This is a genomic window from Mesorhizobium kamtschaticum, from assembly GCF_056174585.1.
The window spans coordinates 5,029,219-5,084,730 of record NZ_CM149691.1 but is presented as its reverse complement, the minus strand read 5'-3'; the positions used below and the strand labels follow the sequence as shown (position 1 = coordinate 5,084,730).

The 55,512-nt window shown below is 61.9% G+C and carries 48 protein-coding genes, 3 tRNA genes and 10 pseudogenes (2 of these 61 cut by a window edge); 36 read left to right on the top strand and 25 right to left on the bottom strand.

Going from position 1 to position 55,512, the window contains the following annotated elements; genetic code table 11:
* Positions 1–713, bottom strand: a pseudogene (gene panC, locus AC0V7N_RS25230) (pantoate--beta-alanine ligase); it reaches 138 nt to the left of the window's first position.
* A complete protein-coding gene (gene panB, locus AC0V7N_RS25225; RefSeq protein ID WP_496627339.1) occupies positions 710–1,570 on the bottom strand; it encodes a 3-methyl-2-oxobutanoate hydroxymethyltransferase in 861 nt (286 codons plus the stop codon). The pseudogene panC and the gene panB overlap by 4 nt, the downstream one beginning before the upstream one ends.
* Positions 1,571–1,798: 228 nt before the next feature.
* On the opposite strand from panB, the pseudogene AC0V7N_RS25220 reads away from it, so the two are divergent.
* From AC0V7N_RS25220 to AC0V7N_RS25210, 3 genes and pseudogenes are all read left to right on the top strand, one after another.
* A pseudogene (locus AC0V7N_RS25220) lies at positions 1,799–2,198 on the top strand (NADH:ubiquinone oxidoreductase subunit NDUFA12).
* 143 nt (positions 2,199–2,341) lie between these two features.
* A complete protein-coding gene (locus AC0V7N_RS25215) occupies positions 2,342–2,944 on the top strand; it encodes a DUF2155 domain-containing protein (protein ID WP_475450995.1) in 603 nt (200 codons plus the stop codon).
* Positions 2,945–3,019: 75 nt separating this feature from the next.
* The gene (locus AC0V7N_RS25210) at positions 3,020–3,406 is read left to right on the top strand and encodes a hypothetical protein (protein WP_475450994.1); all 387 of its coding nucleotides are present in this window, start codon (positions 3,020–3,022) and stop codon (positions 3,404–3,406) included.
* Between the two features lie 11 nt (positions 3,407–3,417).
* Here the strand turns inward: AC0V7N_RS25210 and aat are convergent, their stop codons facing one another.
* The 6 genes and pseudogenes from aat to AC0V7N_RS25180 all read right to left on the bottom strand — a co-directional run bounded on the left by aat (position 3,418) and on the right by AC0V7N_RS25180 (position 8,776).
* Entirely contained in the window at positions 3,418–4,035 is a 618-nt protein-coding gene (gene aat / locus AC0V7N_RS25205; RefSeq protein WP_475450993.1) for a leucyl/phenylalanyl-tRNA--protein transferase, read from the bottom strand.
* 12 nt (positions 4,036–4,047) lie between these two features.
* Positions 4,048–5,391, bottom strand: a complete 1,344-nt coding sequence (gene accC / locus AC0V7N_RS25200; protein WP_475450992.1) for an acetyl-CoA carboxylase biotin carboxylase subunit — start codon at positions 5,389–5,391, stop codon at positions 4,048–4,050.
* A gap of 10 nt (positions 5,392–5,401) precedes the next feature.
* Positions 5,402–5,859: pseudogene (gene accB, locus AC0V7N_RS25195) on the bottom strand (acetyl-CoA carboxylase biotin carboxyl carrier protein).
* A 26-nt stretch (positions 5,860–5,885) separates the two neighbouring features.
* The gene (gene aroQ, locus AC0V7N_RS25190) at positions 5,886–6,320 is read right to left on the bottom strand and encodes a type II 3-dehydroquinate dehydratase (protein WP_019857903.1); all 435 of its coding nucleotides are present in this window, start codon (positions 6,318–6,320) and stop codon (positions 5,886–5,888) included.
* A 145-nt stretch (positions 6,321–6,465) separates the two neighbouring features.
* Complete coding sequence (locus AC0V7N_RS25185) at positions 6,466–7,320, bottom strand: DsbA family protein (protein ID WP_475450990.1); 855 nt, start codon at positions 7,318–7,320, stop codon at positions 6,466–6,468.
* A gap of 64 nt (positions 7,321–7,384) precedes the next feature.
* The gene (locus tag AC0V7N_RS25180) at positions 7,385–8,776 is read right to left on the bottom strand and encodes a M48 family metalloprotease (RefSeq protein WP_475450989.1); all 1,392 of its coding nucleotides are present in this window, start codon (positions 8,774–8,776) and stop codon (positions 7,385–7,387) included.
* A gap of 147 nt (positions 8,777–8,923) precedes the next feature.
* Here AC0V7N_RS25180 and AC0V7N_RS25175 point away from each other — a divergent pair.
* Together AC0V7N_RS25175 and AC0V7N_RS25170 are read left to right on the top strand one after the other, a co-directional pair.
* Positions 8,924–10,071, top strand: a pseudogene (locus AC0V7N_RS25175) (pyridoxal phosphate-dependent aminotransferase).
* Positions 10,072–10,075: 4 nt separating this feature from the next.
* Positions 10,076–11,004 (top strand): annotated as a pseudogene (locus tag AC0V7N_RS25170) (glutaminase).
* 102 nt (positions 11,005–11,106) lie between these two features.
* Here AC0V7N_RS25170 and AC0V7N_RS25165 read toward each other — a convergent pair.
* A complete protein-coding gene (locus AC0V7N_RS25165; RefSeq protein ID WP_475450987.1) occupies positions 11,107–14,058 on the bottom strand; it encodes an Rne/Rng family ribonuclease in 2,952 nt (983 codons plus the stop codon).
* A 655-nt stretch (positions 14,059–14,713) separates the two neighbouring features.
* Between AC0V7N_RS25165 and AC0V7N_RS25160 the strand changes: the two are divergent.
* The 7 genes and pseudogenes from AC0V7N_RS25160 to AC0V7N_RS25130 all read left to right on the top strand — a co-directional run bounded on the left by AC0V7N_RS25160 (position 14,714) and on the right by AC0V7N_RS25130 (position 22,702).
* Positions 14,714–15,975 (top strand): annotated as a pseudogene (locus AC0V7N_RS25160) (N-acetylmuramoyl-L-alanine amidase).
* Between the two features lie 213 nt (positions 15,976–16,188).
* Positions 16,189–18,633 carry a PBP1A family penicillin-binding protein gene (locus AC0V7N_RS25155; protein WP_496627338.1) on the top strand — a complete coding sequence of 815 codons (2,445 nt, stop codon included), beginning with the start codon at positions 16,189–16,191 and terminating at the stop codon, positions 18,631–18,633.
* 126 nt (positions 18,634–18,759) lie between these two features.
* Positions 18,760–19,891, top strand: a protein-coding gene (gene prfB, locus AC0V7N_RS25150; protein ID WP_475450985.1) for a peptide chain release factor 2 whose coding sequence is annotated in 2 segments (ribosomal slippage) — positions 18,760–18,825 and positions 18,827–19,891 — 1,131 coding nt in all. Because the reading frame shifts where the segments join, the coding sequence is not laid out codon by codon here.
* Between the two features lie 305 nt (positions 19,892–20,196).
* Positions 20,197–20,574 carry a hypothetical protein gene (locus AC0V7N_RS25145; RefSeq protein WP_475450984.1) on the top strand — a complete coding sequence of 126 codons (378 nt, stop codon included), beginning with the start codon at positions 20,197–20,199 and terminating at the stop codon, positions 20,572–20,574.
* Positions 20,575–20,681: 107 nt separating this feature from the next.
* Positions 20,682–21,050 (top strand): GFA family protein, encoded by a 369-nt coding sequence (locus tag AC0V7N_RS25140; RefSeq protein ID WP_475460479.1) that lies wholly within the window; start codon positions 20,682–20,684, stop codon positions 21,048–21,050.
* 154 nt (positions 21,051–21,204) lie between these two features.
* Positions 21,205–21,855, top strand: a complete 651-nt coding sequence (locus tag AC0V7N_RS25135; protein ID WP_172229213.1) for a YiaD family glycine zipper/OmpA-like lipoprotein — start codon at positions 21,205–21,207, stop codon at positions 21,853–21,855.
* 241 nt (positions 21,856–22,096) lie between these two features.
* A complete protein-coding gene (locus tag AC0V7N_RS25130; RefSeq protein WP_475450983.1) occupies positions 22,097–22,702 on the top strand; it encodes a hypothetical protein in 606 nt (201 codons plus the stop codon).
* 73 nt (positions 22,703–22,775) lie between these two features.
* On the opposite strand, the gene AC0V7N_RS25125 is transcribed toward AC0V7N_RS25130, so the two are convergent.
* Both AC0V7N_RS25125 and AC0V7N_RS25120 read right to left on the bottom strand, forming a co-directional pair.
* Positions 22,776–24,368, bottom strand: coding sequence for a DEAD/DEAH box helicase (locus AC0V7N_RS25125; RefSeq protein WP_475450982.1), 1,593 nt, complete (start codon positions 24,366–24,368; stop codon positions 22,776–22,778).
* A gap of 192 nt (positions 24,369–24,560) precedes the next feature.
* A pseudogene (locus AC0V7N_RS25120) lies at positions 24,561–25,333 on the bottom strand (NAD kinase).
* A 323-nt stretch (positions 25,334–25,656) separates the two neighbouring features.
* On the opposite strand from AC0V7N_RS25120, the gene AC0V7N_RS25115 reads away from it, so the two are divergent.
* Together AC0V7N_RS25115 and AC0V7N_RS25110 are read left to right on the top strand one after the other, a co-directional pair.
* Positions 25,657–25,860: a hypothetical protein gene (locus tag AC0V7N_RS25115; protein WP_475450980.1), complete on the top strand. Its 204-nt coding sequence runs from the start codon at positions 25,657–25,659 to the stop codon at positions 25,858–25,860.
* Between the two features lie 236 nt (positions 25,861–26,096).
* Entirely contained in the window at positions 26,097–27,068 is a 972-nt protein-coding gene (locus AC0V7N_RS25110) for an NAD-dependent epimerase/dehydratase family protein (protein ID WP_475450979.1), read from the top strand.
* 17 nt (positions 27,069–27,085) lie between these two features.
* On the opposite strand, the gene AC0V7N_RS25105 is transcribed toward AC0V7N_RS25110, so the two are convergent.
* A complete protein-coding gene (locus tag AC0V7N_RS25105) occupies positions 27,086–27,499 on the bottom strand; it encodes a UDP-galactopyranose mutase (RefSeq protein ID WP_496628025.1) in 414 nt (137 codons plus the stop codon).
* Positions 27,421–28,269, bottom strand: a pseudogene (locus AC0V7N_RS25100) (UDP-galactopyranose/dTDP-fucopyranose mutase family protein); the annotation flags it as partial. The gene AC0V7N_RS25105 and the pseudogene AC0V7N_RS25100, both read right to left, overlap by 79 nt.
* Before the next feature lie 250 nt (positions 28,270–28,519).
* On the opposite strand from AC0V7N_RS25100, the gene AC0V7N_RS25095 reads away from it, so the two are divergent.
* The 5 genes and pseudogenes from AC0V7N_RS25095 (at position 28,520) to AC0V7N_RS25075 (ending at position 33,316) form a co-directional block, all read left to right on the top strand.
* Positions 28,520–29,446: a hypothetical protein gene (locus AC0V7N_RS25095; RefSeq protein WP_475450977.1), complete on the top strand. Its 927-nt coding sequence runs from the start codon at positions 28,520–28,522 to the stop codon at positions 29,444–29,446.
* 525 nt (positions 29,447–29,971) lie between these two features.
* Positions 29,972–31,005, top strand: a pseudogene (locus AC0V7N_RS25090) (extracellular solute-binding protein).
* Positions 31,006–31,099: 94 nt separating this feature from the next.
* Positions 31,100–32,527, top strand: a complete 1,428-nt coding sequence (locus AC0V7N_RS25085; protein ID WP_475450975.1) for an amidase — start codon at positions 31,100–31,102, stop codon at positions 32,525–32,527.
* 43 nt (positions 32,528–32,570) lie between these two features.
* Positions 32,571–32,822: pseudogene (locus AC0V7N_RS25080) on the top strand (TetR family transcriptional regulator); the annotation flags it as partial.
* Between the two features lie 104 nt (positions 32,823–32,926).
* A complete protein-coding gene (locus AC0V7N_RS25075; protein WP_496628049.1) occupies positions 32,927–33,316 on the top strand; it encodes a hypothetical protein in 390 nt (129 codons plus the stop codon).
* A gap of 7 nt (positions 33,317–33,323) precedes the next feature.
* Here the strand turns inward: AC0V7N_RS25075 and AC0V7N_RS25070 are convergent, their stop codons facing one another.
* The 5 genes from AC0V7N_RS25070 to AC0V7N_RS25050 are packed head-to-tail and all read right to left on the bottom strand — an operon-like array spanning position 33,324 to position 37,903.
* Complete coding sequence (locus AC0V7N_RS25070) at positions 33,324–34,085, bottom strand: MBL fold metallo-hydrolase (protein WP_496627337.1); 762 nt, start codon at positions 34,083–34,085, stop codon at positions 33,324–33,326.
* Position 34,086: 1 nt separating this feature from the next.
* Complete coding sequence (locus tag AC0V7N_RS25065; RefSeq protein ID WP_475450973.1) at positions 34,087–35,151, bottom strand: ABC transporter ATP-binding protein; 1,065 nt, start codon at positions 35,149–35,151, stop codon at positions 34,087–34,089.
* On the bottom strand, positions 35,148–35,930 hold the full coding sequence (locus tag AC0V7N_RS25060) for an ABC transporter permease (protein WP_475450972.1): 783 nt from the start codon (positions 35,928–35,930) through the stop codon (positions 35,148–35,150). Before AC0V7N_RS25060 ends, AC0V7N_RS25065 begins: the two co-directional genes overlap by 4 nt.
* Before the next feature lies 1 nt (position 35,931).
* Positions 35,932–36,798: an ABC transporter permease gene (locus tag AC0V7N_RS25055; RefSeq protein ID WP_475450971.1), complete on the bottom strand. Its 867-nt coding sequence runs from the start codon at positions 36,796–36,798 to the stop codon at positions 35,932–35,934.
* Positions 36,799–36,811: 13 nt separating this feature from the next.
* On the bottom strand, positions 36,812–37,903 hold the full coding sequence (locus AC0V7N_RS25050; RefSeq protein WP_496627336.1) for an extracellular solute-binding protein: 1,092 nt from the start codon (positions 37,901–37,903) through the stop codon (positions 36,812–36,814).
* A 91-nt stretch (positions 37,904–37,994) separates the two neighbouring features.
* Between AC0V7N_RS25050 and AC0V7N_RS25045 the strand changes: the two genes are divergently transcribed.
* Together AC0V7N_RS25045 and AC0V7N_RS25040 are read left to right on the top strand one after the other, a co-directional pair.
* On the top strand, positions 37,995–38,609 hold the full coding sequence (locus AC0V7N_RS25045; RefSeq protein ID WP_475450970.1) for a TetR/AcrR family transcriptional regulator: 615 nt from the start codon (positions 37,995–37,997) through the stop codon (positions 38,607–38,609).
* A gap of 125 nt (positions 38,610–38,734) precedes the next feature.
* Positions 38,735–39,346, top strand: a complete 612-nt coding sequence (locus AC0V7N_RS25040; protein ID WP_475450969.1) for a DUF2569 domain-containing protein — start codon at positions 38,735–38,737, stop codon at positions 39,344–39,346.
* Positions 39,347–39,461: 115 nt separating this feature from the next.
* Here AC0V7N_RS25040 and AC0V7N_RS25035 read toward each other — a convergent pair whose 3' ends face one another.
* A complete protein-coding gene (locus AC0V7N_RS25035) occupies positions 39,462–39,602 on the bottom strand; it encodes a hypothetical protein (RefSeq protein ID WP_475450968.1) in 141 nt (46 codons plus the stop codon).
* A gap of 242 nt (positions 39,603–39,844) precedes the next feature.
* Between AC0V7N_RS25035 and AC0V7N_RS25030 the strand changes: the two genes are divergently transcribed.
* The 3 genes from AC0V7N_RS25030 (at position 39,845) to AC0V7N_RS25020 (ending at position 43,079) form a co-directional block, all read left to right on the top strand.
* The gene (locus tag AC0V7N_RS25030) at positions 39,845–40,303 is read left to right on the top strand and encodes a hypothetical protein (RefSeq protein WP_475450967.1); all 459 of its coding nucleotides are present in this window, start codon (positions 39,845–39,847) and stop codon (positions 40,301–40,303) included.
* A gap of 164 nt (positions 40,304–40,467) precedes the next feature.
* The gene (locus AC0V7N_RS25025) at positions 40,468–41,823 is read left to right on the top strand and encodes a sensor histidine kinase (protein WP_475450966.1); all 1,356 of its coding nucleotides are present in this window, start codon (positions 40,468–40,470) and stop codon (positions 41,821–41,823) included.
* A gap of 98 nt (positions 41,824–41,921) precedes the next feature.
* Positions 41,922–43,079: a sugar ABC transporter substrate-binding protein gene (locus AC0V7N_RS25020; RefSeq protein WP_475450965.1), complete on the top strand. Its 1,158-nt coding sequence runs from the start codon at positions 41,922–41,924 to the stop codon at positions 43,077–43,079.
* 75 nt (positions 43,080–43,154) lie between these two features.
* Here the strand turns inward: AC0V7N_RS25020 and AC0V7N_RS25015 are convergent.
* Positions 43,155–43,230: transfer RNA gene (locus AC0V7N_RS25015), tRNA-Thr, on the bottom strand.
* A gap of 157 nt (positions 43,231–43,387) precedes the next feature.
* Here AC0V7N_RS25015 and AC0V7N_RS25010 point away from each other — a divergent pair.
* The 3 genes from AC0V7N_RS25010 (at position 43,388) to AC0V7N_RS25000 (ending at position 44,454) form a co-directional block, all read left to right on the top strand.
* Positions 43,388–43,555, top strand: coding sequence for a hypothetical protein (locus tag AC0V7N_RS25010; RefSeq protein ID WP_475450932.1), 168 nt, complete (start codon positions 43,388–43,390; stop codon positions 43,553–43,555).
* A gap of 202 nt (positions 43,556–43,757) precedes the next feature.
* Positions 43,758–43,958 (top strand): hypothetical protein, encoded by a 201-nt coding sequence (locus AC0V7N_RS25005; RefSeq protein WP_475450931.1) that lies wholly within the window; start codon positions 43,758–43,760, stop codon positions 43,956–43,958.
* 190 nt (positions 43,959–44,148) lie between these two features.
* On the top strand, positions 44,149–44,454 hold the full coding sequence (locus AC0V7N_RS25000) for a BA14K family protein (RefSeq protein ID WP_475450930.1): 306 nt from the start codon (positions 44,149–44,151) through the stop codon (positions 44,452–44,454).
* Between the two features lie 73 nt (positions 44,455–44,527).
* Here the strand turns inward: AC0V7N_RS25000 and AC0V7N_RS24995 are convergent, their stop codons facing one another.
* Positions 44,528–44,953 carry a hypothetical protein gene (locus AC0V7N_RS24995; RefSeq protein ID WP_475450929.1) on the bottom strand — a complete coding sequence of 142 codons (426 nt, stop codon included), beginning with the start codon at positions 44,951–44,953 and terminating at the stop codon, positions 44,528–44,530.
* Positions 44,954–45,075: 122 nt separating this feature from the next.
* On the opposite strand from AC0V7N_RS24995, the gene AC0V7N_RS24990 reads away from it, so the two are divergent.
* On the top strand, positions 45,076–45,435 hold the full coding sequence (locus AC0V7N_RS24990) for a hypothetical protein (protein ID WP_475450928.1): 360 nt from the start codon (positions 45,076–45,078) through the stop codon (positions 45,433–45,435).
* On the opposite strand, the gene bhcR is transcribed toward AC0V7N_RS24990, so the two are convergent.
* Entirely contained in the window at positions 45,436–46,257 is an 822-nt protein-coding gene (gene bhcR, locus AC0V7N_RS24985; protein ID WP_475450927.1) for an HTH-type transcriptional regulator BhcR, read from the bottom strand.
* 212 nt (positions 46,258–46,469) lie between these two features.
* Between bhcR and gcl the strand changes: the two genes are divergently transcribed.
* From gcl to AC0V7N_RS24970, 3 genes are all read left to right on the top strand, one after another.
* Complete coding sequence (gene gcl / locus AC0V7N_RS24980; protein ID WP_475450926.1) at positions 46,470–48,251, top strand: glyoxylate carboligase; 1,782 nt, start codon at positions 46,470–46,472, stop codon at positions 48,249–48,251.
* Positions 48,252–48,267: 16 nt separating this feature from the next.
* Positions 48,268–49,065, top strand: coding sequence for a 2-oxo-tetronate isomerase (gene otnI / locus AC0V7N_RS24975; RefSeq protein WP_496627335.1), 798 nt, complete (start codon positions 48,268–48,270; stop codon positions 49,063–49,065).
* 115 nt (positions 49,066–49,180) lie between these two features.
* A complete protein-coding gene (locus tag AC0V7N_RS24970; RefSeq protein WP_475450925.1) occupies positions 49,181–50,098 on the top strand; it encodes a 2-hydroxy-3-oxopropionate reductase in 918 nt (305 codons plus the stop codon).
* A 120-nt stretch (positions 50,099–50,218) separates the two neighbouring features.
* Here AC0V7N_RS24970 and AC0V7N_RS24965 read toward each other — a convergent pair whose 3' ends face one another.
* Positions 50,219–51,067 carry a TrmH family RNA methyltransferase gene (locus AC0V7N_RS24965; protein WP_475450924.1) on the bottom strand — a complete coding sequence of 283 codons (849 nt, stop codon included), beginning with the start codon at positions 51,065–51,067 and terminating at the stop codon, positions 50,219–50,221.
* A gap of 198 nt (positions 51,068–51,265) precedes the next feature.
* Here AC0V7N_RS24965 and AC0V7N_RS24960 point away from each other — a divergent pair.
* A tRNA-Tyr gene (locus AC0V7N_RS24960) sits at positions 51,266–51,350 on the top strand.
* Between the two features lie 88 nt (positions 51,351–51,438).
* Positions 51,439–51,512, top strand: a tRNA-Gly gene (locus AC0V7N_RS24955).
* A 95-nt stretch (positions 51,513–51,607) separates the two neighbouring features.
* On the opposite strand, the gene AC0V7N_RS24950 is transcribed toward AC0V7N_RS24955, so the two are convergent.
* Positions 51,608–52,066 carry a YidB family protein gene (locus AC0V7N_RS24950; RefSeq protein ID WP_475450923.1) on the bottom strand — a complete coding sequence of 153 codons (459 nt, stop codon included), beginning with the start codon at positions 52,064–52,066 and terminating at the stop codon, positions 51,608–51,610.
* 130 nt (positions 52,067–52,196) lie between these two features.
* Between AC0V7N_RS24950 and AC0V7N_RS24945 the strand changes: the two genes are divergently transcribed.
* On the top strand, positions 52,197–52,454 hold the full coding sequence (locus AC0V7N_RS24945; RefSeq protein WP_027028819.1) for a GlsB/YeaQ/YmgE family stress response membrane protein: 258 nt from the start codon (positions 52,197–52,199) through the stop codon (positions 52,452–52,454).
* Between the two features lie 362 nt (positions 52,455–52,816).
* Here AC0V7N_RS24945 and AC0V7N_RS24940 read toward each other — a convergent pair whose 3' ends face one another.
* Positions 52,817–53,653, bottom strand: coding sequence for an EamA family transporter (locus tag AC0V7N_RS24940; protein ID WP_496627334.1), 837 nt, complete (start codon positions 53,651–53,653; stop codon positions 52,817–52,819).
* 293 nt (positions 53,654–53,946) lie between these two features.
* On the opposite strand from AC0V7N_RS24940, the gene tuf reads away from it, so the two are divergent.
* Both tuf and AC0V7N_RS24930 read left to right on the top strand, forming a co-directional pair.
* Positions 53,947–55,122 (top strand): elongation factor Tu, encoded by a 1,176-nt coding sequence (gene tuf, locus AC0V7N_RS24935; protein ID WP_023723394.1) that lies wholly within the window; start codon positions 53,947–53,949, stop codon positions 55,120–55,122.
* 346 nt (positions 55,123–55,468) lie between these two features.
* Positions 55,469–55,512, top strand: partial view of a COG3904 family protein gene (locus AC0V7N_RS24930; protein WP_496628024.1) — the 5' portion only. Its footprint extends 1,630 nt past the window's final position; the window shows 44 of its 1,674 coding nt (coding positions 1–44); it begins with the start codon at positions 55,469–55,471; its stop codon lies beyond the right edge, outside the window.

Genomic DNA, 55,512 nt, shown 5'->3' with positions numbered 1-55,512 from the left:
AAGCCGGCGGCGATGAGGGCGCGGCCGGCCTCACCGGTCGCGTCATCCTGGTGTGCGCCGGCCGCCAGTGCGGCAGCCGCGTTGTGCAGGATCACGTTGAGCTGGCGGGCGACCGCGAGTTCGGCTTCGCCGAGATAGGCATTGCGAGACGACATGGCGAGGCCGCTCGCGTCGCGTATGGTCGGGGCGCCGATGATCTCGACAGGCAGGTCAAGGTCGCGGCAGAGCTGCCTGACGACGCAAAGTTGCTGATAGTCCTTCTCGCCAAAGACCGCATAGTCGGGCGTTGCCTGCAGAAAAAGCTTGGCCACCACGGTGGCGACGCCTTCGAAAAAGGTTGGGCGAAAGGCCGATTCGAGGCCGGCGGACGGGCCGCCGACCGAAATCCCCGTGGCAAAGCCGGCGGGGTACATCGCGCCAACCGTCGGCGTGAAGGCAAGATCGGCCTTGACCGCCGCCAGCATATCCAGGTCGCGGGCGAGCTGGCGTGGGTACTTGTCGAGATCCTCGCTCGGCGCGAACTGCGTCGGGTTGACGAAGATCGACACCACACAGCGCTCGGCTTTTTGCCTCGCAATCCTGATCAGGGAGAGATGTCCCTCATGCAGCGCCCCCATGGTTGGCACCATGGCGACGCGCAGGCCATCGCGCCGCCAGTCCCGGATCTCAGCGCGAAGTGCGGCGACGCTGTCGACAACCTCGGGCTGGCTCATGCTTCATCCCCGCCATTTGGGCCCGAAGTGACATTTTTGCGGGAAAAGACATGGGCAGGGCCGGGGAAAGTCCGGCTTCGCACCTCCGATGCGTAGCGCTCGGCTGCGTGCGCAATCACGCTGCGCAGATCGGCGTATTCTTTGACGAATTTCGGCACGCGGTCCACAGTCAGTCCAACCATGTCGTCGATGACCAGGATCTGGCCATCGCAGTCGCCGCTGGCGCCGATGCCGATGGTCGGAATGGCGATGCGGCGCGTGATGTCGGCGGCGACCGCCTCGATGGTGCCTTCGATGACCACGGAGAATGCGCCGGCTTTTTCGACGGCGAACGCGTCGGCCATCAGCGCCGCGACAGTCTCGTCCGTGCGGCCCTTGATCTTGTAGCCGCCATCCTTCTCCACCGATTGCGGCAGCAGGCCGATATGGCCCATGACCGGAATGCCGGCGGCCACGATCGCCGCGATCTGAGCGGCCATGTCGACGCCGCCTTCGAGCTTCACCGCCTGGCAGCCTGTCTCGCCAATGATGCGCTGCGCCGAGGCCACGGCCTGATCAGCCGAATCCTCATAGCTGCCGGCCGGCATGTCGACGACCACACAGGCCCTGGCCGAGCCGCGCATAACGGCTTGCCCATGCGCGATCATCATCTCGAGCGAGGCGCCCAGTGTCGTCTGATGGCCATGCAGCACCATGGCGACGCTGTCGCCGACCAGAAGCAGGTCGACATGGGGATCGAGCAGGCGGGCGACGGGATAGGTGTAGGCCGTCAGGCAAACCAGCGGGATGCCGCCCTTGCGGCGGCGAATCAGCTCGGTGCCGGTGCGAATGTCGGTGGTCGGCAATTTTGTGGCCAATCGTCACCTCCTTCGGCCCATGGCCGGATTGGATATCCGCATGGGCACGCTGAGCTTTAGAAAGAGCGGAAAGGCTTGGCAAGCGTGCATCCTCCCGCCTCTCGGGATCACAGGTTTGTGTCGGGTGCCTGGCGCGCCATTTGCGCGCTCTCCGCGGCAAAACCCTTGCCTTCCCGAAGGCCTGACGCCATAAGCAGGAAACAGCGCCGCCAGCGCGAGGGTTCCGAGATGAAGACTTTCCTGACGCAGTTTTTCACCTGGTGGAACAGCCAGACGCTGGGAACACGCCTGCACACCTGGCGGTACGGCAAGAGGGTCGGCCAGGACGAGGTCGGCAATGTCTATTACGAAGGCGGTATCGATTTCGGAAGGCCGCACGCGGCGCTGGGTCATCTACCGCAACTATTCCGAAGCTTCGGCCATTCCGCCTGGCTGGCACGGCTGGATGCATCACCGTGTTGATGTCGCGCCGCCGAGCGAAGACTACAAGCCGCGCGAATGGCAGAAGTCGCATCAGCCCAATCTGACCGGCACGCCGGCAGCCTATCGCCCGAAGGGCTCGGTGCTGACCAATCAGCATCGGCCGCAGGTCACGGGTGACTATGACGCCTGGACGCCCGGGTCGTAACGGCGCCCCGACTTGTCACAGCACGAAGTGCAGGCCGGTCCTTTATCGCCACAATTGGTGTTTAGCTGCTTGCTGATCAGAAAACGGCGACTAGCCTTGGCGATCGACGGAATCACCCGGGCGCGAACCACCGGTACCCCTATATGAGCTTTTTCAACCTGATATCGACGGGCGGTCTGACGCTAACCGCCAGCCTCGCCATCAGCACCGCCGCCTTTGCCGCTTCGCCCGCACCGGCTGCGCCCGCCGCACCCGCGCCGGCGGCGTCAGCGGGATCGGATCGCATCACCAACCCGGTTGCCGAGTTCGCCGGCATCGACAAGATCACCGGTCGCATCATCACCTTCGACGTCTATATCGACGAGACGGTGCAGTTCGGTGCTTTGCAGGTGACGCCGCGCGTCTGCTATTCCCGGCCGCAGACCGAGGAGCCGAAGACCGATTCCTTCGTCGAGGTCGACGAGATCACGCTCGACCGCAAGATCCGCCGCATCTTCACCGGCTGGATGTTCGCCGAAAGCCCGGGGCTCAACGCCGTCGAACATGCCGTCTATGACGTCTGGCTGAAGGAATGCAAGCAGAAGTCAGATGTGCCGGCGCCCGATGCCACCAAGGCTGATGCAACCAAGGCCGATGCCTCGAAGCCGGCCGCGACCAAACCAGCCGCCGCCAAGCCGAAGCCTGCAGCCAGTCCGGATGTGGAACAGTCCGATCCCGCGGAACCGGATACGTCAGGCAACAACTGATCCCTCGGAACCGTCGTGGCCACCATGCGTTGGATCACAGACGATTGCGCATCGATGCGCCCGGAGGATATTTCGATGTCAGACAGCAAGCGGATCACGGCCAGCAAGAAAGAACTTCTGGAGCTCGAAAAGGGGTTCTGGACCGGTGATGCGGCCTACTACGCGGCCAATGCGGATACCGAATGCCTGGTAGCCTTTCCGAAGATGGCACAGGCAATGGACAATGCGGATTTGGCCAAGACCGCAACCAACCCCAACCGCTGGCGTGATCTCGATATCGAGCTCAAGGGAATTATCGAACCTGGCAGCGACATTGTCATGCTGACCTACGAGGCGCATGCGACGCGGGAGAATGGCGAACCCTACGCGGCGCTGGTCAGCACCGGCTATGTCCACCGCGTCAACGGCTGGAAGATGATGTTCCACTCGCAGACGCCGATCGAAGTTGCGGCCGGGAAATAGGGGCTCGATCCCTACGGAAAAAAGACGGCTTCGCCCTTCAGCGCTTCCGCCAGCATCTTCTCATACTTGCCGCGTGGCACGTCGACAGCGCCGAAGCGCTTGAGATGCTCGGTGGTGAATTGCGTATCAAGCAGCGCGAAGCCGCGTACCTTCAAGCGCTCGACGAGATGCACGAGGCAGATCTTCGACGCATCCGTCGCCTTGGAAAACATGCTTTCGCCGAAGAACACCCGTCCGAGCGACACGCCATAGAGGCCGCCGACCAATTGGTCCTCATGCCAGGCCTCGACCGAATGGCAATGGCCCATGCGGTGTAGTTGCACGTAGGCCTCGCGGATCGGCGCGTTGATCCAGGTCGAGCGCCGCTCCTCGCGCTTTTCGGCGCAGCCGTCGATCGTCGCCTCGAAATCGAAGTCGAAGCGGATGTCGAACGGGTTCTTGCGGATCGCTTTCTTCAGGCTTTTGGGCGTGTGGAACCCGTCGAGCGGGATGATGCCGCGCGTCTCCGGCCGCACCCAGAACACCTCCGGATCGCTGGCGCTTTCGGCCATCGGGAAGACGCCCGAGGCATAGGCCTTGAGCAGGAGGTCGGTGGGGATGCGATAGCCGGGCGCGTAGGGGCGGGTCATCGCGTCCCCGGACTACTCTTCCTTGGCCAGGTATTTTTCCAGCCAATGGATGTCATAGTCGCCATTGGCGATGTCGGCATTGCCGACCAGATCGCGAAACAGCGGCAAGGTCGTCTTGATGCCGTCAACGACGAATTCATCCAGCGCCCGGCGCAGCCGCATCATGCATTCGACGCGATTGCGCCCATGCACGATCAGCTTGCCGATCAGGCTGTCGTAATAGGGCGGGATCTTGTAGCCGGAATAGACGCCGGAATCGACGCGGATGCCGAGGCCGCCTGGCGTGTGGAAATGCGTGATCGTGCCGGGCGAGGGGGTGAAGGTGCGCGGATCCTCGGCATTGATGCGGCATTCGATGGCGTGGCCATTGAACTTGATGTCTTCCTGTCTGACCGAAAGACCGCCACCGGAAGCGACGCGGATCTGCTCGTGGACGAGATCGATGCCGGTGATCGCTTCCGTCACCGGATGCTCGACCTGCAGGCGCGTGTTCATCTCGATGAAATAGAACTCGCCATTCTCATACAGGAACTCGATCGTGCCGGCGCCGGAATAGCCGAGATCGGCAATGGCCTTGGCGCAGATGCTGCCGATGCGGGCGCGCTCCTCGGCGTTGAGCGCCGGCGAGGGCGCCTCTTCCCAGACCTTTTGATGGCGGCGTTGCAGCGAACAGTCGCGCTCGCCGAAATGCACACCGCGGCCGAAGCCGTCGCCGAACACCTGCACCTCGATGTGGCGCGGCTTTTCCAGGTATTTCTCGATGTAGACGGCATCGTCGCCGAAGGCCGCACCGGCTTCCGTGCTCGCTGTCTGCAAGGCAATCTCAAGGTCGGCCTCGGTAAGGGCAACCTTCATACCGCGCCCGCCGCCGCCGGCCGATGCCTTGATGATTACGGGATAGCCGATCTCGGCGGCAATGCGCCTGGCTTCCTTTTGATCGGTGACGGCGCCGTCCGAACCGGGCACCACCGGGATGCCCAGGCGCTTGGCGGTGCGCTTGGCCTCGATCTTGTCGCCCATGATGCGGATATGGTCGCCGGACGGGCCGATGAAGGTGATGTTGTGCGCGGCCAATATGTCGGCGAACTTGGCGTTCTCCGACAGGAAGCCGTAGCCCGGATGCACCGCGTCGGCGCCGGTGATCTCGCAGGCCGCGACGATCTGATGGATGTTGAGATAGCTGTCGCGCGATGGCGGCGGGCCGATGCAGACGCTTTCGTCGGCGAGCCGCACATGCATGGCGTCAGCGTCGGCGGTCGAATGCACCACCACCGTCTGGATGCCGAGTTCCTTGCAGGCGCGCAGCACCCGAAGCGCGATTTCGCCGCGATTGGCGATGAGGATCTTCTGAAACATCCGGCCCGCTCTATTCGATCACGACGAGCGGCATGCCGTACTCGACCGGCGTCGCATCCTCGAACAGGATCGCCGTCACCGTGCCGGCGCGCGGCGAGGGGATCTGGTTCATCGTCTTCATCGCCTCGATGATCAGCAGCGTCTGGCCTTCCTTGACCTTCTGGCCGACCTCGATGAACGCCTTGGCGTCGGGCGACGGCGCCAGATAGGCAGTGCCGACCATCGGCGAGGTGACCGCGTTCTTGGACACATCGACCACCGCCGGCGCTGCTGCTGCAGCGGTTTGGGCTGCAGCTGGCGCATAGGTGGGCTGGGTGCCGCAATCGCGTGGACGGCAGGCGTCTGCCGCGACACGCGCACCTTCAGGTCACCCAGTTCAACCTCGATCTCGGTCAGGTTGGTGTCGTTCAGTATGCCCGCCAGATCGCGGATCAGTTGCTGGTCAACACCGGTCTTCTTTATCGACATTTTCGAGCCTTCTGTTTGTTGGCCGGTCATAGGCGTGCGGCCAGCGCCTGTAGCGCCAGCGTGTAGCCGAGCGGCCCAAAGCCACAGATCATGCCGACGGCGACCGGCGCGACCATGGAGACGTGGCGGAATGATTCCCGCGCATGGATGTTGGAAAGGTGAACTTCTGCGACCGGCAGCGGCGCGACCGAACGGATGGCGTCGTGGATCGCGATCGAGGTGTGGCTATAGGCGCCTGGATTGATAACGATGCCGGCAGCCTTGTCGCCGGCTTCCTGGATCCAGTCGACAAGATCGCCCTCATGGTTCGACTGGCGGAAATCGATCTCGAGTCCAAGCGACGCGCCGGCCTGCTTGCAGTCGTCGGCGATCGCGGCAAGCGTCTTGCCGCCATAGATGCCCGGCTCGCGCTTGCCGAGCGCGTTGAGATTGGGACCGTTCAGGACGAAAACCGTTTTCAAAAAAGCCGACCTTTTCCGGCGCCGGTATCAAACCGGCGCGCTGGGCCTCTATACCGGGCATAGCCGTCCGCGAAAAGAGCGCAAGTGCGTTCTTTCACTGTCCACAACAGGCCGAAATGCGCCCGTGAAGAAAAACCTCGGCTGGTCAAAGCGCGGCTTTCGCCGCCTCGATCTTTTCCGCCAGCACGTCCTGCCCGAGAGCCCCGAACACGACCTCGTTGCCGACGACATAGGACGGGGTTCCGGTGATCGACAGCTTGTTGGCAAGATCGTAGGTCTTGGCGAACGCCTCGGTGATCGACGGATCCTTCATTTTTTCGCGCAGCGTCGCCTCGTCGGCGCCGAGCGACAGCGCGATCTTGATCGCCGCCGCTTCGGTGGCGCGTCCCTGGCCACCGAGCAGGGCATTGTGGAACTCGCCGTACTTTTCCGGCTTCATCAGATGGAACGCCATCGAGACGACGCTGGCTTTTTGCGAATCCGGGCCGAGGATCGGGAATTCCTTGAGCACGAAGCGCAGATCCGGATCGGACTTGGTCAACGCCCGCATGTCTTCGATGGCACGTTTGCAGAAGCCGCAATTGTAGTCGTAGAACTCGACGATCGTCACCTTGCCGTTCGGGTTGCCGACGATGCCGTCGAAGCTGGAGTTGAAGATCTGCTCCTTGGCGTTCTTGATGACGCCGAGCGCGGCGAGGCGCTGTTCTTCCTTCTGCTTGGCCTCGAGCGCGTCCTGCACTTCGAGCAACACTTCCGGGTTCTTCAAGAGATAGTCGCGGATGATCCCTTCGACCTCAGTGCGATCGATCTTGGTATCGGCCGCCTTGGTGTCGGCCCCTGCCGTCTGGACAAGCTGAGCCGTCTGGACAGGCTGAGTCGTCTCGACAGGCTGCGCCGCACCGGCCTTGGCAATCTGTGGGCTGCCGGCGACGAAACCGAAAGCCAGCATGGCAAGGGCCACAGCGATCCCCGTGGTGCCCAGCAGCAGTGCCTTTTTCATCGTTCTCGTTCCTTTTGCCTGTTTCCCGGTGCGGCTGTGTCGCAGCGCGTCGCCGGAAGGTTCACTAGATCTTGCTAGACGATTTGTAGTTTATGATGTCCTGGGCGCGTATCCAACGCGGTTCGCCGCGCTTCATCTGCTGCTGCGCCCGCATGGCGAAGATCTTCGCATCCTTGTAATCGCCGGAATAGAAGTGACCTTCGGCGGTGGCAAGCTCGGCGCCTGGTATGTCACCCAACTCGCCATAAGCCTGCGCCAGATACCGGTACCCAGCGGAATTCTCCTTGTCGCGCCCCAGACCATTGTTGATCTGCACGACGGCCTTCTTCAGCGAGTCGGGCGTGCCGACCGCCATCAGCGCCTGGCCAAGCGAGACAGGCAGCAAGCCGGACCGCACCGGATCGAGGCTGACCGCCTTGGCATAGGCTTCCGCCGCGTCCTTGGGCTTGTTCGCCTTCATCAGGATGTCGCCGCGCAACTCCTGGAAATAGGGGTTCTTGGGCTGCGCCTTGATCAGGGCGTTGGTCTTGGCGAGTGCACCGGCGATGTCGCCGTAAAGGTAGGTCGATTGGGCGTCGCCATACTGCCCGGCGAGGCTGCCTCTCATCTTTTGCATCAGCCGCGACGCTGTGGCCTGGCCCTCCATGTAGACGGCGATCTTCACCCGCATCATGTCATGGCGCTGCTGCAGCGCCGGCGGGTCAGGCTTGTCGACATTGGGGCTCTGCTGCACCAGCACTTCGAGATTGGCGATGCGCTCCTGCGGCATGGGGTGGCTGATCCGATACGGATCGATCTGCGCACCCGACAGCGACAGCGCGGTCTGGAAGCGCCGGAACGTCTTCAGCATGCCCATGCCGGACTGGCCGGTGGCGTTGAGATAGGTGATGGCGGAGCGGTCGGCCGTGATCTCTTCGGTGCGCTGGTAGGCGAGGATGCTGCGCTGCGCCATCTCGCCGCCGCCGGCGGCCACGCCCATGCCGGCGCCGGCAAGGCCGCGGCTGTTGGTGGTCGCACCGGCAACGATCGCGCCGGCGCCGAGCAATGTCGCGATGATGGCCATTGTCTTGGCGCGCTCGAGCTGGTCACGCAGTTTCTGCTGGTGGCCGCCGGCGATATGGCCGGCCTCGTGCGCGATGACGCCGATGATCTCGTTGGGCGTTTCAGCCGTCATCAGCGCGCCGGTGTTGATGAACAGCCGCCGCCCGGTGACGAAAGCATTGAAGCTGGAATCGTTGACCAGCACGATGTCTATGCCGTCATTCGCGAGCCCTGCCGCCCTGAAGATCGGTCGGGCGTAGTCACGCACCAGAGCCTCGATCTCGGCATCGCGTACCACCGGCACGTTCTGGGCGAAGGCGGTGGCCGAACTCGCCACCGCAACGGTGACGCCAAGCGAAAGCGTCGTGAAAACACGCGCAATCCGGGCAATCGTCGATCTGGGTCGGCTCAACATAACGTGTCCACTGGTAGACGAGCGGGCGAAAGATGAAAAGTCGGCACCGGAAAACTTCCTCAACTTGTGATCCTCACATCAATCGGGCATTTGTGCGGCGCATGGTTTCGAGGGCATGGCGTGCCCAACCGTCGGGATAGGGATAAAATGGTCGTTTCGCTCTCACGTCGCGGCAATGTCGAGCCGTTCCACGCCATGGATGTGCTGGCCGAGGCGAACCGGCTGAGGGCTCAAGGCGTCTCTGTGATCTCCATGGCGGTCGGCCAGCCCTCCGATCCGGCGCCCGCACGGGTTCGCGCTGCGGCGGCCGAGGCCCTGGAGCACGGCCGCATAGGCTACACCGACACGCTGGGTCTGGCCGGTCTGCGCAAGGCGATCGCGGAGCACTACGCGGATCACTATCGGCTCGAAATCGAACCCGGCCGGATCGCGGTGACCACGGGATCGTCGGCGGCCTTCAATCTCGCCTTCCTGGCGATGTTGATCCGGGTGACCGCGTCGCCATCGCGGCACCCGGCTACCCTGCCTATCGCAACATCATGGCGGCGCTCGGCATCGATGTGGTCGAGATCGAGCTCGGTGACGCAGCCTATCTGCATGCCGGTCATCTGGAGGCCGCGCACCGCCAGAAGCCGCTGAAGGGTGTCCTGTTTGCGAGCCCGGCCAACCCGACCGGCGCGGTCATACCGGCCGACGAACTTTCGGCGCTGGTCAATACAGCGGAGACGCTGGGCATCGCCGTCATCTCCGACGAGATCTACCACCGGTTGGCCTATGGCGCCCCGGACACCACGGCACTCGCCTTCGGCAACAGCGTGACGGTGATCAATTCATTCTCGAAATACTATTGCATGACCGGCTGGCGCATCGGCTGGATGGTGTTGCCGGAAGAACTGGTGCGGCCCGTCGAACGCATCGCCCAGAGCCTCTACATCTCGCCGCCGGAACTGTCGCAGATTGCCGCGATCGAAGCCTTTGCCGCGACCGAAGAGCTGGAAGCGGTCAAGGGGCGCTACGCCTGGAATCGCGAACTTCTGATGAAGCGTCTGCCGGAACTCGGCTTTCCGCTGGCCGCCCCCATGGACGGCGCCTTCTATGCCTTTTGCGATGTCACCCGGCACACCAATGACAGCATGGCCTTTGCGCGCAAGATGCTGGCCGAGGCGCATGTGGCGGCGACGCCCGGCCGCGACTTCGACACCCAGGCGGGGCATCGCACGATGCGGTTTTCCTATGCCGGCAGCCATGACGACATGGTCGAGGCGATGGCGCGTATCGAACGCTGGTTGAGGTAGCACTATGCCGGAACTCGAACTCGCGCTGGCCGAAGTCGCCGCGGAAATGACCGAGCGCAGCGATCGCGGCGATGTTGCGACCTACATTCCCCAATTGGGCAAGGTCGATCCAAGGAAATTCGGCATAGCCGCCGTCACCAATGACGGTCGCATGCTGATGGCGGGCGATGCCGACCAGCCCTTCTCCATCCAGAGCATCTCCAAGGTTTTCACCTTGACGCTGGCGCTCGGCAGTGTCGGCGACGCGCTGTGGAAACGGGTCGGGCGCGAGCCGTCAGGCAATCCGTTCAATTCGATCGTTCAGCTCGAGCACGAGAACGGCATTCCGCGCAATCCGTTCATCAATGCCGGCGCCATTGTCATTTCCGACATTCTGCTTGCCGGCCACCAGCCGCGCGAGGCGATCGGCGAGATCCTGCGCTTCATCCAGTTTCTCGCTGACGACGAGACCATCATCATCGACCGCGAGGTCGCCGCGTCCGAGCGCGCCACCGGCTATCGCAACTTCGCGCTCGCCAACTACATGAAATCCTTCGGCAATCTTCATCATGCGCCGGAACTGGCGCTTGGCGTCTATTTCCACCATTGCGCCATCGCCATGAGTTGCCGGCAACTGGCGATGGCGGGCCGCTTCCTCGCCAATGGCGGCAGAATCCAGCGACCGGGCATACTGTGGTGTCGGCCGAGCGGGCGCGGCGCATCGGCGCCATGATGCTGACCTGCGGCCACTATGACGGCTCCGGAGATTTCGCCTTCCGTGTCGGCATCCCGGGCAAGAGCGGCGTCGGTGGCGGCATATTGGGCATCGTGCCGGGCGTCGCGTCACTTGCCGTCTGGTCGCCGGGTCTCAACGCCAACGGCAATTCCAAGCTGGGTTCGATCGCGCTGGAAAAGCTGGCCAGGATGATGAACTGGTCGATCTTCGCGCCATAATTTCGCGACCTGTTGCAACGCCGGATGTGAAAAATCCCGCGCCGTCTTTCGATCGGCGCGGGATTCTTTTGTCAGAAAATCAGTTCAAGTAGCCAAAAAGGCTTAGAAAAAGCCTTTCCGCTGCCACCAGCCGGCGCGCTTCGGCTTTTCTTCGGCCTTGGCTTCCGGCTCGGCGGCGACGGTCGAGGAAACCACCGGCACGACGGGCGCATCGATGGCCGCCGGCTTGCGTCGTGACGGTCGGGCCTTTGCAGGCTCTTCGGCGACGGCCGCGACCACTGTTTCCTCGGCAACAGCCACCGGAGCCTCGACCGGCGTTTCCGCGGCCGCTTCGACGACAGTCGTTTCGGCGACGGCCTCGGCAGCTGCCTTCTTCGGCTTGGCTGCGCGACGCGGCTTCTTGGGCTTTTCGGTGTTCGGCACCTCTTCGCTCACAGCAGCCACAGGCTCTTCGGCCACAGCAACAGCCACCGGCTCCATCGACGCAGGCTCGCTTTCGGAAGCATCGGCCTCGGAAGCCTCGGTCGTTTCGCCGGCACTTGCCTCGGTTTCGCCTTCGCCGTCTTCACGGCGGTTGCGCTTGCCGCCGCGTTTGCCGCGCCGGCGCTTCTTGCCCTGGCTGTCATCCGAAGCCTGCGCCGCCTCGTCAGAGGCGCTGGCAGCGATCGGAGCGGCGTCGTCGGCTTCGCCGTCGTCATCGTCCGCCGCGTTTGCCGATTCGGCGAAATCGCCGGCCGGAGCGGAGATGGATGAGCCGTCCGCCGGGGCGCCATGCTCGCGATCGCGGTCTCTGCCGCCGCGACGTCTGCGACGCTTGCGGCGCTTGCGGTCGCGGCCTTCGCCGTCCTCGGCGGCGGCAGGCCGCGGCTGCTGGTTTTGCTGCGGCTGCTGGCGCGGCTGTTCGGCCTGGACCGATACCTCTTCGTCTTCCTCGACGACGACAATCTCGTCCTCGGGCTCTTCCGGCTCGACATAGGCCGGGAAACTGCGCGCCTCGACAAAGCCCTCCGGCTTTTCGGCCAGAGCGCCGCGGAAGATCGCATAGTGCTGCGCGCCAACCGTATCGTCGGCCTCGATGGTGATGGTCAGGCCGAAGCGGCTTTCGAGTTCCACCAGCGTGCCGCGCTTGTGGTTGAGCACGTAGAGCGCGGTCGCCGCCGGCGTCCGCACCGTGATGTGGCTGCGCGAATCCTCGAGCAGGAATTCCTCGATCGCCCGCACCACCATTAGCGCTACCGACGAATCGGAGCGCACATGGCCGGTGCCGCCGCAATGCGGGCAGGGCTTCATGGTCGATTCCAGCACGCTGGCGCGGATGCGCTGGCGTGACATCTCCATCAGGCCGAAATGCGAGATGCGGCCGACCTGGATACGGGCACGATCGTTCTTGAGGTGATCCTTCAGCCGCTTCTCGACGGAGCGGTTGTTGCGGTTCTCCTCCATGTCGATGAAGTCGATGACGATCAGGCCGGCCAGATCGCGCAGCCTGAGCTGACGCGCGACTTCCTCGGCCGCTTCCAGGTTGGTGTGGAGTGCCGTGTCCTCGATCGAGTGCTCCTTGGTGGAGCGACCCGAATTGACGTCGATGGCGACCAGTGCCTCGGTCTGGTTGATGATGATGTAGCCGCCGCTCTTCAGCGTCACTTGCGGCTGCAGCATGCGGTCGAGCTGCGCCTCGATGCCGTTGCGCACGAAGATCGGCGTCGTGTCGCGGAACGGCTGAACCACCTTTGCGTGGCTCGGCATCAGCATGCGCATGAAGTCCTTGGCCTCGCGGTAGCCCTCTTCGCCGGAGACGAGAATCTCGTCGATATCCTTGTTGTAGAGGTCGCGCACCGAACGCTTGATCAGGCTGCCTTCCTCGTAGACGAGGGCAGGGGCGGTGGACTGGAGCGTGAGATTGCGCACGTTCTCCCACAGCCGCATCAGATATTCGTAGTCGCGCTTGATCTCGGCCTTGGTGCGGCTCTCGCCGGCGGTGCGCAGGATGACGCCCATGCCCTGCGGCACTTCGAGATCGGCGACGACCTCCTTGAGGCGCTTGCGGTCGACCGCGCTGGTGATCTTGCGCGAAATGCCGCCGCCGCGCGCCGTGTTCGGCATCAGCACCGAATAGCGGCCGGCAAGCGACAGATAGGTGGTGAGTGCGGCGCCCTTGTTGCCGCGCTCTTCCTTGACGACCTGCACCAGCAGGATCTGCCGACGCTTAATCACTTCCTGGATCTTGTACTGGCGGCGCACCGGCTTGCGGCGGTTGCGCACTTCCTCCAGCGCATCCTCGGCACCGACCGATTCGACCTCGTGATCATCGGGATGCGAGGACTGTACTTCCTCCAGCATGCCGCGATCATTGTCGCCGGACGTTGCTTCGCTACCCTGTTCCGTCTGCGAGACGGGTTCGGAAATCACATCGCCTTCGACCGCGGCGGCGATCGATGTCGGGCCACCCTCGCGGGTTTCGGTTTCGTCCTGCTCGGCGGAACCTTCATCATGGCCGGACGCATCAGCATGCTCCGAGCTATCTGAATGTTCTGATGTATCGGCCGCGTGTTCGATGATCTCGGAGGTGTGGGAGGTCTCCTCGACAACGATGTCGCCATTGTCGCTGCCTTCGCCTGCCTCGCCGGAGCCTTCGCCTGCCTCGCCCGCATCGCGCTTGTGCTCACCGCGGTCGCGGCTCTTGCCGCCGCGCCGGCGTCCGCGCCGGCCGCGATCGCGGCTCTGGCGATCATCGCCGTCGCCATCCTCGTCCTCCTCGTCTTCGGCCTCCTGCGCTTCGGCGCGCAGCAGGGCCTGACGATCGGCGACCGGGATCTGGTAGTAGTCGGGGTGTATTTCACTGAAGGCGAGAAAACCGTGACGGTTGCCGCCATATTCGACAAAGGCTGCCTGAAGGGAGGGTTCGACGCGCGTTACGCGGGCGAGGTAGATATTTCCTTTGAGCTGCTTCTTGTCTTGGGATTCAAAGTCGAATTCTTCGATACGGTTACCGCGTACGACGACAACGCGTGTTTCCTCCGGGTGGGAGGCGTCTATCAGCATTTTGTTGGGCATTATTTCGTTTCCTCCCGGCAGCCGTCAGCCGCAGCTTGCAAGGCAACAAAGCCCGCTGCTGCGTGTCTGGAGTGTGGGTGCCGGATGTCTGAATGTCCGCCGGACGGTGCCTGCGCGTCATGGCGGTGCCGCCCGCAGCCATACTGGCGCGGTTTGATGCGGACCTTTCCATGATTGCGCTTGAAGCCATCGTCACCAGCAGAACCTTTTGAACCAAAGCCCGGAAACCGGACCAGCTTGTTTGCTCATACAGAGCCGGCACGGGAACAAACCCGACCGTTTTCCTCACGCAGGTGATTCCCCCGCCACGGGAGCACACCTGCGAAATTCGTCGCAATCACCTGAACCCTTTTCGCGTGAAGCGAAAGGAGCCGCCTTTTCATCTGACCCTGTAGCAGGAAGCTGCGGAGGAGGGCGGTTCCAGGATTGCAGTGATCCACTATCGCTTTTATGATTTGACGGGTTGGAAGGCAACCCCGATTTCCGATGCCGGCAAAAAGCAGTTCCGTAACGTAAGACTGGGTTACGAACCTTGCATGAAAAGGCTTGGTTAACCTTCTCTGGATACCAATCGTTAATCGAGTTCGCGGCCTAACCGGCACTTCGACGAAACGACCGGGCGCCTGGCGCCAAACCGGGAGCGACTGGAAGAGAGATGGGACTGGCAGACTTCACAGACAAGGGATGTCGTGTTGGCAGCCGGATTCTGCACGCCTTCTGTCTTTTGGTGCTCTTGGCGATTTCCCAGGCCTTTTCCCCTGTTGCCAATGCCGCCGACGCGCCGCTCGTGGCAAAAGGCTACAAGATGGCGGGCGATGCCACCAAGATGCGGATCGTCATGGATTTCGACCGCGAACCGGACATCAAATGGTTCCTGCTGCGCGGACCCAATCGCTTGGTCATCGACCTGGCGAATACCAGGCTGGCCATCGACGCCAAGGATTTGAGGCCGCGCGGCCTGGTCAAGGGCGTGCGCCTGGGTGCGCTCGGCGAGGGTGCTTCGCGGTTGATCCTCACCGGCAAGGGACCGTTCGCCGTCGACAAGCTGGATGTGCTCAAGAATGAGGACGGAACCGGCTACCGCATTGCCATCGACATGTCGGCCGCCTCCGAACGGGAATTCGACGCCGCCCTTGCCAACCAGGCGCTGACCACCGGTTCGACGGTTTCGACCGACAAGGGCGGGCGGGTTGGTACCGGGCCGGTCTCGAATCCCGGCCACCGCTTCACCGTCGTCATCGATCCCGGCCATGGCGGCGTCGACGGCGGCGCCGAGGGGCTGAACGGCACCATCGAGAAGAACGTCACGCTGGCCTTCGCCACGGAGCTGCGCGACAAGCTCGCCGCCATCGGCAAATACGATGTCTTCATGACCCGCAACACCGATGAATATCTGCGTCTGGACGACCGCGTGCGCATTGCCCGCCAGCACGAGGCCGACCTGCTGATTTCGATCCATGCCGACACAATCAGCGTCAAGGGCATCCGCGGCGCCACCGTCTACACCGTCTCCGACAAGGCGTCTGACCCGCAAGCGCAGGCGCTTGCCGACCGCGAGAATCTCCCGACCAGTTCGCCGGCATGGTCATCAAGGACGATAACAAGGAAGTGACCGACATCCTGATCGACCTGATCCGCCGCGAGACGCACACATTTTCGATGAGTTTCGCCCACACCTTGGTCGGCCAGCTGTCGACCAGCGTCGGCCTCATCAACAATCCGCAGCGTTCCGCGGGGTTCAAGGTGCTGAAGGCACCAGACGTGCCATCCGTGCTGGTCGAACTCGGTTATCTCTCGAATGCCAAGGACGAGGCGCAACTGCTCGACGCCGAATGGCGCGGCAAGGCTGCCCAAAGCATCACCAACGCCGTCGCGCTGTTCGCTTCCGCCCGGGTCGGACCAGGAACCGGAGGCTAACATGCCTGGCGGCGCCTGCAACCAGGGGCAGCGTTGCGCGATGACAACACCCTGTGCCTTTATTCCAGGCAGCCGGTCACGAAATCGGGCCTTGCCGTATTTTGTCCACATGGTGGCGACATGAGTTTTCGATTACGGATTGGGACCGGCTCGAAAGCTTGCGTGGAAGGCGGCTTCGTTTAGGAAATTCCCGAACCAAGGACTGGAGCGGGTATGATTCGTCTCATTGGCTATTTCTTCGGCATCGGCACGACGCTGGCTCTTCTGGCCGCGGCGGGCGTTGCGCTTTACATCGGCCATGTAGCAAAGGATCTGCCTGACTACGAAGTACTGGCCAAGTACGAGCCGCCGGTGACCACCCGCATCCATGCCTCGGATGGCTCTCTGATGGCGGAGTATGCGCGCGAACGGCGCCTGTATTTGCCGATCCAGGCCATTCCGGACCGCGTCAAGGCGGCCTTTCTGTCCGCCGAGGACAAGAATTTCTACAGCCATCCCGGTGTTGACATAACGGGGCTGGGCCGCGCGATGCTCACTTACGTTTCGGGTGGACCGATGCAGGGTGGTTCGACGATCACCCAGCAGGTTGCCAAGAACTTCCTTCTCACCAACGAGCGCTCCCTGGAACGCAAGGTCAAGGAGGCCATCCTTTCGTTCCGCATCGAGCAGGCCTATTCCAAGGATCGCATCCTTGAACTCTATCTCAATGAGATTTTCTTTGGCTTCAACGCCTATGGCGTCGCCGGCGCGGCACTGACCTATTTCGACAAATCGGTGAACGAACTGACCGTGGCCGAGGCCGCGTATCTGGCATCGCTGCCGAAAGGTCCGGCCAACTACAATCCCTTCAAGCATGCCGATCGCGCGATCGAGAGGCGAAACTGGGTCATCGGCCAGATGGTCGAGAACGGTTACGTGACCCCAGAAGAGGGTGCGAAGGCGAAGGCCGAGCCGCTTGGTGTCGCTCCACGCCGCACTGGCTCCTATCTATTCGCGGGCGAGTATTTCACCGAGGAGGTTCGTCGCCAGATCATCGCCCGCTATGGCGAGAATGCGCTCTATGAAGGCGGCCTTTCCATTCGCACCACCCTTGACCCGAAAGTTCAGCTCATTGCCCGCAAGGCGATGCAGAACGGCCTGATGAAATACGACACGCTGCGTGGCTATCGCGGGCCAGTAACGTCGATTGATGTGTCGAGCGACTGGGGCGTTCCGCTGGGCGCCGTCAAGGGACTGGAAGACGTTCCCGAATGGTCGCTCGCCGTCGTGCTCGACTCCTCGGCGACCGGCCTCTCGATCGGCCTGCAACCCGCGCGTCAGGCATCGGGCGAGATCGTCAAGGAGCGCGTCGAAGGCACCGTCAGCAAGGACGACATGGGTTTCGCCATGCGCCATCTGGTCGACGGCAAGACGGTCAAGGCCAAGTCGCCGGCCGACGTGCTGAAGCCGGGCGACGTCATCTTCGTGCAGAAGAACGAAGGTTCCGACAATACCTACAGCCTGCGTCAGGTTCCCGAGGTGGAAGGTGGCCTGATCGCGATGGATCCGCACACCGGCCGCGTGCTGGCCATGGTCGGCGGCTTCTCCTATTCGCAGTCGGAATTCAACCGCGCCACCCAGGCCATGCGCCAGCCGGGCTCCTCGTTCAAGCCGATCGTCTATTCGGCCGCGCTCGACAATGGCTATACGCCGGCCTCGGTGATCATGGACGGACCGATCACCATCCAGAGCGGCAACACGACCTGGACGCCGAAGAACTATGACGGCACCGTCGCCGGGCCGGCAACGCTGCGCTCCGGCATCGAGAAGTCGCGCAACCTGATGACGGTGCGGCTTGCCAACGACATGGGCATGAAGCTGGTCGTCGAATATGCCGAGCGCTTCGGCGTCTATGACCACCTGGCGCCGTATCTGCCGATGGCGCTGGGCTCCGGCGAGACGACCGTCATGCGCATGGTTTCGGCCTATTCGATCATGGCCAATGGCGGCAAATCGATCAAACCATCGCTGATCGACCGCATCCAGGATCGCTACGGCAAGACCGTGTTCAAGCAGGATGAGCGTGGCTGCGAAGGCTGCAACGCGCCTGAATGGAAGAACCAGCCGGAGCCGGAACTGGTCGACACTTCCGAGCAGGTGCTCGATCCGATGACCGCCTACCAGATCACCTCGATGATGGAAGGCGTCGTCCAACGCGGCACCGGCGCCACCATCGGTGAACTCGGCCGTCACATCGCCGGCAAGACCGGCACCACCAACGACGAGAAGGACGCCTGGTTCATCGGCTACACGCCGAATCTCGTGGTCGGTCTCTACATGGGCTACGACACGCCGCGCGGCCTTGGCCATGGCGCCACCGGCGGCGGTCTCGCCGCCCCGATCTTCAAGGATTTCATGCGTGTGGCGCTGGACGGCACGCCCAATGTCGACTTCAAGGTTCCCGACGGCATGAACCTGGTCGCCATCAATCGCAAGACCGGCATGCGTGCCGCGTCGGGCGATCCGGGCACCATCATCGAGGCCTTCAAGCCGGGCACTGGTCCCGCCGACAGCTACTGGGTGATCGGCATGGGCGCCGACGGCTCCAACGCGTCGGGCGGCCCGCTGTCGCCGCAGGCCAACCAGGCTATCCAGGACGGCGGCGGCGGCCTCTACTGACGGGTCCAATGCCGACTGCTGGGCTGGCCTGGGAGCCGGCCCATTTCGCTTTACACATGGCGGCGCCGTCCCTATGTATCGCGCCGACCGAAGTGTCACTTCAGCAACAGGACAAAATATCAGGCCATGCGCGCGGAAACGCAGAATATTGTCGACGAGATCAGGCAGGCGATAACCCTGCTGAGGAGGCATCTTTGACTGGGATCAGGCCATAAAGCGGCTTGAATACCTGAATGTCCGTGCCGAGGACGCCAGCCTCTGGAACGAACCGCTGGAAGCGCAGAAGCTGATGCGCGAACGCCAGGGTCTCGAAGATGGCATCACAGCGGTCAAGGGTTTCACTCAGGCGCTCGAAGACAATATCGGCCTGATCGAGCTTGGCGAGGAAGAAGGCGACGAAGGTATCGTGGCGGAAGCTGAAGCCGCCATCCGCTCGATGCAGGGCGAGGCCAAGGCCCGCCAGGTCGAGACGCTGCTGTCGGGTGAAGCCGACGCCAACGACACCTATCTCGAAGTTCATGCCGGCGCCGGCGGCACCGAAAGCCAGGACTGGGCCTCGATGCTGTTGCGCATGTATACGCGCTGGGCCGAACGCCGCCGCTTCAAGGTCGAGGTGCTGGAAGTACACGACGGCGAAGAGGCCGGCATCAAATCCGCCACGCTGCTCATCAAGGGCCACAATGCCTATGGCTGGCTGAAGACGGAATCGGGCGTCCACCGCTTGGTGCGCATTTCTCCCTATGACAGCAATGCGCGTCGCCATACGTCTTTCTCCAGCATCTGGGTCTATCCAGTCGTCGATGACAGGATCGAGATCGATGTTTCGGAATCGGATGTGCGCATCGACACCTATCGCTCGTCCGGTTCGGGTGGCCAGCACGTCAACACCACCGATTCGGCTGTACGCATCACCCATATCGCGACCGGCATTGCGGTCGCCTGCCAGGCTGAACGCTCGCAGCACAAGAACAAGGCGAAGGCCTGGGAGATGCTGCGCTCGCGCCTCTACGAGGAAGAGCTGAAGAAACGTGAGGCGGTTGCAAACGCCACCGAAGCCTCGAAGAGCGATATCGGCTGGGGCCACCAGATTCGTTCCTACGTGCTGCAGCCCTACCAGCTGGTGAAGGACCTTCGCACCGGTGTCGAAAGCACCAGCCCGTCGAGCGTGCTCGATGGCGACCTCGACGATTTCATGGAGGCCTCGCTGTCGCAACGCATCGAGGGTGGCGCGGGTGAGGCTGTGGCCGATCTGGACTGACGGCGTTCGCCGCAGACCTGGATTGTGACCGCTCGCACAGGACGAAGCGGGCCACCGCCGACGACCACTGCCGTATAGTTGTGAGATCACCTGGTTGCTGCCTTGGGCGGCCCAGCAACAGGTGCGGGCCGGCCACGCAGCAATTTCTTGCGCCGACTCACATTTCGGCTCACCATTTGAGGCAGGAGGAGACAAAAGCATTTATGGCCGGTCGCGGCATATCTGCTGACGATTGGCCGCTGGGAAGACACGTTCCAGGAACGGGCAAGCGAAACGCTTGAACCTCGTTTGAAAGGAACGTTCCCATGTTTGCCGCCAATTCCAGATCGGCCATCGCCGCTCCATCGGTTGGCCAGCTGCTCCTTCCTCTGTTCGCGGCCTCTGCGATCGCCGTCCTGATGTCGCCGGCCCTGGCGCATGACGCCAAGCCGACCGCGGCCAGGCCGCAAGGCTGGAGTTATCCGTTTGCCTGCTGTGCGAACTACGACTGCCACGAGGTGTCGCAAACCTCGATCAGCGAGCGCCCGGAAGGCTATGTCATCAAGGACACCGGGGAGGTGCTGGCCTACAGCGACAGACGGATCAAGGATTCGCCCGACGGCGAATTCCATTGGTGCGCCCATGAGGCGGGGCTCGATGCCGGCAAGACCATCTGCCTCTTCGTGCCGCCATCGTCCTACTGAATTTGCTGTCGGCTGTTCAGCGTAGAGCCTGCTGACGGATAGTTGTCAGGATCGCTTCTTTATGGTGCCCTGCCGCATGGGCGGCGGACAATGGAGAGGTGATGTTGATGACCATCAAGGGAAGCTGCCACTGCAAGGCGACGACATTCGAGGTTTCCGAGGCACCGCAGACGGTGACGCAATGCACCTGTTCGTTCTGCTCGAAACGCGGCTCGCTCTGGGCCTATTACGTCCCGTCACAATTCAAGCTCACCAGCCCGCTGGAAAACGTTTCTGTCTATGAGTGGGGCTCGAAAACCGTAAAGCACGGTTTTTGCGCCACTTGCGGCTGCGGCACCTTCACGCAAACGCCGGATTGGTCGACCGGCAAGCCGGATTTCGACAATCCCAAGATCAGCGTCAATTCGCGGCTGTTCGATGATTTGGACCTCGACAAGATCGAAGTGGTGGTCATCGACGGCAAGAATCTCTGGTAGCTCTCCCGGCCGGTCAGCCGGCAATCGGCGTTGGGTGGAAAAGCTGCGGTCGGTGCTTTTGCCGTTCCGTTTTTCGCCGCATTTCATGTTAGAAGTCGCGGGAAGGGCTGATTTGGCGCCATCGCAAAGGCGTGACTTGGAGAGGGACCATCCTATGAAGAAGACCGTTCTCGTCGTCGTGGCGACGGCTTTGCTCGTGAGCGCCTGCACCACCACTGACCCGTATACGGGCGACCAGAAGATTTCCAACACCGCCGCGGGTGCCGGTCTCGGTGCCTTGGCGGGCGCCAGCCTTGGTCTGCTTGCCGGCGGCAATGACCGCCGCAACGCGCTGATCGGCGCCGGCATCGGTGCGCTGGCCGGCGGCGCCATCGGTGCCACCATGGACCAGAACGAAGCCGAATTGCGCCGGCAGCTCGAGGGCACTGGCGTCAGCGTCACCCGCAGTGGCGACCAGATCATCCTCAACATGCCGTCTGACATCACCTTCAATGTCGATCAGGATGCGGTGAAGCCCGGCTTCTATCCGGTGCTGAACTCGGTTGCGCTGGTGCTGAAGAAATTCAAGCAGACCACGGTCGACGTGTTCGGTCATACCGATTCGACCGGCGGCGAGCAGCACAATTTCGATCTGTCGCAGCGCCGTGCACTGGCGGTCGCCAATTATCTGTCCGGTCAGGGCGTCGATCAGCGCCGCTTCGCCGTCACCGGCTTCGGCAAGACGCGGCCGATCGCATCCAATGCGACGGCCGCCGGCCGCGAGCAGAACCGCCGCGTCGAAATCCAGCTGTCGCCGCTCACCTGAGCGGTATCGATCTGAAACGAAAAACGGCCCCGCAAGGGGCCTTTTTTGTTTGAGGGACGTCGACGCTCTTCAGATACGGCGCCGGAGAATTAGTTAGTTCTAATTAACGACTTTGCCGCAGTCATGGAAAGGAATAGCATCGTCCCGTTCCAGAGGGGATGAGGCGGTACAACTGGCCGCGCGATAAGCATTTTTCCGCCTCGGTCTTGCACGGCCAGATCAGAAAGTCTGGGAGGAATGCATGACAAGAACAGGCCTTGGGCGCTGCGGCGTCCTCGTTTTGACCGGTGTTGCAGGCGCATGGTTGGGGGTCGCTACGGCTTGGGCCGAGGACGCCAACAAGGCCGACATCGATGCCTTGAAAAAGTCGCTCGCCAAATATGAGGACTACACTGCCGCCGTTCGCGACCTCTATCTGTCGACCGTCGGCTGCGTCTACTACAGCGGAGAAAAGATAGCGGGCGCGATGGAATACCCGAAAGGCGCCATGGGCATCCATTTCGTCAACGTTCCAAGTGTCGGCCAGAAACTCGACCCGATGAAGCCCAACGTGCTGATCTACGAGCCGACCAAGAAAGGCCTGAAGTTGGTCGGCGTGGAATGGCTGGTGCCGCTGACCCCGGACGTCAAAGCGCCGCCGAAGCTGTTTGGCCAAACCTTCATGGGTCCGATGGAGGGACACTATCCGCTCATTCCGAGGGAGTTCGTCCACTACGATCTTCACGCCTGGCTGTTCAGGAACAATCCGAACGGCATGTTCAGCCCGACGAACCCGAACGTGAAATGCACCAAGGCCGACTTTCCGATGCTGGAGAAGCCGACCAAGATGATGCCTGGGCCGATGTAACGGTCGAGGCGGGCCAGAAGCTTACCGCGAAGGCAAGCCGGATCGCCGGCTTGCCTTCCAAAGCGGACGGAGATCAGACCTTGGCGACGATGCGCATGAAGGCCGGCATGTCATCGCCAAAGCCAACGGTGGTGTCGTTGTCTTCCTGGTGGCGGTGACGGGCAGGGCGGTTGCTGTCGCGCTGCGGCCTGGTATCGCCCCGTTCCGGTGCACGCTGTTCGTTGCGATCGGAGGACTTGCGTTCGGTGTTTTCCGAACGGATCGCCTCCTTGCGCGCACGCCGTTCGCCAATGTCGGCGACGGGCGTCTCAGCCACATCGGGCTGTTCCTGCTGTGCGACTACCGGCGAGGCATCTTCCTCGCTGTGTTTGGCGCGACGTTCGCCGCCCTTCTTGCGCTCACCCCTGTCCTTGCGATCGTCGTCCTTGCGGCCGGCACGGCGCGGCGCGCCCTTGCCGCGGCGCGGAGCATCGTCCTCGCCGCCTTCGCTGGCCACGACCGTCGACAGGTCGCCGTCATGCCATTCGATCTTGTTGCCGATCAGCCGTTCGATGGCGTCGATGTATTTGGTGTCCGACTTGGTCGCGATGGTGAAGGATTTGCCGGAGCGCCCGGCGCGGCCGGTGCGGCCGATGCGGTGGACATAGTCCTCGGCATGGATCGGCACGTCATAGTTGAAGACGTGGCTGACATCGGGGATGTCGAGGCCGCGCGCGGCGACGTCCGAAGCCACGAGATAACGAAGCTTGCCGTCACGGAAATTGGCCAGCATCTGCATGCGGGCGCGCTGGTCCATGTCGCCGTGCAGGGCGCCGGCATCGAAATCATACTTCAGCAGCGAGCGGAACAGTTCCGACACCTCGACCTTGCGGTTGCAGAAGATGATGGCGTTCTTCAGCTCCGCGTCTTCGGCCTTGATGAGGTTGCGCAACGTTTCGCGCTTGTCCCAAGGCTTCGATCCGGACTTCACCAGCCGCTGGATAATGTTGGTTGCGGCGGACGCAGCCTTCGAAACCTCGACGCGCACGGGCGCGTGCAGGAATTTTTCCGTCAGCTTGGTGATTTCCGGCGGCATGGTCGCCGAGAAGAACAGCGTCTGCCGGGTGAACGGGATCATTTCGCAGATACGCTCGATATCGGGAATGAAGCCCATGTCGAGCATCCGGTCGGCCTCGTCGATGACGAGGATCTCGACGCCGTTGAGCAGCAGCTTGCCGCGTTCGCGGTGGTCGAGCAGACGACCGGGCGTCGCGATCAGCACATCGGCGCCACGCTCCAGCTTCTTGTCCTGCTCGTCGAACGACACGCCGCCGATCAAAAGCGCGATGTTGAGCTTGTGGTTCTTGCCGTATCTGATGAAATTCTCTTCGACCTGGGCGGCGAGTTCGCGCGTCGGCTCCAGGATCAGCGTGCGCGGCATGCGGGCGCGTGCCCGGCCCTTTTCGAGGCGGGTCAGCATCGGCAGCACAAAGGAAGCCGTCTTGCCGGTGCCGGTCTGGGCGATGCCCAGAATATCCTTGCCGAGCAAGGCGTGCGGGATGGCACCAGCCTGGATCGGCGTCGGCTGGGTGTAGCCGGCATCGGTGACTGCGGAAAGAACCTTCGGCGACAGGCCGAGGTCTGCGAAGGTCAACGCTTCTTGAGCGGTCGTGGTGTCTGAGGACAAGTGTTGTTGTCTTTGGCTGGTTCGGGGAAGCGCAACGGCGTCTGTCGCGGCAAGCGCCACGCGCCTGCAAGATTGGTATTGCGATTAGGCGCAAGTCCGCGATTTGTCAACAGAAACGGGCGGGATTGGCACGATTGTGAAGTTGTAACCTTAATCGCGATGCTTAATCCGGCCGCTTGTCTGTGTGCCGGCTCAGTACCGGAACTGTTCGGCCAGGATGCGCTCGTTCCAGGAATGATTGGGATCGAACAGCAGGGTTGCCGTCGCAGTCGGCGATTCCCGCACCGTCACCGACGTCACCGCTTTGACCTCGGTGTGATCGGCGGCGGCGTTCACCGGCCGCTTTTCCGGCTCGAGAATGTCGAAGCGCACCGTCGCCTTGTTGGAGAGCAAAGCGCCACGCCAGCGGCGCGGGCGAAACGGGCTGACTGGGGTCAGCGCCAGCAGTGGTGCGTCGAGCGGCAAGATCGGGCCGTGCGCGGAGAGATTGTAGGCGGTGGATCCGGCTGGCGTGGCGATCATCACGCCGTCGCAGCTGAGTTCCTCGAGCCGGATCTGTTCATCGATGCTGATGCGGATCTTGGCTGTCTGATAGGATTGGCGCCACAGCGCAACTTCGTTGATCGCCAGCGCCGAAACGGTTTCGCCTTCCGAGGTGACGGCCAGCATTTCCAGCGGGCGGATGGTTTCGGCGACCGCGGCCGCGATTCGCTCGGTGAGTCCCCCGGAACGGTACTCATTCATCAGGAACCCGATGGTTCCACGGTTCATGCCGTAGACCTTCTTCCCGTTCCCATCGTGTCGCGCAAGGTCTGCAGCAGGAAGCCGTCGCCGCCCAGGGCCACCACGACCGCGGCCTCCGCGATCGAACATTGGCCATAACGCGCCGACAGACTTTCCAGCGCCGCCTTGGCATCTGCTGTGTCCGACGAGACGAAGGCGATGCTGTTGGCGGCTGTGCTCATGGCTCCCCGATCGCGACCGATTGGCGGCGGGTCTGGTCGCGCCAGCGCCGGGGTAGCATGGTGCGGGCGGGTCTGCAAAGAGCCGTTGCGCCGGTGGGCAAAGCCATGCCGCGACGGCATCATAGGACCGGCAGGTCGCGCTTCATGACAGGGCGCGGGTGAATGTGATGGTTAAGGCGGGGCTTAAACTCTCGTAAAGGCGGATCGATCATGTTAGCCGGCATGGATGGCGTGGGGGCGCCCGCAGCACCGCAGTATCCTTCGGGATGCCAAAGGACGCTGTGGCACATTTGATTTGTGCGTATCATCCCGGGACTATCCTGATGTTCGGGGGTACGCACCAGCCAGACGAGGCCGACATATTGCCGGTAGCACGCCTGATCATCGTCTTTCTCATGCTGGGTAGCTTCGCGCTGGTCTTCGCCGAGCTTGTGCGCCAGTCGGAAGCAATGAGTAACAGACCGCTGCCCACGGCGTCACGCTGTGGCGATGCCGCCGGGATGCCTTGCCCGCAACGGGCGTTGTAGCCCGCCAAAATATGCTCGCCCATCCGCGCCAAGTACTGGCAACGCTCGGTCTATCCCGGCAACAGTTCATCGGGCGAGCGGCCACCGGCTGACGCAGGACAAGTTTGGTCGTTGCAATTGCGGTGTCGATAAAAGCACTGATAGAAGACTTATCTGGATAGAATCCAGTTTCCATCATACTGGGAAAACAGGCGCTGCGGCGCGTTGACCGGCCGGGTTTCTGGAAGGGAGTGCGCATGCCGCGCAGTGTGTTGGTTTCCGGGGGCTGTGGCTTCATTGGCTCCCATCTTGTCGATCGCCTGCTGCGGCGCGATGATCTGGAAAGGCTTGTCGTCGTCGACAATCTGTGGACCGGTTTGCGCGACAACATTGCCCATGTCGCGGACCCGCGATTCAGCCTGCAGATTGCCGATGCCGAAAGCTTCACGGCCAGCCGGCATTTCGATGAGATCATCCATCTGGCGTCACCGGCTTCGCCCGTATGGTACATGCGCGAGCCGGCGCGCACGATCAGGGCCAACATAGGCGGCGCGCTCAATCTTCTATCGCTGCTCAGGCCCGGCGGTCGCTTCTGCTTCGCCTCGACCTCGGAAGTCTATGGCGATCCCATGGTGTCGCCGCAACCGGAGAGCTACCGGGGATCCGTGGACTGCACCGGGCCAAGGGCTTCCTATGATGAAAGCAAGCGCTGTACCGAGGCGCTGCTGTTTGAAGAGCAACGCGTCAGCGGGCTCGATGTCCGCGTCGTCAGGTTGTTCAACACCTATGGGCCGCGAACGCGCATTGATGATGGCCGCGCCGTTTCGAATTTTGTCAGCCAGGCCCTGACCGCGGGAATCCTGACCGTCTATGGCGACGGTTCGCAATCGCGCAGCTGGGGTTACGTCGACGATATCGTCGATGGGTTGGAGCGTTTCTTCTGGCGTGACAGCATCTCGCACCGCGGCCCCTTGAACATCGGCAACGGCCGCGAGGTCTCGGTTCTCGAGACCGCGAAATTCGTCAGTTCGCTTGTGCCGGGCAGCCGCATCGAACACCATGCGCCTGCCCCGCAAGATCCGACGAACCGGTGCCCGGACTTGACCCTGGTAAGACAGGTTCTTCCCGGATGGGAGGCAAAGACCAGTTACCAGGAAGGGATACGGCGCACCTTGGAATGGTTTCGCCGACAGATTGCGACTGACGGCAGATCGGCGGCATCAGCCTGAGCCTGGGCCCCGATCCGTCATAGCGACCGTGAAACTGAATCGAGCTCGCCGGTGAAATAGGGGCCAAGCACGGTTTCGAAGGCCTTCAAGGCCGCGCCGATCGCCTGATGCATGTCGAGATACCGGTAGGTGCCCAGCCGTCCGCCCAGATGCAGGGTTTTCTCGGCCGCCGCCCGTTCGAGATAACGACGGTACACCGCCTGATCCCGGCGTGTGTCGATGGATAGTAGGGCTCGTCGCTGCGGCCGGCAAAACGGGAATACTCGCGGCCGATGAGTGTCTTGTCGCTCTTGTGCTCGCGTTCGGGATTGAAATGCCGGAACTCGACGACGCGGGTGTAGGGCACGGCCTCGTCGGCATAGTTCATGATCGCCGTGCCCTGATGATCCGGCGTGTCCATGACCTCGAGATCGATATCGATGGTCCGCCAGCCGAGCTCGCCCTCTGAGTAGTCGAAATAGCGGTCGATCGGACCGGTGTAGACGACCGGCAGGTCTTTTGGCAGCAAGGGTTTGATATCGAAGAAGTCGACGCCAAGCCGTGTTTCGATAAGCTCATGCGCGAGCATCTTTTCGAAGATCGCCGTATAGCCATCCACGGGTTGGCCCTGGAAGCGGTCGTTGAAATAGCCGTCCTCGAATGTGTAGCGGACCGGCAGGCGCGCGATGATCTGTGCCGGCAGTTCGCGCGGGTCCGTCTGCCATTGCTTGGCGGTATAGCCCTTGATGAAAGCCTCGTAGAGCGGACGGCCGACGAGGGAAATCGCCTTCTCCTCAAGATTGGCCGGAGGGCGATCGCCAAGCTCCGCCGCCTGCTCGGCAATCATGCCGCGCGCCTCATTGGGGCTCAACCGCTTGCCGAAGAACTGGCAGATCGTGGCGAGGTTGATCGGCAGCGGATAGACCTTGTCGCGATAGGTCGAAAACGCACGATGGCGATAGGCCGTGAAACCGGTGAAGGTGCGCAGATAGTTCCAGACCTCCTCGTTGGATGTATGAAACAGATGCGGCCCGTAGCGATGGATCTCGACGCCGGTGGCGGGATCTTGTTCGGTATAGGCATTGCCGCCAATGTGTTGGCGCCGGTCGATCACCAGCACGCGCCGGCCGAGTTGCGTGGCGATGCGCTCGGCGAGCGTCGCGCCATAAAAGCCTGCGCCGACAATCAGGATGTCAGCCTTTCCAAGCAGGTTCTTGTCCATCCGGCCGTATCCATTCAGTGTTCAGCGTTAGCGCCTTATTCGCTGCTGTTGGTGATGATTCAAGCGAAAAACGACGTCCGACTGAAGTGTTTGGAAACGAGGTATTCCGGCTGGATGGATCAAAATATTTTGGTGGCTTTGATGGTCTTTGTATAGGTTAGAAGAAATCTTCTGAATCCGAACATTTATTTTATCGATATCGTTGATCGATCGGTCGAGTAAATAGCGGCCACCGTAGGGTCTGACATCCATGAAACTTATCGTCGTGACGCCGGCCGGGCGCGAGAAATATCTTCGCTTGCTCAGCCATTATGTTCTGAAAAGCTCCGATGTGCACGAATGGCACCTGTGGGACAACTGCCGCAACAAAGCCGATCGAGCCTACCTGCAGCGACTGGCCGCTTCCGATCCACGTTGCAGGATCAAAAAACTTCCACACGCCAATGGCGGGTTCAAGGTCATTGGTGACTTCTATCGTTTTTGCGATGATGTCGACGCTTTCTATTTGCGCCTCGACGACGATGTGGTTTTTGTTGAGGACGGTTTCTTTCAAAAATTCATGGCCAGGGTCATGGCCGAACGAGGATCAGCCATCTGGTACGCGCCGCTGATCATCAACAACGCCATCTGCAATTCACTGATCAAACAGCTTTCCAGGGTTGTGGTGGACGGCCCGCTTACGTGCCAGGCGTCATGCGAATTCTCCTGGGCCCATGCCAGCTTTCCGCAGGCGCTTCATCCGGTCTTCATCGAAGCTGTCCGCTCCAACCGGCTCGATGACTTCCGCGTCTCGGACCGGGAGATCAGGCTGTCGCGCTTCTCTATCAATGCGATCGGTTTCTTCGGGTCGGATATTGTCGGTCTGGGGGAGGATTTCCATCCGCCGTCAGGCGATGAGGAAGAGTGGCTTTCCGCGACGCTACCGACCAAACAGGATCGGCCGGGCAAGATTCTTGGTGACCTGATCGTCGCGCATTTCAGTTTCTATGCACAGGAACGCCAATTGCTGCGCACCAACATTCTCGACGGCTACTACGAGGTCGCCGGCCTGGCTGCTCCAATCTACGAGAAACCTCCGATCCGCTTGAGAGACCGGCTGAAGCAATGGAGGAGGGGCCGGACGGCGTCGACGCCGCCGCGCTATACGATCTCGCTTCCGGCAGCCAATTCCAGCTGATGTCCGGCTTTGGCCGCTCTTTGTCGCGAACCTACCGTTCACCGCGCCATCACGTGCAAATCGACGTTGCCGTAGAAGGCGGTCCGGTCGCCTGTCTCATAGTATGGCAGCCCACATTCCGGCCAGACAGCTAGGGCCCGTCCTTCAGCCGGCTGTTGATGCCGCCCCTGGAAATCGATCGGGAACGCTGCTGCCTCGGGGCCGGTCCACGGCCACATGCCGATGAAACCGGCGCGCCGCCCACACCGGATACCGAAGCCGACGACAAGAGTCCTGGCGACGCGGTCTTGCAGCCTGCCAGGTGTCCACCGTAGTTCGCGAAAAGATATTGACTATATAGTTAGTTATAATTTAGCTTCTGTCATAACCGAGTTGGCCAGCCGGCATGTGCCGGTGAATGGCCGCGAGTGGGGAATGCCTTGACAGCCGTCCAGCCCGTCATCGGGGAAGGGCGTCACCGGGCTCTATCAGCAGGAAATGGACCGCGGCGGTAGCGCAGCCGGTCCCAACAATGGGAGCACTAGCATGAACTGGAAACTGACCGCGGCGGCCGTCGGGCTGTCGCTGCTCGCCGCAACAGGGGTTGCCCGCGCCGATGGCGAGCTCCAAATCTACAACTGGGGCAACTACACCAACCCGGACCTCATCAAGAAGTTCGAAGAGACCTACAAGATCAAGGTCACCGTCACCGACTACGACTCCAACGACACCGCTTTGGCCAAGGTCCGCCAGGGCGCATCCGGCTATGACATCGTCGTGCCCTCGGCCAGCGTCGTGCCGATCTGGATCAGTGAAGGTCTGCTCCTGGAGACCGATCCCAACAAGATGGAGAATTTCAAGAATGTCGATCCGCGATGGGTCGACGTTCCCTTCGATCCGGGCCGCAAATACACTGTTCCGTGGCAGTGGGGAACGACCGGCATTTCGGTGAACAAGTCGGTCTATGCCGGCGACCCGAACACCTCGGCGCTTTTCCTCGATCCGCCGCCGGAGCTCGTCGGCAAGATCAATGTCGTGCCCGAAATGGGGGACATCATGTTCCTCGCCATCGCCTATGAGGGCGGCCAGTACTGCACCAACGACATGCAGGTGCTGAAGAAGGTGCATGACAAGCTGGTCGAGGCGAAGGCGAAATGGCTCTCGCTCGACTACGCGGCCGTCGACGGGCTGGGCAGGGGTGACATCGCCGCCGGCGTCAACTGGAACGGCATATCGCTGCGCGAGCGGCTGCAGAACGACAAGATCGTCTACGGCTATCCCAAGGAGGGTTTTCCGATCTGGATGGACAATGTCGCCGTCCTCAAGGACGCCAGAATGTCGAGAACGCCAAGCTGTTCCAGAACTTCATCATGGACCCTCAAAACGCCGCCCTGATCTCGGCCTTCGCCCGCTATTCGAACGGGATCAAGGGCTCGGAAGCCTTCATGCCGCAGGATATGAAGAACGCACCGGAGGTGAATATCCCGGCTGAATTTGCCGCCAAGGGCCAGTTCATGCCGGCCTGCCCACCGGATGTGCAGGCGCTCTACACGAAAATCTGGACCGACCTTCAGAAATAGCGCCACCGCTCCCAACGAACAGCCGCCGGGCCGCGACGTGCGGTCCGGCAACCTTTCATGCCAAATGCGATCTCGTGATCGCAGGAGATTTATGATGTCCGATCTCGACCTTTGCTACATGCCGGCCCATGAGGCGCTGCGGCTGTTCAAGGCGAAGAAACTCTCACCCGTCGAATTGATGCGAGCCACAATTCGCCGCGCCGAAGCCACCAAATCGACGATCAACTGCTTCACATTCACGCATTTTGAGGAAGCGATGGGGCTGGCCGCCAAGGCCGAGGCGAAATACGCCAGGGGCGCCAGGACCGGCGCGCTGGAAGGTCTGCCGATCGGCATCAAGGACGAAAGCTACATCAAGGGCAAGCCGACTTCGCATGGCTCGCTGCTGTCCAGGGATGCCATAGGCGGCCACACCTCGACGATGAACGAGCGCATCATCAAGGCTGGCGGCATCGTGCATGCGCGCACGGCGACGCCGGAATTCAGCTGCGCCGGTTATACCTGGTCGAAGCGGTGGGGCGTCACTCGCAATCCCTGGAATCCGGATTTCACGCCGGGCGGTTCGTCGGGAGGTTCTGCGGCAACGCTGGCTTCCGGCACGTCGTCGATCGCCACCGGTTCGGACATTGCCGGATCGATCCGCATTCCGGCTTCGGCCTGCGGTCTTGTCGGCTTCAAGCCGCCTTACGGCCGCAATCCGGACGAGCCGCCCTTCAACCTCGACTTCTATTGCCACACCGGGCCGCTGGCGCGAAACATCAGGGATGCGATCCTGCTGCAGAATGTCATGGCCGGACCGAGCCCGCTCGACATCGCCACGCTGCGTCCCAAACTGCGCCTGCCGCTCGACTACAAGCCGATCAAAGGCTGGAAGATCGCTTTTTCGATGGATCTCGGCTCCTTTGAAGTCGACCCTGACGTGCGCAAGAACACGCTTGCCGTCTGCGATGTGTTCCGCTCGCTCGGCGCCACGGTCGAGGAAGTCGATCTTGGCTGGGATGACAGGGTGCTCAAGGCCGGAATGGCCTATCTCGAGCACCTTTTCGGCGCGTCGCTGTCGCAACTGCTTGCGGAACACGCCAGCGACATGACCAGCTATGCCAGGCGGTTTGCCGAGGATGGGCAGAAGTCGAAAGCTACGGACTTTGTCGCGACGCTCGATGTGGCGGCAAGGATGTACCAGACGCTCGGCCCGTTACTGGAGACCTACGATGTGCTGATCTGCCCGACAAACGCGTTGCCCGCGGTGCCGGCGGAATTCGATCAGACCAGGGACAGGGTCGAGATCAACGGCAAAGAGGTCAACCCCTCGCTGGGCTGGGTGATGACGACGCCGTTCAACATGCTGAGCCGCTGCCCGGTTCTGACCATACCGTCGGGCCGCGCCGCCAACGGCGTGCCGACAGGCATCCAGATCGTTGGCCGCACCTATTGCGATGCCGATGTCTTCCGGGCGGGGCTGGCCTATGAAACGGCTCAGGGCCAATGGTATGGAAATGCCGAGACACGTCCGGCGCTTTGAGACGCTTCCGGGATGAAGCGACGTGCCATAGCCGGAGTAACTTATGCGGCGGGATATTTCCGCCGCGGGTCTGAAAGGCCTGACGAAAATGGCGCAACGCAAGACAATGGCAAAGCCGGAGAAACGCAAGGCTGCGGTGACGAAGGGCGCGGCAAACGATGCCGCGCCGCCCAGGGACCGGCGGCGCGAGCGCGGCGAAGCGAGCGTCCAGCGCATCATCGACGCCACCATCGAGCTCATCGCCGAGGAGGGCCTGGCGAGCCTCACCATGCAGCGCATCGCCGAACATGTCGGCTCGTCCAACGCGCTGGTGGTGTTTCATTTTCGCAGCAAGGAGAACCTGTTCCGGGCCGTGCTGCAGATCTCAGCGATCAGTATGACGCGTTGTGGATCACCCTGGTGCGGGCGCCCGGCCTGTCGCCGGTCGAAAGGCTGCTTGGCGCCGTCAATTGCGCGCAGCGCTTCGCCCGGCAGCACCCGAACTGGGTGTCGGTCTTTGTCGTGTTCTCCAGCGACCGCAAGAGCATGCAGATCTACAACGAGATCGGCCTGCCGAGCGATCTCGCCTACACCGCCGAAGCACGCGAGCTGCTGATCGAGATTTCGCGCAGCGGCGGCTATGCCGGCGTCGACATCAACACCTTGTCAGAGAGCCTGAACTATCTGGTTCACGGCGCCTGGTACTGGGATCATCTCAACCCTTCGAGCCGTGACACCAATGTGCTGCGCAAGACCATGCTGCTGCTGCTGCATCAGGCATTTCCGCGGCATTTCGAATTGATGCCGTAGCTGTTTCTCAGGGGCGCTGGCTCAGGTGGCAGCCGGCCAGGCGTTTCTGAGCAAGATACTCGTCGATCAACTGGCGGTAGCGCACCTTGCCGAAGCTCGGGAAATGGCCGCCATGCACGACGGAAACGTCGAGATCGCGCATGGCGAGCAGCGTCTCGACATAGTCTGGGATGTCCGAATGGTAGACGTCGTCGATCAACGGGCCGTCATAGATGATGTCACCGGACAGCAGGATGCCGGTCTTTCTCTCATGGAGCGCGATGCCGCCGGGCGAATGGCCGGGTGGGTGGATCACTTCGAACGTGCGGTCGCCGAGATCGATGATATCGCCATGCTCGAGCAGGCGATCGGCCGGCGCGGCTAAAATGCGGTAGCGCGCCGTGTCCCAACCTTGCGGCTGGCGATCGAACATCTCTTCGGTCGCATATGTGCCGGCGGCCGTCCATTCGTTGCGCGGATCGGCGAGGATCTCCGCCTCGGCCCGGTGCACGCAGCGGTCGGGAAATTCGTGATGGCAGCCGATGTGGTCGAAATGCGTGTGACTGGCGACGCAGGTCAGCTTGCGCTCGCTCACCAGCGGCACATGTGTGCGCAGGCTGAAATGGCCGAGACCGCTGTCGAACAGCAGATCACGGTCGCGCCCACGCACATGCCAGATGTTGCAGCGGAAGAAGGGTTTTATCCATGGCTCGTGGATCAACGTGACGCCGTCGGCCATGCGGATGGTCTCGTACCAGTCTGGTGCGCCGATGACCGGAAGGGGTGCCATTTCAGTCCGTCAAAACGATGATCTGGTCGGTATCGCACGAAACGGCAACCGTGTCGCCGGGCTGGACGGTGGCTGACGCGGGCAGCTTGGCGATGAACTGCAGCGAGGCGTCTTCGACGGAGACGGCAAGCGCGCGCTTGAAGCTGCCCTGGAAGACGACGTCGGTTACTTCCGCCATGCCGAGACTTGCGCTGCCCGCGGCTTCGCCGAGGATGAGGTGCTCCGGCCGGATGGCCAGCGCAACAGCCGAGCCCGCGGGCAAGGCGCTGGGCACCAAAACCGCTCCGGCCGGCGTCGCAACAGTGCTTTCCCTGTCCTTGGTTTCCGTCACCTTGCCGGCAAGGATGGTGCTTTCGCCCATGAAGGTGGCGGAAAAACGCGTCGCCGGCCTGGCGTAGACGCGCTCAGGCGGGCCTTCGTCCTCGATGCGGCCGTCATTCATCACCACGCAGTGGTCGGCCAGCGCCATCGCTTCTTCCTGGTCGTGGGTGACATGGATAAAGGCGGTGCCGACGCGCTTCTGGATCGCCTTCAACTCGTCCTGCATCTGCCGGCGCAATTTGAGGTCGAGCGCACCGAGCGGCTCGTCGAGCAAAAGCACCGCCGGCTCGATCACCAGCGCCCGCGCCAATGCCACGCGCTGCCGCTGGCCGCCGGAAAGCTGGTGCGGCTTCTTGTCGAAGGCGGCAGCCAGCCCGACCAGTGCCAGCGCCTCGCGCGCCTTTGCGGCGCGCGTCGCACCGTCGACGCCCTGCATGCGCAGCCCAAAGCCGACATTGCCGCCGACGCTCATATGCGGAAACAGCGCATAATCCTGGAACACGGTCGTCGTCGGGCGCTTCGCCGGCGGCACCGCGGTGCAGTCCTCGCCCCGAATGAACACCTTGCCTTCGCTGGGCGTGACGAAGCCGCCCAGGATCGACAATAGCGTCGTCTTGCCGGAACCCGATGGCCCAAGCAGGATCGTGTAGCTGCCGGGCTCGATCCGCAGCGAGACGTCTTTCAGCACGGCCAGCTGCCCGAAACGGTGCGAGACAGCGCGGATATCGACCAGGGGCGCGGTCATGTCTTTCTCCGGCGCAGCAATGTCAGTTCGAACAACACGACCAAGACGATGGAGACGGCGAAGACCAGCGAACCGACCGCGTTGGTTTTCGGGTTGAGGCCGGAGCGCAGCAGATTCCAGATTTCCACCGGCAGCGTGGTGTCGAAGCGGGTGAGCAGGAAGGAGATCACGAATTCGTCCCAGGAGAAGGTCATCGACAGGAAGAAGCCGGCGAAGATGGCGGGCGCCATGACCGGCACGGTGATCAGGAGCAGCACCTTCCATTCCGGCGCCCCGAGGTCGCGCGCGGCGCGCTCGATGTTGATCTGGTGGTCGCCCATCTGGCTGTAGATGATGGCGAAGCAGAGCGGCAGGTTGATCACGACATGGCCGATGCCGGCCGCGAGCAGCGATTTCGGCATGCCGGCCCAGTTGAACAGCACCAGCAGCCCCATGCCGATGATGAGGTAGCTGACCGTCAGCGGCAGCGTGATCAAACCGCGCAGCAGGCCCGAGCCCGGCAGCACGAAGCGTGCAAAGCCCCAGGCCGAGAGGAAGCCGAGCGTGACGGCGGTGGCTGAGGAAAGCACCGCAACCATCAGTGAATTGACCAGCGCCGAAGTCAGCCGCGCGTCGGAGAGCACCGCCTCGTACCAGCGCAGCGACGGGCCGGTGAAGGGCGGGATCGGAAACGACGTTGCCTGAAGCGAAAACAGCACCAGCACCACGACAGGCAGGAAGATGAAGCCGTAGACGGCAAGCGCGTAGAGCCAGGAAGCGACACGGACAATCCTGCGCATCTCAGGCCCGCTCGATCTTCAGCCAGCGGGCGCAGGCGAGGTAAGCGATGGTGACGACCGCCATCAGGATGATCGACAACGCCGAGGCGAGGGGAAAATCGCCGCGCCGGCCGATCTGCATCATCACCAGCTGCGGCATCAGAAGCTCGTTGTTGCCGCCGAGGATCTGCGGCGTGATGTAGTCGCCGATGCACAGCACGAAGGTCAGGAAGGCGCCGACCATGATGCCGGGCAAGGTAAGCGGCAGGACGACATGCAGGAAGGTGCGCACCGGCCCGGCGCCGAGATCGGCGGCGGCTTTGCGGTAGCTCGGGCTGAGCTGCTTCAAATTGGCGAAAATCGTCAGCGTCAGCAGCATGACGAAGAAATGCACGAAGCCGGTGACCGTGGCTAGCCGAGTGTTGGCGAGCTGCAGCGGCTCGGCGATCAGGCCGGAGCCGGTCAGCGCGCGGTTGATGACGCCGTTCTGCGCCAGCACCAGCAGCCAGGAGTAAGAACGCACAACATAGGACGTCCAGAACGGCAGCACGGCCAGCATCAGCGCCAGCCGCTGCCAGCGTTCGGGCACCTGTTCGGCAAGGATCCAGGCGAAGGGATAGGCGAGCAGCACCGAAACCACGGTGACGATCGCCGTCACTTGCAACGAGTTCACCATCGCCTGCCAGTAGGAGGGGTTGGTGAAGAACTGGCTGTAGTTGCTGAGCGTGAAGCCGCCGCCCTCATGCGCCGTGAGGCTGGAAAACCCCATGGCGATGAAGGGCAGCACGAAGAACAGCAGCGTCCAGCCAAGCGCCGGCGTGACCAGCGCCCAGGGCAGGGCACGGCCCGCTCGGGGCAGGGCACGCCCATTGTTTCCGGCCGTGCTCATGAGCGGTATCTGCTCATTTCGCCTGCAGCATTTCGGTCCACATGTCCTGCATCTTCTTGTCGAGATCGGCGTTCGGCGCCGGATAGGACTGGGCGCGGGCGAGGAAGCCCGGCTGCTCGTCGAAACGCAGGACCTTCTTCTGGTCGTCGGTCAGTGCCGCCTTGGTGTTGGCCGGCATGCCCCAGTAGCAGGAAGAAGTCGCAAGCCGCGCCTGACCTTCCGGGCTCATAATGTACTGGATGAATTTCAGTGCCAAATCCTTGTTCTTGGACTCCTTGAACATGGCGAGCGACTGCGACCACAGCACCGCGCCTTCCTTGGGAATGGAGAAATCCAGCGCCGGGTTTTCCTTGGCCAATCCCGCCGTCACCCATTCGCCGCCGCCGACCAGAATATCGACTTCGCCGGTGGCCAGCGCCGTCTGGCTGGCGGTGACTTCACCGACCAGCTTGGCGTTGGCCTTCATCTTGAGAAGCTCGTCCTTGAGGGCGGGCAAGTCGGCTTCGGTCAGCTCCGCCGTCTTCTTGCCGATGGCCAGCGCGGCCATGCCGATGACCGGCAGGTAATAGTCGTAGATGGCGACCTTGCCCTTGTACTTGTCGCTGGTCAGCGACGCCAGGGACTGCATGTCGGCCGGATCGACCTTGGTCTTGTTGAAGCCGATCGTGTTGTAGCCGAATTTTTCGGTGATGCCGTAGCGCTTGCCGCCGACCACGGTGGACCCGTCCATCTTCACCTGCGGGAAGAGATCGGCCAGCGGCAGCTTGTCTTCCGGCAGCGGCTCGAACAGCCCCTTTTCGACACCACGCGGCACGTCGATCGAGTCGATCACCATCACGTCCCAGTCGCCGGGCTGCGACTGCTCGACGATGGCGAGCCCAGCCCCAGTGCCTTCGAACTCCTTGACGTTGACCTTGACGTTGTTGGCCTCCTCGAAAGGCTGCAGCAATGCCGGATCGGAATGATCGCACCAGATCAGCGCGTTGAGATCGGCGGCCTCGGCGAGGCTGCCTGCTCCAAGCAGCAGTGCCGTGGCGGCGCACGCGGCGTGCAGATGGCGCTTCAGGACGGAAAGCGGATTCCCGGATGCGGATTTGACGGACATCGAGTGTTCTCCCTTGCCTTTGTGGCTTCTTGCAAAAAGTTGAACCAATTCTAAAATTGAGTCAATTCTGTTTTTGTGGCAAGAGGCTGATATGAGCGGATTGCGGGCAAGGCAAAAGGCGGACCGGCACAGGCGCATCATCGAGGCGGCGGCAGAGCTCTTTCGCGAGGCCGGCTATGAGGGCGCCAAGATCGAAACCATCGCCGCGCAGGCGGAAGTGTCGATCGGCACGATCTACAATTACTATGAGAACAAGGGCGACATCCTCGGCGCCATCGTCTCGCTGGAGGTCAACGAAGTGCTCAATGCCGGGCGCGGCGTCGTCGCCCGGCCGCCGGCCAATGTCGGCGACGCGCTGGACACGCTGATCGGCATCTATATCGAGCACTCGCTGCACTATCTCAGCAAGGAGATGTGGCGGCAGGCGATGGCGATCTCGACGCAACTGCCCGACAGCCCGTTCGGCCAGGCCTACACCGCCCTCGACCGCTCACTGACCGAACAAATCCGGGCGCTGATCGCCCGCCTGCAGGAAATTGGCCTGGTCCGACAGGACATAGACGGCACAGCACTCGGCGAATTGATCTTCAACAACATGAACATGATGTTCATCGAATTCGTGAAGCGCGACGAGGCGAGGATAGCGGAGTTGCGCGCGGCGATACGAAGGCAGAACCGGATTCTGGTGGCGGCGATTGGGGTGTGAGAGAGTCAGGAGCAGGCAGGAGAAATCGTCGCTTCGGCATCAGATGTGGTTTCAACGAGCCTCACCTCTTGAGTTGAGTTTGAAATCTGATACAACTTATAAGGGCATAAATAAGGGGGGGGTAAATGGGGGCGTTTTCAATCTGGCATTGGGCGATCGTCCTGCTGTTGATCGGCGTGCCTGTTTTCTTTGCTGTTCGTTCAGCCGCCAAGCCGTCACAGAATCCTGAGGCTCTTGTGGGCTTTGGCGGCTGGCTGATGCTGCTGGCGATCGGTCAGGCACTATCACCGCTGCGCACACTCGCTGACTTCGCCAATTCGACCGACGGCTACCAGCGACTCATGACCCTCTCAAATGGGCCGCTGGCGGTGTATGGCGAGGTTGCTCTCAATCTGGGATTTCTGGCGCTTCAGCTGATCGTGCTCGTTTCGATGCTGCGGCGAAGCCACCGGTTCCCGCAACTGTTTCTGCTTCAGTGGCTTGCGATCCCTGTCGTTTTTGTCCTGGACACGATCTGGATTGCTTTAATTCTGGGCGTTCCGGTGAACCAGGTACTCGCAGGCGATGCGCTGGTGGCGCCGATAGCCTCGTTTGTTGGGACCGGCATCTGGGTCGCTTATGTCTACAAGTCGATCAGGGTGAGGAACACGTTCAACAGGGTGGGCGCGTCAGAGCAAGTCGTGAGCGCCTCGTGGCGGGCTGCGGCTGGCGATCGAGCCGCCGGCTTTTGTCGATGACACGCTGGACACGCGTTTGGTATCTACATCGAACACTCGCTCCATCGTCTCAGCCGCTGTGGCAGCAGCCGATGGCGGTCTCGACGCAGCTGCCCGACAGATCGTTGGGCCACGCCTAAGCCGCGCTCGACCGGTCCCGGCCGAGCAGATTCGAGCGCTGATCGCCCGGCTGCAGGCGCTCGGCCTTTCTGCGCCAGGACATCGACGGCGCGGCGCCCGGCGACCTGATCTTTAACAGCACGAACATGTTGTTCATCGAGTTCCTGAAGCGAGACGAGGACAGGATACCGGAACTGCGCGCGGCGTTACGTCGGCAGAACCGGATTCTGGTGGCGGCGATTGGGGTGTGACGGGATCGCGGCCTGGGGATGGGTCGGATCGGCTGAGCGGTGTGGGTGTCTTTTGCGCGGCCTGTGAGAAACCATTCGAGAGCCGGGCCACAGAGGCGCCCAAGTTCAGTGCCTAGCTACGCGAATGGGATAGCGTGCAGGAGGGGCAATGCGCAGCGTTTTCGGGGTTCTCTTGGCATCTGGTGTGTTTTCCGCCCCAGCCCTTGGCGCTGACATCGAAGGGCCCATGAAGCAATTTGGCCTCATGGGCGCGTGGTCGCCGGATTGCAGCAGGGATATTTCTCAGCCGACGATGGATAGGGTTACGTTTGCGGTGCCGTCCGGCGGAGAGGCGACGGCGACCATCCTGGACAAGCACGGCGGCGTGTTGGTGACCACTGTCGATCAAGTCACTGAATCGGCAATCGTTGCCGGCGATGAAATCGGGATCGGCCTCCACCCCGTAACGGTCACCCGATCAGATGGCAAAACGGCATCCCAACACGACTACGACAACATGCATCTTGTCTTTCAGAAGGTTGGCGCAAGGATCGAGGTGGTTCGGGTCCAGTTCGAAGGCCTGCCGGAAATCCAACGGTCAGCTTTTTTCGAGATATGCCCGAACTAGGACATTGGGCGGTTTAGCGCCGCTGCCCCGTCGTTCTCCACCAGTTCGCAGGGCTGGAAGATGTTGGCGCAAAATCAACGCAGCGCAGCAGGTTTTGCGCGCGCGTCTTATTAGCTCGCACTACATGATGGCGCGCGCGCATGAAATCGGGCAGGAATGCCCGAATGCCAGTTTCCAGCAGCAAAATTGTCCGACTCACGTCCGCGTCCCTGTTCATAGGGTTTGCGGCGCTTATGGCCATCGTCGCCACCAACTTCTGGCTGGGGCAGAGAGCTCAATCATATTTCGACAATGCGATTGAGGCGCGCGACACGCGCATCGCGGCCGTCGAGTTGAGAAATGCAATGCAGACTGCAGAGGCGAGTGAGCGCGGCTTCGTCATCACCGGGAACGAAATTTACCTGGGGCCTTACCAGACCGCCAAGGCCCAGGCGCAGCGTCATCTGCAGGCTTTGCAAAGCCTGCTGACATCCTACCCCAATTCGGAATCCACGCTGCAACGGCTGTCTGCGATCATAACCACCAAGTTTGATGAGCTTGATCAGACGATAGCTCTCAAGCGTGATCAGCGCGACGCGGAGATACTGGCGATATTCCGCACCAACAGAGGCAAGGCCCTGACCGACGAAGCCAATGTGTTCTTTTCGGGGATCATTGGACGAGCCGATGACCGGCTGACGTCAGGGGTCGCCGAACAGCGTGCCAACAGCGCATGGCTGCGGCTCGTTTCGGCAATCGGCGGGTTTGTCATCGTCGCCGTGGTTGGCGGAGCAGCCTATGGTGCTGCGCGATACACCAGAGAACTTCGCGATACGCGCGACGAGGTCAACGCGCTCAACAGCGAGCTGGAGCAACGGGTCGCCACCCGCACCGAGGACCTGGCCAAGGCGCGCGATCGGGCCGAAGTGCTTTTGTCAGAGGTCAATCACCGCGTCGCCAACAGCCTGGCTCTGGTCTCGTCGCTGGTGAACCTGCAATCGAAGGCTGTCGGAGATCGCGCTTCCAAGGAAGCGCTCGCCGAAACCCAGGATCGCATCTTTGCGATTTCGCTGGTTCACAGGCGGCTCTACGGCTCGTCCGACGTCCGCTCGGTTGATTTGGACGAATATCTCATTGGGTTGCTCGATCACCTGCGCACCTCGCTGCGCAGCCAAGTCCATGGTGTGGGCCTGTCTTACCACATCGACCCGATCAAGCTCGAAACCGACATCAGCATCAACCTTGGCGTGGTGATCACCGAACTGGTGACCAATGCCTTCAAATACGCCTATCCGGATGGTGTCGGAGAGGTCCGCGTCCGGCTCAGCAAGCTGCCAGGCGAGCAAGCGGAACTGGTGGTTGAAGACAATGGGGTTGGAAAGGTTGAAGGTACGCCCGCCAAAGGGACCGGCGTTGGCAGCAGGATCATCCATGCCATGTGCATCAGCCTGGGCGCCAAGATCGAGTATCGAACGCTTCAGCCAGGAACCGCCGCTCATTTGGTGTTTTCGACAAAACCACGGCGCTCTACCGCCGCATAGTAGACCGCGCCGCCGCGAGGTGGAAAAATCACTGCGGCAGCATCGCGAATGTGATGTGATAGTCGTGGCGCCAGCAATTGACGCCGACGGGGGCAGACGTGTTTGATCATAAGAAGATTGCCTGCCGTTGGCCAACAGGGTCAGCCATAGCTCTGCTTCTCATTGCCACGATGAGCGGGACTTTCGCGAGTGCCGGGGAAGGCGGCCCGGGCATTAAACAGCGGACAGTATTCCCCGCCTTCGATCCAAACGCGACCTCATGCAACGCTCCGGCCGGTCTCGCAAAAGTGCTTGCCTATGTGCAGGAGAACGACCGCGACTTCCTGCAGGGGGTCGACCATGGCCTGTCCATGGCCGCAAGAGATCGGGGCTTGGAATATCGAAGAGTTCTGGTGGAAAATGATGTGGGAAAGGCGATAACCCAGGTTCAGTCTTTGGTGGCGGCAAAGGTTGGCGCCATGGTTGCCACGTCTCCGGATCCGGCGGCGTTCAGTCCCGCCCTTCAGCAGGCAATCTGGTCGGGTGCGTTTGTTGGCACCATCGTGCCTCCGCCGGCAACATTGCTGCTCAATGCTCCGCAATATCGAACGGGCAAGGTGCTGACCGACGCAGCGATCAATCATATAAAAACCAGGCTCGGAGGGAAGGCCAAGGTCGTTCTGCTGACCCAGGATACGATGGAGTTTCTGGCGCCTCGGTTCGAGGCAATGCGCGCCGGCCTGAATGCGATGCCGGGCGTGACGATCGTGGCAGATATCGCGCCGAAGCCGGTTAGCAAGGAAGGCGGGTTCGCAACCATGCAAACCATCCTCCTTGCCAATCCGGACATCGACGTGGTGCTCGGCGGCGACGCCGTCGTGCTTGGTGCGCTGGAAGCGTTGCGCGCGGCGGGGAAAGATCGGCCTGACCAATTCCTTGGCGGAATTGACGGCGAGGCGGAAGCGGTTGCCGAAATCAGGAAGGGCAACAGCCCTTACAAGGCGAGTATCTCGTTGTCCTCGCCTGTTTTCGGGTATGCCATGGGAGAGTTTGGAGCCGACTGGCTCGAAGGCAAAAGCGTCCCGCAGGCGATGGACATCCTTCCGATAGCGCTTACGAGCGCCAACCTTGCGCAGTATGGGGCCGACCTCAAGGACCCAGCCTCGGTTTATGCGGACGCGGCGCGACGGGACGCCTATCTGAAGATGTACGGGAACATCTGCTACGACAGCCGCGACAGATACGTGAACTTCCCTTGGTCTTCAGAGCAGAAGTAGCTGATCGGTGCTGGGCCTTATCCTCGCTGCTCGGCAGGCGAGTGAGTAACAGAGGCCGAACTGTCTCGGGGGAGCTGGTGCCCCCGGACGGAATCGAACCGCCGACCTTCGGTTTACAAAACCGCTGCTCTACCAGCTGAGCTACAAGGGCACGGCGCTCCGGTTAGCATATTTGTTGCGCCAGTAAAGACAAAACTCCGTTTTCGGTTACCCCGGCGGTGGATGACGCTTTGGATGCACATGCTGAAATTCGCGGGCACGCTTCCTACATAATGGTGAGGTGCAATCGCTTCGGACTGGAGTGTCGCATGATCAGGCTTGTCATCATTCTCCCCATCGTCGTCATCGCCTGGATGCTGCTGGTGAAGCTCATCAGCGATGTGAAGAAGGCCAATGTCGACTGGACCGGCGTGACCACGATCATCGGCTTCATCGCGCTGGCTTTCTGGCTGCGGCATGTCACGGGCATGTGGTGAACGGGTAAGTGAGTAGGGGAGTAGTCAGTAGTCAGTAGTGGGTGGTTGGCCGGGCGCCTGTGATCCGCCATTCACTACTCACTACTCACCCGTCCTCCCGTGTCGCAAAAAAACTCCTCCACCTTTCGAACCTTTCGACATGCCGCGTCGACTGATCTCCAGAGGCGAATGGTCGTCTCGGTCAAGGATCCAGGAGATCATCATGTTCAAGCGCACGCTCACTTCCGCTCTCGTCGCCATTTTCGTTGCCACAGGCGCGCTAGCTGCCACGGTTCAGACGTCGTCAGCTTACGGAATGCATCATCACCATCATCACTACGACGACGACCATGGCGACTACTGGTGGCATCACCACCACCATCACCATCATCACCACCATGACGGGGTGGTTATCATCTTTTGATGCCAAGGCCTGTCGCGTTCGAAGGGCGGCCTCGGCCGCCCTTTTTGCATTCTCCGTGGCCACAGGCAGGAACCGACCGTATCTCCGCAAAAAAAGATCAAAAAAGCTTCGAACCTTTTTCGGTATCGCGACGACAGATGATCAAGAGGCGGATGGATCGCCTCGGTCAACGAAGCAAGGAGAGATCATCATGTTCAAGCGCACACTCGTTTCCGGCCTCATCGCCACCACCGTCGCCGCCACCGCGCTGGTCGGCACCGTTCAGCCTTCGGCGGCTCATTCGCATCACCACGACCTCGGCATCGGCATCGCCGCTGGCGTCGGCGGGTTTGTCCTTGGCAGCCTGCTCGCCCAGCAGCCGCCGCGCACCGTCTATGTCGACGAAGACGGCGGTTCCTGGCACGTCCGCCGCTGCCTCGATCGCTACTCGAGCTACGATCCGGACTCCGACACCTACATCGGTCACGATGGCTACAGCCACTATTGCCGGCTCTGAGAGGGGAGGAGGATTGTTTCAGCAACAGAAAAAGGGGCTCACGCGGGCCCCTTTTTGCTTTTTTCACAGAAACTTACAGTTGCGTCTTCGGGCTGGGATCGGCGATCGGCAATCCGGCGGCGCTGCAGGTGCTGCCGACGATATGCCTCGTTTCCGTAGTGTCGCTCATCGCGACGAGTTCGAAGCTGCTTCCGGCATCCGGGTAGACCTTGGCAACAAACGCCTTGTCACCGCCCCCGGATGGGGTCTTGGCGCTGACGGTGCCGCAGACCACGATCTCCTGGCGGCCACTCAGCGTTCGCTCGCCGGCGAGAATCGCCCCGAACCTGGCGGAGGCCGGATCCGGCAGGTGCTGGCGGATACCACTCGTCACGACCTCCTCGAGCGCTAGCGAGAACGGAATGGGATTGACGCGCTGTTCCCCGGTATCGGGTTGAGGTGTCGTCGCCACGCATCCGTAAAGCGAAGCGACAAGCAGAAGCTGAAGCGTTTTCCTCATCCGCGCCCTTTCGCATGCATTCGAACGCCACGGCAAGGCGGTGAAATCCGATCTGGGGGGCGCTATACAGCGATTTTCTGAGCGTCTAGTCTATCCCGATGACCCGGCTGAGGGAGGGTGGCTTGGACGAGCAGGATCCCAGGGAAGACCTGATCGAAACGGTTTTCCGCAACGGCACCGTCACCACTGTCGGCATCCTGCTGGCATTTTCGCTGGGCTTCATCACCCATTGGGCAGCCAACCCGATCCCGTGGCGGGCCTACCATCTTGTCGCCGTCCTGCCGATCCTGGCCGGCATCGCCTTGCAGATGCGGGCACTGGCGCTGCTGCTCGACATCAAGTCCCTGCAGCGGCGCGTCTATGAACGCGCCAACCGCATCTTCATCGCCGGCCTCATCTTCACTGCCTGCGGCGTCGGCTTGGCGATATTGCTCGATTTCTTCGATATCGCGACGAAGAGCGCGCTGCCCGTGGCGGGCTGATCAGCCGGCTTGCACGCCGCCGATCATCCTGGTCACCTCGGCCGCGGCATTGCGCACCATCGGTCCGATCTCCGCCAGCCGCTCCGGCGTCACCCGCACGGTCGGCCCCGACACCGAGACGCCGCCGATCGGCTCGCCGAATTCGTTGAAGATGGCGGCGGCTACGCAGCGCATGCCGGGATGCCGCTCCTCGTCATCGACCGACCAGCCGCGCTGCTTGATGACAGCCAGATCGTGGGCGAGGGCAGGGATCTCGGAAAGCGTCTTGTCGGTGAAGCGCTGCAGGCCGGCCTTGCGCAGAATTGTCCCGACGCGTTCCGGTTCGAGATGCGCCAGCACCGCCTTGCCGATGCCGGACGCATGGAACGGGCTGCGCGTGCCCGGCCGGAAGAAGGCGCGGATCGCCTGATGCGTCTCGACCTGGCTGACGAAGACCACGCAATCATCCTCGGCGACGCCGAGATTGGCGGTCTCTCCGGTTCGTTCCATCAGCTCCTGCATGACGATGCGGGCACGGTCGACCAGCTTGCGACGGCGCAGGAATGCCGCGCCCATGCGGTAGGTCTCGACGCCGATCGACCACAATTGGTCTGATGTGTCGAACTCGACCATGCCGTGGTTTTGCAGCGTCGTCAGCATGCGGTAGGCAGTGGAGGCGGCCAAGCCGCTCTGCGCCGATATCTCGCTCAGCGACAGGCCGCTGCCCTCGGCGACAATGGCCAGGATGCGCAAGGCCCGGTCGAGCGATTGCACCGAATTGGCCTCGGCAGGCCCGTTGAAAGCGCGCGGACGGCCGCGCTGTCGTTTCTCAGTGGTTTCCATGGCGCCAGTTTCGCCGATTTCACTGAACAAGCAATGAAAAAGTTTTTCACTCGCTTGAGGCAGGGAATTCCTGGAAAACCGAAAAGCGAATGAAATCAGGGTATAGGCGTCTTTTTCTAGAAATGAAAAAATATTCTGAAAAAATTGAAAAATAGCCGGCTTGCTGACATCCTCGGCCATCCAACAATGACACCCCAGTGGAGGTCGGAAAAATGGCCAGGATGCGCGCTGTCGATGCCGCGGTTCTCGTTCTCGAAAAGGAAGGCATTTCCTGCGCCTTCGGCGTGCCGGGTGCTGCGATCAATCCGCTCTATTCGGCATTGAAGGCGAGGGGCACCATTCGCCATGTCCTTGCCCGCCACGTCGAGGGCGCCTCGCACATGGCGGAAGGCTACACCCGTGCCAAGGCGGGCAATATCGGCCTCTGCATCGGCACTTCGGGTCCGGCCGGCACCGACATGATCACAGGGCTATATTCGGCCGCCGCCGATTCCATTCCGATCCTGTGCATCACCGGCCAGGCGCCGCGTGCCCGGCTGAACAAGGAGGATTTCCAGGCCGTCGACATCGCCGCCATCGCCGCACCGGTCGCCAAATGGGCTGTTACCGTCATGGAGCCGTATCTGGTGCCGATGGCGCTGCAGAAGGCATTTCATCTCATGCGCTCGTCGCGCCCGGGCCCGGTGCTGATCGACCTGCCGGTCGACGTCCAGCTGGCCGAGATCGAGTTCGACATTGATGCCTATGAGCCGTTGACGCCGTTCAAGCCGGCGATGACGCGCGCCCAGGCCGAAAAGGCGCTGACAATGCTCAACGCGGCCGAAAAGCCGCTGATCGTCGCCGGCGGCGGCATCATCAATGCCGATGCATCGGATCTGTTGATCGAATTCGCGGAAATTTCTGGTGTGCCCGTGATCCCGACGCTGATGGGCTGGGGCGCGATCCCCGACGACCATCGGCTGATGGCCGGCATGTGCGGGCTGCAGACCTCGCACCGTTATGGCAACGCCACGATGCTGGAGGCCGATTTCGTCTTCGGCATCGGCAACCGCTGGGCCAACCGCCACACCGGCTCCGTCGACGTCTACACCAAGGGAAAGAAGTTCATTCATGTCGACATCGAGCCGACGCAGATCGGCCGTGTCTTCGCGCCGGACCTCGGCGTCGTCTCGGATGCCGGTGCCGCGCTGAAGATGCTGCTCGACGTCGCCACCGAGTGGAAGACGGCCGGAAAGCTGCGCGACTGGTCGGGTTGGGCCAAGGAGTGCCAGGCCCGCAAGAAGACGATGAAACGCAAGACGCATTTCGACCAGGTGCCGCTGAAGCCGCAGCGTGTCTATGAGGAGATGAACAAGGCGTTCGGCCGCGACGTCACCTATGTCACCACCATCGGCCTGTCGCAGATCGCCGGCGCGCAGTTCCTGCATGTCTACAAGCCGCGCAACTGGATCAATTGCGGCCAGGCCGGCCCGCTCGGCTGGACCTTGCCGGCAGCGCTCGGCGTTCGCGCCGCCGATCCGGACCGCACCATCGTGGCGCTGTCGGGCGACTATGATTTCCAGTTCATGATCGAGGAACTGGCGGTCGGCGCGCAGCACAAGCTGCCTTACATCCACGTCGTCGTGAACAACGCCTATCTCGGCCTGATCCGCCAGGCGCAGCGCGGTTTTGCGATGGATTACGAGGTCAGCCTCGCCTTCGAGAACATTAACCGATCAGGCGATCCCGAGGCCGGCTATGGCGTCGACCATGTCGCCGTTGCCGAGGCGATGGGCTGCAAGGCGGTCAGGGTGCGGAAGCCCGAGGAGTTCGCCGGCGCCTTCAAGCAGGCGCAGCGGCTGATGAAGGAACATCGGGTTCCGGTGGTGCTCGAATTCATCCTCGAGCGCGTCACCAACATCTCGATGGGCACCGAGATCGACAAGATCACCGAATTCGAGGACCTTGCGGAAAGCCATGAGGATGCGCCGACCGCGATCGTGATGCTCGACTGAGAAGAAGGACAAAAGAATGCCGCGTTTTTCAGCCAATCTGTCGATGCTCTTTGGCGAGCATGAGTTCCTCGACCGCTTCGACGCCGCCGCGCGCGCCGGCTTCAAGGGCGTCGAATATATCGGCCCCTACGACCATGCGCCCGAGGTGGTGGCCGCGAGGCTAAAGAAGAACGGCCTGACGCAGGTGCTGTTCAACCTGCCGGCAGGCGACTGGGGCAAGGGCGAGCGTGGCATCGCCGTGTTGCCGGACCGTGTGCCGGAATTCCGCCAGGGCATCGCCAAGGCGATCACCTACGCACAGGCGCTCGGCTGCCAGCAGGTCAATTGCCTGGCCGGCATCGCGCCCGCCGGCGCCGACCGCAAGGTGCTCGAGGATGTTTTCGCCGAAAACCTCGCCTTCGCGGCGGAGAAACTGGAACAGGCCGGCATCCGGCTGCTGATCGAGCCGATCAACACCCGCGACATTCCAGGTTTCTTCTTGAACTACTCCGACGAAGCGCTCGCGTTGATCGATCGCGTCGGCTCGAAAAACCTGTTCCTGCAATACGACATCTATCACATGCAGATCATGGAGGGGGATCTCGCCCGTAAAATCGAGGCCAACCTCGGCCGCATCGCGCATATCCAGCTTGCGGACAATCCCGGCCGTCATGAGCCGGGGACGGGCGAGATCAACTATCCCTTCCTCTACGATCACATCGACCGCATCGGCTATTCCGGCTGGATCGGCGCGGAATACAAGCCGAAGGCGGGGACGGAGGCCGGCTTGGGCTGGTTCCGAGGACTCGCCGGGCAGGGGAGCGCGGCAGCTTAGGCGGAGCGCTTCCCTTCTCCCCCTCACTATACGGGGAGAAGGTGCCGGCAGCAGGCGGATGAGGGGCAGCGCCAACCTTCGACGAGTTCGAGCAAAGACTTTCAGGAGAAAGACAATGGAAACCATCGGCTTTATCGGCCTCGGCATCATGGGCGCACCGATGGCTGGGCATCTGCTGGATGCCGGCTACAAGGTCATCGCCAGCGATCACCGCTCCAAGCCTTCAGCCGATCTCGTCGCCAAAGGCCTGAAAACAGTCGCGGGCCACGCCGCCGTGGCCAAGGCTGCCGACATCATCATCACCATGGTGCCCGACACGCCGCAGGTCGCCGATGTGCTGTTCGGCGATAACGGCGTTGCGTCGGGCCTCTCCAAGGGCAAGCTGGTCATCGACATGAGCTCGATATCGCCGATCGAGACCAAGATCTTCGCCAAGAAGATCAACGATCTCGGCTGCGATTACCTCGACGCGCCGGTTTCGGGCGGTGAGGTCGGCGCCAAGGCGGCATCCCTCACCATGATGGTCGGTGGCGAGGAAAGGGCCTTCGAACGCGCAAAATCTGTGTTCGAGAAGATGGGCAAGAACATCACTCTGGTCGGCCCGAACGGTGTCGGCCAAACCACCAAGGTCGCCAACCAGATCGTCGTCGCGCTGACCATTGAAGCCGTCGCCGAAGCGCTTGTTTTTGCTTCGAAAGCCGGCGCCGACCCGGCCAAGGTCAGGCAGGCGCTGATGGGCGGGCTGGCGGCCTCGCGCATTCTCGAAGTGCATGGCGAGCGCATGGTCAAGCGCACCTTCGCGCCAGGCTTCCGCATTGAATTGCACCAGAAGGATCTCAATCTGGCATTGGAAGGCGCGAAAGCGCTTGGCGTGTCGTTGCCAAACACCTCGACCACGCAGCAGCTGTTCAATTCCTGCGCCGCCAATGGCGGCGCCAAGGAAGATCACTCGGCGCTGGTCAGGGCGCTGGAGCGGATGGCGAATTTCGAGGTCGGCGGCGAAGTGGCCGAAATCAAGGGCAAAGCGGCATAGGTCGAGAGAGGGCGGCGCAACGTTCCCAAGCCGCCACCTCTTGACCGTCGAAGAACGGGTTTCGGCGTCTGTCGCCGGGACCCGTTTCTCGTTTGCAGCAAATAGTCCGCTGTTTCCGGCTCAGCCGCGCTTCAGGAAGGCCCGTGCGGCATAGAGACTGATCGCCGCGGCGTTCGACACGTTAAGCGAGCGGATGACGCCCGGCATGTCGAGCCGTGCCAGCGTCGTCACCGTCTCGCGCGTCTTCTGACGCAGGCCCTTGCCTTCGGCCCCCAGCACCAGCGCGATCTTTTCTCCGGCAAAGCTCCTTTCGAGTTCGGCCGGCCCGTCCGAATCAAGCCCGATTGTGCGAAAGCCGGCCTCGTGCAACTGGCCGAGCGCGTCGGCCAGGTTCTTCACCTCGATCTGGTCGATATGCTCCAGCGCGCCGGAGGCGGATTTCGCCAGCACGCCCGATTCCTGCGGGCTGTGGCGCGCCGTGGTGATCAGCGCGCCGGCGCCGAAGGCGACCGCCGAGCGCAGGATGGCGCCGACATTGTGCGGATCGGTGACCTGGTCGAGCACCAGCACCAGCTTGGTGTCGCCCAGCGCATCGAGGCGCTTGGGCTTCAGCGGCTCCGCCTCGATCAGCACGCCCTGATGCACGGCGTCCGAGCCGGTGATCTTGTCGATGTCTCTCGGCTCGACCAGTTCGGCCTTGAAAGGCAGTGCGGCGAGATCGGCTATCTCGAGGCGCTCGGCCGCATTGCGCGTCACCAGCATTTTCCGGATCTTGCGGCGCGGATTGTCGAGTGCCGCCCGCACAGTGTGCAGGCCATAAAGTCGCACCAGGCTGTCGGCAGCGTTCTCGCCCGGCGGAACGGGCTGGCGTGGCTTGAATGCTGGTGCGCCACCGCTTTTCTCGTCGCGAAAGGCGCGGCGCAGATTGGCGTAATGGGTATCTTTCGGGGTGTTTGTCTTGTTGCTCATGGCCGGCTTCTATAGCTGTCTCCCGTTGCCAAGGATATGCCCTGTCGCCGCAGCCGGCGAACAACATCGAAAAAGCCTTCCTGCGCGGTTGACACCCAAAGGGCTTGCCGCCATAAGGCGCTTCGCTGGTTTCGGAGAAGACACAACTCGGGTCCGAATTGGCGCGAATGCCTCGTTGCATGGCTCCGGCGGCAGACTGGAGAGGTGCCCGAGTGGTTAAAGGGGACGGACTGTAAATCCGTTAGCTTAGCTTACGTTGGTTCGAATCCAACCCTCTCCACCACTGCCGGCCCGGAAGCCCTGAAACGAAAAAGCATCGGGCCGAAAGTGCATGGCGCTTTTCGGGTGAATCCGATACTTCAGTGCAAGGCGCGGGTATAGCTCAGTGGTAGAGCAGCAGCCTTCCAAGCTGAATATGCGGGTTCGATTCCCGCTACCCGCTCCAGACTTTCATCCAGCGCCAGATTTCCACCCAGAGAGAAACCGCAAGCCGAAGCGCTGCGCGGCCGATACGCAGCGCTTCAACGTTTCAGGGCCGTGTCAGCTGTTGAACGCGGAAGCCACCTGGTGCTGCTGTGGTACCTGGCCGTTCGGCGTCAGCTTGTCGACGATGCCTGGCAAAGCCGTGGACAACTGCTTGAGCAGTTCCCCCTCGTCCATTCCAGTGCGTTGTGCGATCTCGCGGATGACCTGTGGTCCAAGCGCAGAACCGAGGTCGTTGGCGTTGATCGACTGGTTCTGGCCGGTTCCGACCCAGGAATCGGCGACGTTGCCGTGGCCGGCGTCCTTGAGCTTGTCGAGCAGGCCGCCCAGACCGCCGAGCAGGCCGCCCTCGCTGGCGGTGGTCCCGGCAGGCGTTGGGTCGGCTGGTGCGGGTGCTTGATCCGGCTGTTCGGCGCTTCTGCCGCTCAGCATTTTTCCGACCAGCAACGCGCCGAGCGCGATCATCAGCGGTTTGGTGATGTTGCCGCCGGGAACGGCGTTGTCAAAAAGTCCCATAGTGGATCCTCCATCTAGCCAAGCCCGACCCATCTTCAACAATGGCGCAATCGGGCGGAATTTCAAGCTGGCTTGTGGTTTTGACAGTCATATGAAAATGTCGGGCTGGCGAGGGATGGAGAGGAAAAAAATGGGTATCATCAGCTGGATTATTCTCGGCGCCATTGCCGGCTTCATCGGTAGCAAGATCGTCAATAAAACAGGCCAGGGCCTGCTCATGGATATCGTGCTCGGCATCGTCGGTGCCATCGTCGGCGGCGTGATCTGCAGCCAGATTTTTGGCGTGGGTGTCACCGGTCTCAACATCTCCAGCCTGATCGTCTCAGTGGTTGGCGCGATAGTTGTGCTGTGGGCCTACCACCAGTTCAGCGGACGCCGGACGCTATAAGCGTCAGCCGGATGATCTGAAATTTCGGATTTTTGCTGAGGCAAGACCGGCTTCGGGCTTGCCTATGGCATCAGCACCGCATCGGCCGCAGCGAAGAAGATCAGCGTTCCGGCGATGAACACCGCCCAGCCGACCAGCGACTTGCGATGGCGGCCTTGTGCTCGGCGTCGGAGTTCTTGTTCTGGTCAAAATCGGTCATGGGGGAACTCCCTTGGCTGATTGATCACGGCATCGTCGGATAGACGATATATCGCCGAATAGACGATCAATCTGGGCTCTGCAACATGAGAAACAGGCGCTCGGGTGGCGATGCTACGCGACGACGGTCAGCCTGCGCTTGCGCTGATCCAGCGACACGATGGTCAGCCCGCTGCCCACCACCAGCAGGATGCCGCAGACAGCCAGCGCATTGGGGAACTGCCCGAACACCAGCAGGCCGAAATAACCGCCCAGACGGTGAAGCAGTAGTAGAACGGCGCCACCGCACTGGTCGGTCCGATGCGATAGGCCATGAAGATGAAGAAATGGCCGAAGATCAGGAAAAACCCGGCGCCTGCCATCAGCAGAAGGTGGCGCGCCTCGGGCATGACCCAGCGCTCGGAAACCAGATGCGCGGCACCGGCGCCGATCAATACCACCACGACGGCGGAAATCGCCACGATCATCCCCGGCACCTCCGCCGGCACACGCCGGCCGGCAAGGTCGCGCGCGGCTGCCAGTGTGGCGTTGCCGAGCGCGAGCAGCGCGTAGACCGATATGCCTTGCATCGTCGGCTGCGCCACCATCAGCGCGCCGATGAAGCCGAGCCCGATCAGCGCCATGCGCTGGCCACCGATGCGCTCGCCAAACAGGATCGAGGAGCCGACCAGCATCAGGAGCGGCGTGATTTGTCCCAGCGCCGTGGAATCGGCGATCTGCATGTTGGCGAGCGCCACGACATAGCAAAGGATCGCCGCCATCTCGAGCAGGTTCCTGCGCAGCACATGGCCGTCGAAGATCAGCGGGATCTGTTTGCCGTAGCCCAGCAGGAACAACAGCGGGAAGCCCCAGAGCGTTGCCGCGACCCCGCGCAGGAACAGCACTTCGTAGGACGGCAGACCTGCCGTCGCGAGTTTCATCATCGTATCGTTGACCAGGTACGACCCGGTCGAAACGATCATGAACAGCGGGCCGCGGATCGAGGCAGGGATGAAATGCATGGGATCAGGAGATCAGACCTCGGTGGCCGCCGCAATGGGCCATCAACTGGCCGTGATCCAGACAGGGATTGGCGGCAAGAGCACTTGATGCAGGCCTCGATCGATCGGCCTGTCACCCATTTCATTTCACGCATCGCCTTCCTATATCAGCGCCACATCCCCGCAATCGGATCCCAGGTTCAGACTGAGTGAGACGGCACCCGGCCAAAAGACGCTTGTGTTTTTTGGCCTTTGTCGCTAATCGCCCCGCATTCGACTGAACTGAAGGTCAAGGCCGTCCAAGGAAAGAGACTATGGCAAAAGGTAAATTCGAGCGTAACAAGCCTCATGTGAACATCGGCACGATTGGTCACGTTGACCATGGCAAGACGTCGCTGACGGCGGCGATCACGAAGTATTTTGGCGAGTACAAGCGCTACGACCAGATCGATGCGGCGCCCGAAGAGAAGGCACGCGGCATCACCATCTCGACGGCTCACGTCGAATACGAGACGGCTGCCCGCCACTATGCCCACGTCGACTGCCCCGGCCACGCCGACTATGTGAAGAACATGATCACCGGTGCCGCGCAGATGGACGGCGCGATCCTGGTCGTGTCGGCCGCCGACGGCCCGATGCCGCAGACCCGCGAGCACATCCTGCTCGCCCGTCAGGTCGGCGTGCCGTCGATCGTGGTGTTCCTCAACAAGGTCGACCAGGTCGACGACGCCGAGCTGCTCGAACTGGTCGAGCTCGAGGTTCGTGAGCTTTTGTCGAAGAACGAATTCCCCGGCGACGACATTCCGATCGTCAAGGGGTCGGCGCTGGCCGCGCTTGAAGATTCGAACAAGACGATCGGCGAAGACGCGATCCGCGAGCTGATGGCTGCGGTCGACGCCTATATCCCGACGCCGGTTCGTCCGCTCGACAAGCCGTTCCTGATGCCGATCGAAGACGTGTTCTCGATCTCGGGCCGCGGCACGGTCGTCACCGGCCGCGTCGAGCGCGGCATTGTCAAGGTTGGCGAGGAACTCGAGATCATCGGCATCCGTCCGACGACCAAGACGACCTGCACGGGCGTTGAAATGTTCCGCAAGCTGCTCGATCAGGGCCAGGCAGGCGACAACATCGGCGCGCTGCTGCGTGGCGTTGACCGTGAAGGCGTCGAGCGCGGCCAGGTTCTGGCCAAGCCCGGTACGGTGAAGCCGCACAAGAAGTTCGTGGCCGAAGCCTACATCCTGACCAAGGACGAAGGTGGCCGTCACACGCCGTTCTTCACCAACTACCGTCCGCAGTTCTACTTCCGCACGACGGACGTGACCGGCATCGTGTCGCTGCCGGAAGGCACCGAGATGGTTATGCCTGGTGACAACATCACGGTCGATGTCGAGCTGATCGTGCCGATCGCCATGGAAGAGAAGCTGCGCTTCGCCATCCGTGAAGGCGGCCGCACCGTCGGTGCCGGCATCGTCGTCACCATCAAGGAATAATCGATCCGGCTCTGCCGGTTGGATAAGAAAAGGGCGGTCTTCGGGCCGCCCTTTTTTGTTTGCTGACACCAGGTGGAATAAGTATTGCGCAGTTCTTTCAAACCTATTGCAAGCACCGTTGCCACAACTATTATCGGTTGTGTCGAGGGGGCTTTGGCAAAGCGTGTTTTTGGGGCGCCGTTCAAGCCGTGTAGCAAGTTGGTGGCGTGCGCTGGCTCGGCTGGTGCCGGTGCTTGCGATGGCGATGGTTGCCTTCACCGCGAAGGCCGATAACCCTTCCGACCCGAAAACATGGAATCCCGATACCTGGTACCTTCAGCACCTTCTGTCCGATGGTCTCCCGGAGATGCAATTTGCCGTCGTCCGCAGCAACGCGGCTGGCTGCGAGCC

What these genes read in the sequence shown, in the direction of transcription:
- AC0V7N_RS24995 (WP_475450929.1), bottom strand. Translation starts at nt 44,953, where the DNA reads ATGAGGAAAACGCTTCAGCTTCTGCTTGTCGCTTCGCTTTACGGATGC.
- AC0V7N_RS25030 (WP_475450967.1), top strand. Translation starts at nt 39,845, where the DNA reads ATGCGCAGCGTTTTCGGGGTTCTCTTGGCATCTGGTGTGTTTTCCGCC.
- AC0V7N_RS24940 (WP_496627334.1), bottom strand. Translation starts at nt 53,653, where the DNA reads ATGCATTTCATCCCTGCCTCGATCCGCGGCCCGCTGTTCATGATCGTT.
- AC0V7N_RS25145 (WP_475450984.1), top strand. Translation starts at nt 20,197, where the DNA reads ATGTTTGCCGCCAATTCCAGATCGGCCATCGCCGCTCCATCGGTTGGC.
- AC0V7N_RS25040 (WP_475450969.1), top strand. Translation starts at nt 38,735, where the DNA reads ATGGGGGCGTTTTCAATCTGGCATTGGGCGATCGTCCTGCTGTTGATC.
- AC0V7N_RS25140 (WP_475460479.1), top strand. Translation starts at nt 20,682, where the DNA reads ATGACCATCAAGGGAAGCTGCCACTGCAAGGCGACGACATTCGAGGTT.
- tuf (WP_023723394.1), top strand. Translation starts at nt 53,947, where the DNA reads ATGGCAAAAGGTAAATTCGAGCGTAACAAGCCTCATGTGAACATCGGC.
- AC0V7N_RS25060 (WP_475450972.1), bottom strand. Translation starts at nt 35,930, where the DNA reads ATGCGCAGGATTGTCCGTGTCGCTTCCTGGCTCTACGCGCTTGCCGTC.
- AC0V7N_RS25070 (WP_496627337.1), bottom strand. Translation starts at nt 34,085, where the DNA reads ATGGCACCCCTTCCGGTCATCGGCGCACCAGACTGGTACGAGACCATC.
- AC0V7N_RS25005 (WP_475450931.1), top strand. Translation starts at nt 43,758, where the DNA reads ATGTTCAAGCGCACGCTCACTTCCGCTCTCGTCGCCATTTTCGTTGCC.
- gcl (WP_475450926.1), top strand. Translation starts at nt 46,470, where the DNA reads ATGGCCAGGATGCGCGCTGTCGATGCCGCGGTTCTCGTTCTCGAAAAG.
- AC0V7N_RS25055 (WP_475450971.1), bottom strand. Translation starts at nt 36,798, where the DNA reads ATGAGCACGGCCGGAAACAATGGGCGTGCCCTGCCCCGAGCGGGCCGT.
- AC0V7N_RS25010 (WP_475450932.1), top strand. Translation starts at nt 43,388, where the DNA reads ATGATCAGGCTTGTCATCATTCTCCCCATCGTCGTCATCGCCTGGATG.
- AC0V7N_RS25000 (WP_475450930.1), top strand. Translation starts at nt 44,149, where the DNA reads ATGTTCAAGCGCACACTCGTTTCCGGCCTCATCGCCACCACCGTCGCC.
- AC0V7N_RS25115 (WP_475450980.1), top strand. Translation starts at nt 25,657, where the DNA reads ATGTTCGGGGGTACGCACCAGCCAGACGAGGCCGACATATTGCCGGTA.
- AC0V7N_RS25215 (WP_475450995.1), top strand. Translation starts at nt 2,342, where the DNA reads ATGAGCTTTTTCAACCTGATATCGACGGGCGGTCTGACGCTAACCGCC.
- AC0V7N_RS25130 (WP_475450983.1), top strand. Translation starts at nt 22,097, where the DNA reads ATGACAAGAACAGGCCTTGGGCGCTGCGGCGTCCTCGTTTTGACCGGT.
- AC0V7N_RS25155 (WP_496627338.1), top strand. Translation starts at nt 16,189, where the DNA reads ATGATTCGTCTCATTGGCTATTTCTTCGGCATCGGCACGACGCTGGCT.
- AC0V7N_RS25110 (WP_475450979.1), top strand. Translation starts at nt 26,097, where the DNA reads ATGCCGCGCAGTGTGTTGGTTTCCGGGGGCTGTGGCTTCATTGGCTCC.
- AC0V7N_RS24945 (WP_027028819.1), top strand. Translation starts at nt 52,197, where the DNA reads ATGGGTATCATCAGCTGGATTATTCTCGGCGCCATTGCCGGCTTCATC.
- AC0V7N_RS25095 (WP_475450977.1), top strand. Translation starts at nt 28,520, where the DNA reads ATGAAACTTATCGTCGTGACGCCGGCCGGGCGCGAGAAATATCTTCGC.
- AC0V7N_RS25025 (WP_475450966.1), top strand. Translation starts at nt 40,468, where the DNA reads ATGCCAGTTTCCAGCAGCAAAATTGTCCGACTCACGTCCGCGTCCCTG.
- AC0V7N_RS25210 (WP_475450994.1), top strand. Translation starts at nt 3,020, where the DNA reads ATGTCAGACAGCAAGCGGATCACGGCCAGCAAGAAAGAACTTCTGGAG.
- AC0V7N_RS24965 (WP_475450924.1), bottom strand. Translation starts at nt 51,067, where the DNA reads ATGAGCAACAAGACAAACACCCCGAAAGATACCCATTACGCCAATCTG.
- accC (WP_475450992.1), bottom strand. Translation starts at nt 5,391, where the DNA reads ATGTTTCAGAAGATCCTCATCGCCAATCGCGGCGAAATCGCGCTTCGG.
- otnI (WP_496627335.1), top strand. Translation starts at nt 48,268, where the DNA reads ATGCCGCGTTTTTCAGCCAATCTGTCGATGCTCTTTGGCGAGCATGAG.
- AC0V7N_RS25185 (WP_475450990.1), bottom strand. Translation starts at nt 7,320, where the DNA reads ATGAAAAAGGCACTGCTGCTGGGCACCACGGGGATCGCTGTGGCCCTT.
- AC0V7N_RS24970 (WP_475450925.1), top strand. Translation starts at nt 49,181, where the DNA reads ATGGAAACCATCGGCTTTATCGGCCTCGGCATCATGGGCGCACCGATG.
- bhcR (WP_475450927.1), bottom strand. Translation starts at nt 46,257, where the DNA reads ATGGAAACCACTGAGAAACGACAGCGCGGCCGTCCGCGCGCTTTCAAC.
- AC0V7N_RS25065 (WP_475450973.1), bottom strand. Translation starts at nt 35,151, where the DNA reads ATGACCGCGCCCCTGGTCGATATCCGCGCTGTCTCGCACCGTTTCGGG.
- AC0V7N_RS25035 (WP_475450968.1), bottom strand. Translation starts at nt 39,602, where the DNA reads ATGAACAACATGTTCGTGCTGTTAAAGATCAGGTCGCCGGGCGCCGCG.
- AC0V7N_RS25045 (WP_475450970.1), top strand. Translation starts at nt 37,995, where the DNA reads ATGAGCGGATTGCGGGCAAGGCAAAAGGCGGACCGGCACAGGCGCATC.
- AC0V7N_RS25085 (WP_475450975.1), top strand. Translation starts at nt 31,100, where the DNA reads ATGTCCGATCTCGACCTTTGCTACATGCCGGCCCATGAGGCGCTGCGG.
- AC0V7N_RS25050 (WP_496627336.1), bottom strand. Translation starts at nt 37,903, where the DNA reads ATGTCCGTCAAATCCGCATCCGGGAATCCGCTTTCCGTCCTGAAGCGC.
- AC0V7N_RS24950 (WP_475450923.1), bottom strand. Translation starts at nt 52,066, where the DNA reads ATGGGACTTTTTGACAACGCCGTTCCCGGCGGCAACATCACCAAACCG.
- AC0V7N_RS25135 (WP_172229213.1), top strand. Translation starts at nt 21,205, where the DNA reads ATGAAGAAGACCGTTCTCGTCGTCGTGGCGACGGCTTTGCTCGTGAGC.
- AC0V7N_RS25180 (WP_475450989.1), bottom strand. Translation starts at nt 8,776, where the DNA reads ATGTTGAGCCGACCCAGATCGACGATTGCCCGGATTGCGCGTGTTTTC.
- aat (WP_475450993.1), bottom strand. Translation starts at nt 4,035, where the DNA reads ATGACCCGCCCCTACGCGCCCGGCTATCGCATCCCCACCGACCTCCTG.
- AC0V7N_RS25165 (WP_475450987.1), bottom strand. Translation starts at nt 14,058, where the DNA reads ATGCCCAACAAAATGCTGATAGACGCCTCCCACCCGGAGGAAACACGC.